This window comes from Flavobacterium aciduliphilum, from assembly GCF_003268855.1.
Classification (GTDB): domain Bacteria; phylum Bacteroidota; class Bacteroidia; order Flavobacteriales; family Flavobacteriaceae; genus Flavobacterium; species Flavobacterium aciduliphilum.
Genome location: NZ_QLSZ01000009.1, coordinates 1 through 57,671 on the forward strand (window position 1 = coordinate 1; position 57,671 = coordinate 57,671).

Annotated in this window: 57 protein-coding genes (1 of these 57 running past the window's edge); 34 read left to right on the forward strand and 23 right to left on the reverse strand. The window is 35.8% G+C overall.

From position 1 onward, the window contains the following. Nucleotides 1-610 precede the first annotated feature (610 nt). The 8 genes from CLV55_RS09695 to CLV55_RS09725 all read right to left on the reverse strand — a co-directional run bounded on the left by CLV55_RS09695 (nucleotide 611) and on the right by CLV55_RS09725 (nucleotide 8,952). Nucleotides 611-1,348 carry a transposase gene (locus tag CLV55_RS09695; RefSeq protein WP_245902706.1) on the reverse strand — a complete coding sequence of 246 codons (738 nt, stop codon included), beginning with the start codon at nucleotides 1,346-1,348 and terminating at the stop codon, nucleotides 611-613. Nucleotides 1,349-1,454: 106 nt separating this feature from the next. Continuing rightward, nucleotides 1,455-2,645, reverse strand: coding sequence for a M28 family peptidase (locus CLV55_RS09700; RefSeq protein WP_245902707.1), 1,191 nt, complete (start codon nucleotides 2,643-2,645; stop codon nucleotides 1,455-1,457). 111 nt (nucleotides 2,646-2,756) lie between these two features. Beyond that, the gene (locus tag CLV55_RS09705) at nucleotides 2,757-4,223 is read right to left on the reverse strand and encodes a lipopolysaccharide biosynthesis protein (protein WP_112113601.1); all 1,467 of its coding nucleotides are present in this window, start codon (nucleotides 4,221-4,223) and stop codon (nucleotides 2,757-2,759) included. A gap of 8 nt (nucleotides 4,224-4,231) precedes the next feature. Beyond that, entirely contained in the window at nucleotides 4,232-5,530 is a 1,299-nt protein-coding gene (locus CLV55_RS09710; protein ID WP_112113602.1) for a glycosyltransferase, read from the reverse strand. Nucleotide 5,531: 1 nt separating this feature from the next. Then, a complete protein-coding gene (locus CLV55_RS09715) occupies nucleotides 5,532-5,999 on the reverse strand; it encodes a hypothetical protein (RefSeq protein ID WP_112113603.1) in 468 nt (155 codons plus the stop codon). Nucleotides 6,000-6,003: 4 nt separating this feature from the next. Beyond that, nucleotides 6,004-6,162, reverse strand: a complete 159-nt coding sequence (locus tag CLV55_RS12850; protein WP_158527032.1) for a hypothetical protein — start codon at nucleotides 6,160-6,162, stop codon at nucleotides 6,004-6,006. Between the two features lie 47 nt (nucleotides 6,163-6,209). Continuing rightward, entirely contained in the window at nucleotides 6,210-8,645 is a 2,436-nt protein-coding gene (locus CLV55_RS09720; protein WP_112113604.1) for a YfhO family protein, read from the reverse strand. A gap of 79 nt (nucleotides 8,646-8,724) precedes the next feature. Next, nucleotides 8,725-8,952, reverse strand: a complete 228-nt coding sequence (locus CLV55_RS09725; RefSeq protein WP_112113605.1) for a DUF4834 domain-containing protein — start codon at nucleotides 8,950-8,952, stop codon at nucleotides 8,725-8,727. Nucleotides 8,953-9,060: 108 nt separating this feature from the next. Here CLV55_RS09725 and CLV55_RS09730 point away from each other — a divergent pair, with 108 nt between their 5' ends. Both CLV55_RS09730 and CLV55_RS09735 read left to right on the forward strand, forming a co-directional pair. Beyond that, nucleotides 9,061-10,050, forward strand: coding sequence for a transporter (locus CLV55_RS09730; RefSeq protein WP_245902708.1), 990 nt, complete (start codon nucleotides 9,061-9,063; stop codon nucleotides 10,048-10,050). A 6-nt stretch (nucleotides 10,051-10,056) separates the two neighbouring features. After that, the gene (locus CLV55_RS09735) at nucleotides 10,057-11,175 is read left to right on the forward strand and encodes a GTP cyclohydrolase (protein WP_112113607.1); all 1,119 of its coding nucleotides are present in this window, start codon (nucleotides 10,057-10,059) and stop codon (nucleotides 11,173-11,175) included. A 51-nt stretch (nucleotides 11,176-11,226) separates the two neighbouring features. On the opposite strand, the gene CLV55_RS09740 is transcribed toward CLV55_RS09735, so the two are convergent. Then, nucleotides 11,227-12,486 (reverse strand): aminotransferase class I/II-fold pyridoxal phosphate-dependent enzyme, encoded by a 1,260-nt coding sequence (locus CLV55_RS09740; RefSeq protein WP_112113608.1) that lies wholly within the window; start codon nucleotides 12,484-12,486, stop codon nucleotides 11,227-11,229. A 180-nt stretch (nucleotides 12,487-12,666) separates the two neighbouring features. Between CLV55_RS09740 and CLV55_RS09745 the strand changes: the two genes are divergently transcribed. The 4 genes from CLV55_RS09745 (at nucleotide 12,667) to CLV55_RS09760 (ending at nucleotide 17,541) form a co-directional block, all read left to right on the forward strand. Further along, nucleotides 12,667-13,923, forward strand: coding sequence for a T9SS type A sorting domain-containing protein (locus tag CLV55_RS09745; protein WP_112113609.1), 1,257 nt, complete (start codon nucleotides 12,667-12,669; stop codon nucleotides 13,921-13,923). A 27-nt stretch (nucleotides 13,924-13,950) separates the two neighbouring features. Then, entirely contained in the window at nucleotides 13,951-14,532 is a 582-nt protein-coding gene (locus tag CLV55_RS09750) for a non-canonical purine NTP diphosphatase (protein ID WP_112113610.1), read from the forward strand. A gap of 177 nt (nucleotides 14,533-14,709) precedes the next feature. Continuing rightward, nucleotides 14,710-16,599, forward strand: a complete 1,890-nt coding sequence (locus CLV55_RS09755; RefSeq protein ID WP_112113611.1) for a DEAD/DEAH box helicase — start codon at nucleotides 14,710-14,712, stop codon at nucleotides 16,597-16,599. Between the two features lie 177 nt (nucleotides 16,600-16,776). Continuing rightward, nucleotides 16,777-17,541, forward strand: coding sequence for a carboxypeptidase-like regulatory domain-containing protein (locus CLV55_RS09760; RefSeq protein WP_112113612.1), 765 nt, complete (start codon nucleotides 16,777-16,779; stop codon nucleotides 17,539-17,541). A gap of 231 nt (nucleotides 17,542-17,772) precedes the next feature. On the opposite strand, the gene CLV55_RS09765 is transcribed toward CLV55_RS09760, so the two are convergent. Then, complete coding sequence (locus CLV55_RS09765; RefSeq protein ID WP_112113613.1) at nucleotides 17,773-18,450, reverse strand: TrmH family RNA methyltransferase; 678 nt, start codon at nucleotides 18,448-18,450, stop codon at nucleotides 17,773-17,775. 729 nt (nucleotides 18,451-19,179) lie between these two features. On the opposite strand from CLV55_RS09765, the gene purB reads away from it, so the two are divergent. The 5 genes from purB to CLV55_RS09795 all read left to right on the forward strand — a co-directional run bounded on the left by purB (nucleotide 19,180) and on the right by CLV55_RS09795 (nucleotide 25,384). Next, nucleotides 19,180-20,529 carry an adenylosuccinate lyase gene (purB, locus tag CLV55_RS09775; protein WP_112113721.1) on the forward strand — a complete coding sequence of 450 codons (1,350 nt, stop codon included), beginning with the start codon at nucleotides 19,180-19,182 and terminating at the stop codon, nucleotides 20,527-20,529. A 214-nt stretch (nucleotides 20,530-20,743) separates the two neighbouring features. After that, nucleotides 20,744-21,127 carry an HU family DNA-binding protein gene (locus tag CLV55_RS09780; protein WP_112113614.1) on the forward strand — a complete coding sequence of 128 codons (384 nt, stop codon included), beginning with the start codon at nucleotides 20,744-20,746 and terminating at the stop codon, nucleotides 21,125-21,127. A 746-nt stretch (nucleotides 21,128-21,873) separates the two neighbouring features. Continuing rightward, nucleotides 21,874-22,212 (forward strand): nucleotide pyrophosphohydrolase, encoded by a 339-nt coding sequence (locus CLV55_RS09785; RefSeq protein WP_112113615.1) that lies wholly within the window; start codon nucleotides 21,874-21,876, stop codon nucleotides 22,210-22,212. After that, nucleotides 22,209-24,398: a DNA/RNA helicase domain-containing protein gene (locus CLV55_RS09790; protein WP_112113616.1), complete on the forward strand. Its 2,190-nt coding sequence runs from the start codon at nucleotides 22,209-22,211 to the stop codon at nucleotides 24,396-24,398. The genes CLV55_RS09785 and CLV55_RS09790 overlap by 4 nt, the downstream gene beginning before the upstream one ends. Nucleotides 24,399-24,772: 374 nt before the next feature. Then, nucleotides 24,773-25,384: a hypothetical protein gene (locus CLV55_RS09795; protein ID WP_112113617.1), complete on the forward strand. Its 612-nt coding sequence runs from the start codon at nucleotides 24,773-24,775 to the stop codon at nucleotides 25,382-25,384. A gap of 71 nt (nucleotides 25,385-25,455) precedes the next feature. Here the strand turns inward: CLV55_RS09795 and guaB are convergent, their stop codons facing one another. From guaB to CLV55_RS09810, 3 genes are all read right to left on the reverse strand, one after another. Beyond that, nucleotides 25,456-26,928, reverse strand: a complete 1,473-nt coding sequence (gene guaB, locus CLV55_RS09800; protein ID WP_112113618.1) for an IMP dehydrogenase — start codon at nucleotides 26,926-26,928, stop codon at nucleotides 25,456-25,458. Between the two features lie 69 nt (nucleotides 26,929-26,997). Continuing rightward, a complete protein-coding gene (locus CLV55_RS09805; protein ID WP_112113619.1) occupies nucleotides 26,998-27,861 on the reverse strand; it encodes a hydroxymethylglutaryl-CoA lyase in 864 nt (287 codons plus the stop codon). 44 nt (nucleotides 27,862-27,905) lie between these two features. Next, nucleotides 27,906-28,928 carry a quinone-dependent dihydroorotate dehydrogenase gene (locus CLV55_RS09810; RefSeq protein ID WP_112113620.1) on the reverse strand — a complete coding sequence of 341 codons (1,023 nt, stop codon included), beginning with the start codon at nucleotides 28,926-28,928 and terminating at the stop codon, nucleotides 27,906-27,908. A gap of 111 nt (nucleotides 28,929-29,039) precedes the next feature. Between CLV55_RS09810 and rlmH the strand changes: the two genes are divergently transcribed. Further along, the gene (gene rlmH / locus CLV55_RS09815; RefSeq protein WP_112113621.1) at nucleotides 29,040-29,513 is read left to right on the forward strand and encodes a 23S rRNA (pseudouridine(1915)-N(3))-methyltransferase RlmH; all 474 of its coding nucleotides are present in this window, start codon (nucleotides 29,040-29,042) and stop codon (nucleotides 29,511-29,513) included. A 28-nt stretch (nucleotides 29,514-29,541) separates the two neighbouring features. On the opposite strand, the gene CLV55_RS09820 is transcribed toward rlmH, so the two are convergent. Continuing rightward, nucleotides 29,542-30,174, reverse strand: coding sequence for a hypothetical protein (locus tag CLV55_RS09820; protein ID WP_112113622.1), 633 nt, complete (start codon nucleotides 30,172-30,174; stop codon nucleotides 29,542-29,544). A 1-nt stretch (nucleotide 30,175) separates the two neighbouring features. Next, nucleotides 30,176-31,000 carry a dihydropteroate synthase gene (folP, locus tag CLV55_RS09825; RefSeq protein ID WP_112113722.1) on the reverse strand — a complete coding sequence of 275 codons (825 nt, stop codon included), beginning with the start codon at nucleotides 30,998-31,000 and terminating at the stop codon, nucleotides 30,176-30,178. A 177-nt stretch (nucleotides 31,001-31,177) separates the two neighbouring features. Between folP and CLV55_RS09830 the strand changes: the two genes are divergently transcribed. From CLV55_RS09830 to CLV55_RS09860, 7 genes are all read left to right on the forward strand, one after another. Continuing rightward, a complete protein-coding gene (locus tag CLV55_RS09830) occupies nucleotides 31,178-31,717 on the forward strand; it encodes a DUF1599 domain-containing protein (RefSeq protein ID WP_112113623.1) in 540 nt (179 codons plus the stop codon). 65 nt (nucleotides 31,718-31,782) lie between these two features. Then, nucleotides 31,783-32,136 (forward strand): four helix bundle protein, encoded by a 354-nt coding sequence (locus CLV55_RS09835; protein ID WP_112113624.1) that lies wholly within the window; start codon nucleotides 31,783-31,785, stop codon nucleotides 32,134-32,136. A 127-nt stretch (nucleotides 32,137-32,263) separates the two neighbouring features. Next, nucleotides 32,264-33,367 (forward strand): MauE/DoxX family redox-associated membrane protein, encoded by a 1,104-nt coding sequence (locus CLV55_RS09840; protein ID WP_112113625.1) that lies wholly within the window; start codon nucleotides 32,264-32,266, stop codon nucleotides 33,365-33,367. A 238-nt stretch (nucleotides 33,368-33,605) separates the two neighbouring features. Continuing rightward, nucleotides 33,606-34,109, forward strand: coding sequence for a TlpA family protein disulfide reductase (locus tag CLV55_RS09845; RefSeq protein WP_112113626.1), 504 nt, complete (start codon nucleotides 33,606-33,608; stop codon nucleotides 34,107-34,109). Beyond that, on the forward strand, nucleotides 34,109-34,864 hold the full coding sequence (gene tpiA / locus CLV55_RS09850) for a triose-phosphate isomerase (RefSeq protein ID WP_112113627.1): 756 nt from the start codon (nucleotides 34,109-34,111) through the stop codon (nucleotides 34,862-34,864). Before CLV55_RS09845 ends, tpiA begins: the two co-directional genes overlap by 1 nt. Before the next feature lie 36 nt (nucleotides 34,865-34,900). Then, on the forward strand, nucleotides 34,901-36,154 hold the full coding sequence (pepT, locus tag CLV55_RS09855; protein ID WP_112113628.1) for a peptidase T: 1,254 nt from the start codon (nucleotides 34,901-34,903) through the stop codon (nucleotides 36,152-36,154). A 253-nt stretch (nucleotides 36,155-36,407) separates the two neighbouring features. Beyond that, complete coding sequence (locus tag CLV55_RS09860) at nucleotides 36,408-36,980, forward strand: YdeI/OmpD-associated family protein (RefSeq protein ID WP_112113629.1); 573 nt, start codon at nucleotides 36,408-36,410, stop codon at nucleotides 36,978-36,980. Nucleotides 36,981-37,023: 43 nt separating this feature from the next. On the opposite strand, the gene yajC is transcribed toward CLV55_RS09860, so the two are convergent. From yajC to CLV55_RS09880, 4 genes are all read right to left on the reverse strand, one after another. Continuing rightward, on the reverse strand, nucleotides 37,024-37,299 hold the full coding sequence (gene yajC, locus CLV55_RS09865) for a preprotein translocase subunit YajC (protein WP_112113630.1): 276 nt from the start codon (nucleotides 37,297-37,299) through the stop codon (nucleotides 37,024-37,026). 4 nt (nucleotides 37,300-37,303) lie between these two features. Then, nucleotides 37,304-37,708, reverse strand: coding sequence for a DUF1573 domain-containing protein (locus tag CLV55_RS09870; protein WP_245902709.1), 405 nt, complete (start codon nucleotides 37,706-37,708; stop codon nucleotides 37,304-37,306). A 9-nt stretch (nucleotides 37,709-37,717) separates the two neighbouring features. After that, nucleotides 37,718-38,626, reverse strand: coding sequence for a transcription antitermination factor NusB (nusB, locus tag CLV55_RS09875; RefSeq protein ID WP_112113631.1), 909 nt, complete (start codon nucleotides 38,624-38,626; stop codon nucleotides 37,718-37,720). 125 nt (nucleotides 38,627-38,751) lie between these two features. Further along, nucleotides 38,752-39,858: a Glu/Leu/Phe/Val family dehydrogenase gene (locus tag CLV55_RS09880; protein ID WP_112113632.1), complete on the reverse strand. Its 1,107-nt coding sequence runs from the start codon at nucleotides 39,856-39,858 to the stop codon at nucleotides 38,752-38,754. Nucleotides 39,859-40,052: 194 nt separating this feature from the next. Between CLV55_RS09880 and CLV55_RS09885 the strand changes: the two genes are divergently transcribed. Together CLV55_RS09885 and CLV55_RS09890 are read left to right on the forward strand one after the other, a co-directional pair. After that, nucleotides 40,053-41,807 carry an ABC transporter ATP-binding protein gene (locus CLV55_RS09885; RefSeq protein WP_112113633.1) on the forward strand — a complete coding sequence of 585 codons (1,755 nt, stop codon included), beginning with the start codon at nucleotides 40,053-40,055 and terminating at the stop codon, nucleotides 41,805-41,807. Between the two features lie 70 nt (nucleotides 41,808-41,877). Then, nucleotides 41,878-42,261, forward strand: coding sequence for a PUR family DNA/RNA-binding protein (locus CLV55_RS09890; protein WP_112113634.1), 384 nt, complete (start codon nucleotides 41,878-41,880; stop codon nucleotides 42,259-42,261). A 42-nt stretch (nucleotides 42,262-42,303) separates the two neighbouring features. Here the strand turns inward: CLV55_RS09890 and CLV55_RS09895 are convergent, their stop codons facing one another. The 3 genes from CLV55_RS09895 to CLV55_RS09905 all read right to left on the reverse strand — a co-directional run bounded on the left by CLV55_RS09895 (nucleotide 42,304) and on the right by CLV55_RS09905 (nucleotide 45,233). Continuing rightward, a complete protein-coding gene (locus CLV55_RS09895; protein WP_112113635.1) occupies nucleotides 42,304-43,587 on the reverse strand; it encodes an MFS transporter in 1,284 nt (427 codons plus the stop codon). Nucleotides 43,588-43,671: 84 nt separating this feature from the next. Continuing rightward, nucleotides 43,672-44,187 (reverse strand): NUDIX hydrolase, encoded by a 516-nt coding sequence (locus CLV55_RS09900; protein ID WP_112113636.1) that lies wholly within the window; start codon nucleotides 44,185-44,187, stop codon nucleotides 43,672-43,674. A 5-nt stretch (nucleotides 44,188-44,192) separates the two neighbouring features. Continuing rightward, nucleotides 44,193-45,233, reverse strand: a complete 1,041-nt coding sequence (locus tag CLV55_RS09905) for a GMP reductase (protein WP_112113637.1) — start codon at nucleotides 45,231-45,233, stop codon at nucleotides 44,193-44,195. Nucleotides 45,234-45,377: 144 nt separating this feature from the next. On the opposite strand from CLV55_RS09905, the gene CLV55_RS09910 reads away from it, so the two are divergent. The 9 genes from CLV55_RS09910 (at nucleotide 45,378) to CLV55_RS09950 (ending at nucleotide 53,264) form a co-directional block, all read left to right on the forward strand. Beyond that, entirely contained in the window at nucleotides 45,378-45,950 is a 573-nt protein-coding gene (locus tag CLV55_RS09910; RefSeq protein WP_112113638.1) for a pentapeptide repeat-containing protein, read from the forward strand. Between the two features lie 129 nt (nucleotides 45,951-46,079). Continuing rightward, nucleotides 46,080-46,535, forward strand: coding sequence for a MarR family winged helix-turn-helix transcriptional regulator (locus CLV55_RS09915; protein WP_112113639.1), 456 nt, complete (start codon nucleotides 46,080-46,082; stop codon nucleotides 46,533-46,535). A gap of 10 nt (nucleotides 46,536-46,545) precedes the next feature. After that, nucleotides 46,546-47,178 (forward strand): NAD(P)H-dependent oxidoreductase, encoded by a 633-nt coding sequence (locus CLV55_RS09920; RefSeq protein ID WP_112113640.1) that lies wholly within the window; start codon nucleotides 46,546-46,548, stop codon nucleotides 47,176-47,178. Nucleotides 47,179-47,210: 32 nt separating this feature from the next. Beyond that, complete coding sequence (locus CLV55_RS09925; protein ID WP_112113641.1) at nucleotides 47,211-47,777, forward strand: YceI family protein; 567 nt, start codon at nucleotides 47,211-47,213, stop codon at nucleotides 47,775-47,777. Between the two features lie 85 nt (nucleotides 47,778-47,862). Continuing rightward, the gene (locus tag CLV55_RS09930) at nucleotides 47,863-48,429 is read left to right on the forward strand and encodes an anthranilate synthase component II (RefSeq protein WP_112113642.1); all 567 of its coding nucleotides are present in this window, start codon (nucleotides 47,863-47,865) and stop codon (nucleotides 48,427-48,429) included. A gap of 224 nt (nucleotides 48,430-48,653) precedes the next feature. After that, a complete protein-coding gene (locus CLV55_RS09935) occupies nucleotides 48,654-49,277 on the forward strand; it encodes a TetR family transcriptional regulator (RefSeq protein ID WP_112113643.1) in 624 nt (207 codons plus the stop codon). Beyond that, complete coding sequence (locus tag CLV55_RS09940) at nucleotides 49,264-50,568, forward strand: TolC family protein (RefSeq protein WP_112113644.1); 1,305 nt, start codon at nucleotides 49,264-49,266, stop codon at nucleotides 50,566-50,568. Before CLV55_RS09935 ends, CLV55_RS09940 begins: the two co-directional genes overlap by 14 nt. A 7-nt stretch (nucleotides 50,569-50,575) precedes the next feature. Beyond that, nucleotides 50,576-51,655 carry an HlyD family secretion protein gene (locus tag CLV55_RS09945; RefSeq protein WP_112113645.1) on the forward strand — a complete coding sequence of 360 codons (1,080 nt, stop codon included), beginning with the start codon at nucleotides 50,576-50,578 and terminating at the stop codon, nucleotides 51,653-51,655. A 28-nt stretch (nucleotides 51,656-51,683) separates the two neighbouring features. Then, entirely contained in the window at nucleotides 51,684-53,264 is a 1,581-nt protein-coding gene (locus tag CLV55_RS09950; RefSeq protein ID WP_112113646.1) for a DHA2 family efflux MFS transporter permease subunit, read from the forward strand. 69 nt (nucleotides 53,265-53,333) lie between these two features. Here the strand turns inward: CLV55_RS09950 and yaaA are convergent, their stop codons facing one another. Then, a complete protein-coding gene (gene yaaA / locus CLV55_RS09955; protein ID WP_112113724.1) occupies nucleotides 53,334-54,095 on the reverse strand; it encodes a peroxide stress protein YaaA in 762 nt (253 codons plus the stop codon). A gap of 186 nt (nucleotides 54,096-54,281) precedes the next feature. Between yaaA and CLV55_RS09960 the strand changes: the two genes are divergently transcribed. The 4 genes from CLV55_RS09960 to CLV55_RS09975 all read left to right on the forward strand — a co-directional run. Then, nucleotides 54,282-54,821 (forward strand): IS1096 element passenger TnpR family protein, encoded by a 540-nt coding sequence (locus CLV55_RS09960; protein WP_112113647.1) that lies wholly within the window; start codon nucleotides 54,282-54,284, stop codon nucleotides 54,819-54,821. Nucleotides 54,822-54,900: 79 nt separating this feature from the next. After that, nucleotides 54,901-55,260 (forward strand): four helix bundle protein, encoded by a 360-nt coding sequence (locus CLV55_RS09965; protein WP_112113648.1) that lies wholly within the window; start codon nucleotides 54,901-54,903, stop codon nucleotides 55,258-55,260. A 43-nt stretch (nucleotides 55,261-55,303) separates the two neighbouring features. Further along, the gene (locus CLV55_RS09970; RefSeq protein ID WP_112113649.1) at nucleotides 55,304-56,362 is read left to right on the forward strand and encodes a nucleoid-associated protein; all 1,059 of its coding nucleotides are present in this window, start codon (nucleotides 55,304-55,306) and stop codon (nucleotides 56,360-56,362) included. A 174-nt stretch (nucleotides 56,363-56,536) separates the two neighbouring features. Beyond that, nucleotides 56,537-57,671 carry the 5' portion of a BamA/TamA family outer membrane protein gene (locus tag CLV55_RS09975; RefSeq protein WP_112113650.1) on the forward strand. The gene runs 656 nt beyond the window's last position, so only the first 1,135 of its 1,791 coding nucleotides appear in the window; its start codon is at nucleotides 56,537-56,539; its stop codon lies off the right edge, out of view.

The window sequence follows — 57,671 nt, forward strand, 5'->3', positions numbered from 1 at the left end:
ACCCTATGTTCTCAACAGATTACTGGTTCTCTGTAGACTACTCCGAAGCCAATGCTATTAAACAATTTAAAGCGCATTTCTCATTAAAAAGATAATTTTGTTTTCATTCACAAAACCCCTAACAAATTAGTTGGGGGTTTGTTTTTTTGGTACCAAACCATCTCTTATCCTTAAAGGTAATGTGGTCAAAAATAGTTGGTGATTTTTCATTTTAGATTAGTTAAATCACCTCATCAAATTGAAGAGGACATCGGCTCTGCTGAGGAGCAACCAACTAGCAATAGATTTGATGTGCATACAAAAAATGAGGGCAGTGTAAATCTGCCCTTTTTTATACATTTTTTGGTATATCAAATAGCTAAGAAAACCTACTTGTTCTTTTGATTTTTATAATACAAATATCATTTCAAAAAGTTTTTCCTATTGGCTAAACTCATCCCTCTATGAATATTTAAGTTTCCTTTTAAATGTCCGAAAAAAGATTCTAAAGAATTTGTTGAATTTGGTATTTTATCATCTTTCAAATACATAAACATATTGGGTAATGCTTTCTTTATTAGAGTAAATGATCTTCTCACCATTTTATAAGTGTACCAATATCTTCCAGTTTCTATGTTATATGATTTTTGATTGATAAAACCTCTATATTCTTCTTCCCATTTGAGGAGTTCCTTAAGCCATAATTGCCGTTTATATTCACAATTAATATATGAATTTTAAAAGCGATTTGCTTGAGTTCAAAGCCAGATTTATGCTTAGGATGTTGAGTGAGCCATATTCTACACATTCTTGATATATGTACTAAACATCGTTGAAAAGGTACTTTTGGACAAACTTTTTTGATAGCTTTTATTGAAGATTTATCTCCGTCGGATGTGATGCTTTTTATTTTGATTCCTAGATTCAATAAATTCTGTAAATCTTCTGCAATCTCTTCAAAATGCTCTCCATTTGTCATTCTGTAAAGCTGAGTTGACTTCAAATGAAAGTTTCTGTAAACCACCAAACAAATATCATTTGGGAAGTAAGTTCCATCTAAAACTAAATAAATTTCATCAGTTGAACTAAATTCTAAGATTGGTGCTTTACATAACATTTTAGAAAAATACCGTTGCAAAGTACTCTTACTATATCCAAACTCAACAGTTATTTTATCAAAAGTGTCTTTACCAATTATCCATTTTTTAAACCAAATTTCTTTGTTAGAATCTGAAACAGATTTATTGTTTGATGTAAATAATTGACCGCAATACTTACATTTAAAACACAGCTTGTTTCGTTGGATTCCCCATTTGATAGTTTGAAGACTTTTGCACGTTGGACAACGCTTTTTTTTTGAATTTACCATAAATAAAAAAGTTTATTGAAACGAATTTCAATAAACTTTCGAAAATACCATATTCCATAACGCTTGACAACGTTTTTACCAACTATTTTTGACTATTAAACCAAAATTATTCAACAACAATTTTTTTCGTAACCCTTTTGTTTTCAGTTTGGACAACTGCTAAATACATCCCTTTAGCAAGACCTTTAAGAGGAATTGATTCGATGAGCTTAGGATTCTCAAACAAAGTTTCTAAAACTATTTTTCCATTAGTATCTATCAGACTAAAAGTATAGGCCGTTGTCTCTAGAGTTCCTATACTTATTTGAATTGTATCCTTTGTTGGATTTGGAAAAAATTGTACTTGATTCCCATCAAATGTCTCCACTTTCATACTCGCTACATTAGCTTTTGCAAAATGAAGTGTGGCGCCAATTGTAGCTTTGGCAACATTAAATGTGTAAGCGGGATCCATGTAGATCAATAAATCGGTATTTGTATGTTTGTGTGTCGTCTCATTCGTTTCAAATAGACCTGTAATAATCTCATTATTACTTTGAAAAGGCATATAATCTGATGAATACGCATACGATAAATTAGTTTGTAAAGGAGAATATAAGCTCACGCAATTCATCAATTGAGTCGTCATGGTTGCTGATGTGGCATTGTTTGTTGAAGGGGAATTATTTTCATCTCGCTCACAAGTTATAGTATCATTGGTCATACCTGCTACCCCTCCTACTTCGTCTAAATTTAACACCAAACGAATTGACATTTTGGGCGTAGTACCATTAACTACTGAAGTCACATAATGTTGACTTCCATACAATCCGTCTTCTTCTCCACTAAAATTAATGAACTTAATCGAATAATCCGTTTGTACATTTTGAAGTAAACGTGCGGTTTCTAAAATACACGATATTCCACTCCCGTTATCATTTGTCCCTTTTCCTCCTATGGAATCATAATGTCCACATACAATAACATACGTATTAGGATACAAGGTTCCTACTTTGGTTACAATTAAATTTTTACAAGTAGCCGTTGACCCAGAATAGGTATATGAATCCTCCTGGATTTGTGCAGAGGAATACCCATAGCTTAAGTATTGATTTTTCAGCCAATCTAAGGTATTTTGTAACGCTATTGTTCCCCTACGTTTCATACCAAGAGACTCAAAGCTGGTCAGGCTATTGTTGATATTCGTTTGAGAGCATTGATTTACAACATCTGCATAGGCTTGAATAAATGTTTGTGAAAAACAACTACTCCCATAAAAAAAAGCACTAATTAGAAGGGATTTCTTCAGTATATTCATTTTTATTTTTTAGATTTTATCCACAACCAAAAATAGTAAATACACAAAAACTGAACGTTTTTGTATTCTTAAAAGTTTATTAATTTTTTGGAATAAAAAAAGACTAAATAATTACAGAAATCGCAGCTTTTTTAAAATAGTATCTACAACCGTATTGATTTCAGTGGATAGTTTTAATTTATAATTACAAATGACATAAAATACCGTAATTAAAATCGATTTTAGTACAATATTTAAAATGGTGTGAAAAGGAAAATCCCAATAATAGAACAACACAAAATTTAATGTTATAACAAGCAATGAATACATTGTTTTTTTTGTAAAGGGAAATAAATTCATCTTTCTAACCACATAAATAAATTTGATGGTATTATATACTGCAACCGTAAGTAATGTGGCAAAAGCCGACCCCTCTATGCCATACCACGGAATAAAAATCATATTCAGTACAATCATCAATACCACAGTAAAAACACCAAAAAACAAGACCGTTCTGTAATATTTAGTATTGACAATTATCGAATTATTATTCCCAAGGAGCACATCATAAAACTTAGATAACCCAATCATAAAAACCACCCAAATACCCCCGCTATAATCTTTTGGAATGAGATGGTACATTTCTTTGATGTTTAGAAAAATTAAAAGCATGATAAATCCACCTATTATTTGCAGATTTATCGCACTCTTTTTATATAAATCATTTAATTCTTCAAATTTTTCCTCGACCATTAATTTGGCCGTTATGGGAGCTACTATTTGTGTCATGGCTCTACTTGGAACAGCAATGACCGTTGAAATAAAAATCGCAACAGCATATAATGCATTCTGTCCAATATCTTTATAATGCGGAATCATTACCTTGTCAAAATCAACAAGCATCACAGCTACCCCACCTGAAATAATAATAAACAAAGAATATTGTACGATCTCTTTTAAATTATCTGGGATTACTAATCTAAAAACTGGTTTTCTAACGTTTACAGCATACAAAACCATTCCCAACAACTGCCCAAAATAGGCTAATGCAACACTATAAACAAAGGTATCTTTGGTAATACAATCGAAATGAACTGCAACCAAAAGAACCATGATAATAAGTCGAACAAATACTTCGCTTATAAAGTTACCAATAACCGATTGCATATGAACTTTAACCCAAGCATAGAATACTTCAAAATAGGCCATAAACAACCCTACCACAGGAATCAACCAAAAAAAGGGTTTCAATGAAGGGTTTTCTTTTACCCATCCACTAGAAATAGGGTCATAAAAAACAAAAAACAATGTCGCAAGTGGAATAATAAATGCGAATGGCATCAACAACATAAATGATAAAAAGCTTTCTTTTTCCTTTTCTGTCTTATAATGCGAAAAAAAACGAATCAATGTATTTTGAACCCCAAATGCCATCAAAGGCATCATGATATTAGCTCCGGATAAAATCGTAGCTACAATGCCATAGTGTAATTTTCCAAGAAAGTTCGTATACAAAAACAACGCATTGACAGCTCCTATTCCAAATCCGAAAAAGGTAATAATAGTGTTTTTAATGGATTGAGATTGAACAATTCCCATGTCTTGAATTATACGTTAGGAGTTATAAGTTTTGATAACCTTTCTGTTAAACTTTTTCTAGAAAATTGCTGCAAACCTACAGGAAACACTTGGAGTTTATTCTCTAAATACAACTCAAAATAAGAGAGAATAGTCTTTTTTAAACGCTCTTTTTCATTGTAGGTAAAGAAAGTTCCTGTATTGGTTGTGGTTATAATTTCTGCAAAATCAGAATCTTTAGGTCCGATAGCCAGTGTAGGTCGTTCTGAAACCATATATTCAAATAATTTGCCAGGAATTATGCTTTTCGTTTCTTCTGAATCAATTTCTATTAGCAACAAAACCTGAGAAGTTCTTTGGTGTTGAATTGCTTCTATGTGGGAAACATAGCCCAAATTAGCACAAAAAGAAGTTAATTTATGCTGTGCGATACTACTTAAGATTTCCTGACTCACTTTCCCAATTAATTTCAACTCAAAATGCATTGCAAATAATTCGTGTTCTACAACCAACTCTTGCAATACTTCCCATAAAATCTTTGGATTTCTATCGGACAAAAACGAACCTATATGCGCCATTGAAAATGTCTTATCCAAAGGTTGTTTGGCTACATTTTCTACATCATACCCATTTGTGATGACCTCGATCGGTTTGTGCGTCAGGGCTTGAAATTCCTTTTTTGTAGTCTTACTCGTTACAAGAATTTTATCTGCTGTTGTGAGTACTTGATGTTCTAACTGTTTATGCTTTTTAGCAGCATACGAAGACAATTTCAACGCTTTATGATAACCAATAGTAGTCCATGGATCACGAAAATCAGCCAACCAAGTTAGGTCCAACTCTTGTTTTAATTTCAAACCAATTAAATGGAGTGAATGGGGTGGTCCCGACGTTACAATCGTATCTATATCATGCACTTTAATGTATTCTTTGAGGTATTTTACAGAAGGATTTACCCAATATTTTCGTGCATCTGGAATAAACAAATTTCCTCTAATCCAAAGCATTATTTTTTCTAAAAAAGTCTGCTTTTTAGCCGCTGGAATAATACCCGAACTTATTTTTTTAGTTTCTTTTTTCGATAAAAAACCCGCCAATTGATAGGGTTCAAAAATTTTATTTCTAAGAAGTATTGCCTCTTTAGAAACCTCATGTTCCAAACCTTCATCAATAATAGGATAAGTAGGATTCTCGGGAATATAAACTATAGGTTGTATATCAAACTCAGGCAAGTATTTGACAAACTTCAACCACCGTTGCACACCAGGACCTCCCGCTGGAGGCCAGTAATACGTAATAATTAGAAGTTTTTTTGCTGAGGTTTTCAAATTAAGAATCAGATTTTTTATTATTTTTTTCTAACTCTTCAATATCTAATATATCCTTTGGACTATTGGTCGCTTTTTTTGCTTTAATTAGATTATCGTAATCTAAGAAATAGACAGGAATTCCACTTATTTCTGTAACATATGCTTTTGCAAGTAATTCTTGAAAATCATCATTTTCTAAACCTTTAACAGAAGTCATAATATCTAATCGCAGATTGAAATTTAAAGTTATATCTGTCTCACCCAGAATAAATTGCATTGTTTTTATATTTTCAAAATCTCCAATTCCTGATTGTTTCAAAGATACTCTCAAATTTTCTCGATTGTCAATTGAATCTTTAATAAATATATCAATATCACCTGTATTTCTTCCATAGCCATAAATATTTACAGCAAACCCTCCAATAGTCAAATATTTGACTATATTCAATGAGAAATACTTCCAAATTTCAATTATTTGATTATTCATTTAATTACTTAGATATTGGTTTTGCAATTTCTAAAAGATAAGAAATTTCAATGATAGCCATTAATTTTTCAAAGCGTTGTTGTGCTGTCATTTTTCTAATCTCTTCAATATGTCTTGCTTCCATTTTAGAAGGATGAGCATGGTATAATTTTGATGCTTCCATTTTTTATTGAAACTAATAATCAAATTTACAAAAATTTAGCTTTACAATTATGCTTTTTTCTTTCTCTCAAAATAAACTCCACCAATCAAAAGCAATAACATTCCAATAGAACTTACCAAAGTAATGCTACTTCCCGTTTTAACGACTTGAGGTTCAAACTTAAATTCAATTTTGTGAGATCCCGATGGAACCGTCATTCCTCGCAAGGCATAGTCAACTTTGACATAAGGACTTGACTTGCCATCGATGTAGGCGTTCCAACCATTTTTATAATACATTTCTGAAAACACTGCAAAAGCCTCGTTTTTAGTATTCGTTTGATATACCAAATGATTGGGTTTATAACTCATAAGTCGAATAGTAGCTGTTGAGTCTTTAACAAAGGACGTCGCTATTTTTTCTTGATTTGATGTATTGATGACGGCCGTATGTTTTGTATCTAAATGGTTCAGCGCTTTCATTTCGGCATCTGCATTAGTCACTTTTTGAATTGTCGAAACAAACCAAGCATTCCCATTGGCTCCGGGATTAACCACTGCTACAGGCTGACCTTTATCGTCAGTTTGAATCAAATATTTTACATTCAACATGTCTAAAACTTGCCTATTGTTGTTTGCTATTTGATAATCAAAAAGTTCCTGCATCGCACGTGGTTTTACCGCACTATATCCCCCAATTGACTTATGAAAATAAGACGCACGAGCACTAGACAAATTTCCATCTACTTCAAGCACTCTATAATTTGTGGTGTCTTGAAGAATTTGCTGATCGGAAACCGAAGGCTCAAAAGGCATATCCACTTCATGCGCACTAACAAAATCTTTACTGCTCACATAGTTTTTATCGACAAAAAATAAATCGGAAACCATTAATATCCCTACAAGAATAACCGCTGTGGTTGATTTAAGTTTATTGCGCACAAACATAAATAACGTTCCAAATGTGAGCGAAATAAAAATTCCCGAACGAAGTAAATCGGCGCTATACATGGTTTTTCGATCTTCTTTTAAGGCATCTATAAAGCCTATTCCAAAAGACTTATCCTGACTTTGACTGAACATTTGACGAATTTGTCCGTCTAAACTTCCTGCAAAATCAAACATATTTCTCGCAAAAAACAGTAGTACTAGAATGCCTAACGTAGTCGCAGCAGTTTTCCAAAGGCTGTCCCACTGTTTTTCTTGACGTGTTGTAAAAAACGACTGAAAACCGAGTACTGCAAGTACAGGAAAACAAAGTTCTAGTAATACCTGAATAGAAGAAACTGCCCTGAATTTATCATACAATGGAATGTAATCAATGAAAAAATCCGTCAATACTGGGAAGTTTTTACCCCATGACAAAACGAGAGAAAACAAAGCTCCCATCAGAAAAACATATTTAATCTTCCTTTTGTCATGATACAACGCCAAAACACTCAAAAAGAAGACTATTGCTCCAATATAGGCGGGAGCTGCCACAATAGGTTGGTCACCCCAATAGGTGGGCGCATAGGAGTCTGTAAATTGTCTTGCTTCATCCTCTGATGCACCATATTTTAACATATAATCATAGACCGCAGAATCGTTACTGAGTTTTTCTCCATTTCCACCACCAAAAAGTCTCGGGGCAATGAGATTAAAACTCTCTGCAATGCCATAGCTGTATTCTGTTATATAACTTCTGTCTAAAGTAGCATCCGACGTTTTCTTTTTACCATTGGCATCTAGCTTTAATTCACTCTTTCCTCGTGTACTATAATCAGTATATTCTTTTGTAGCAAGCAAACTTGTGGCATTAGCTCCGATTGCAAATAATAAAGCAACTCCAAAAGTGGTGGCAATTTTGAGTAAGGCTTGGGTTTCTTTCTTTTGTATTAGCTTAATGCTGTAATAAACTCCAATAATCAAAAGTAAAAACAACAAATAATAAGTCATTTGGAAATGGTTGGCATTAATTTCTAGTGCTACCGCAAACATAGTGAGCAAACCTCCAACAATATATCGTTTTCTAAAAACAAGCAAAACTCCTGCAATAAGTAAAGGCATGTAAGCAATTGCATGGGCTTTGGCGTTGTGCCCCACGCCTAAAATTACAATCAAATAAGTTGAGAATCCAAAAGCTAAGGCTCCAAAAAAGGCTTTCAAAACATCGACTCTTAAGACCAACAACAAACTATAAAACCCTAAAAAATAAAGGAATAAATAATCTGCAGGACGGGGAAGAAAGCGCAAAATATCATCTATTTTTCCAATAAAATCATTCGGATATTGGGCTCCAAGTTGGTATGTAGGCATTCCGCCAAAAGCCGAATTAGTCCAATAAGGCTCGCTATGATTGGCCGCTCTAAAATCGTTTTGTTCTTTAGCCATTGCGGTATATTGCACAATATCGGACTGGAATATTTTTTTCCCTTGAAGTACTGGATAGAAATACAGTAATGCAATTAAAATAAAACCAGCAAGGGCTACAATATGGGGATAGAGTTTCTTTATTTGATTCATTAGAATGGTTATGTTTTTAGTTTAGACTTTATATTAGAAAAGTCATTACACCTTTTTACTATTATTTAAAATTCAACAATTACTCGACTTCCTCAAAGTCAATATAATCTCCAACTTTTTTAGTTTCGCGAGGTTTTTCACTGGTATTCTGTTGTTGGGGTTGAGATTGCTGGTATTGTTGTTGAAACTGTTCACTCGCTTTTTCAACTACTTTTCGCGCTAATAATGGTAAAAATAGTCGAACTACAAATTTAATGATGTAAATAATAACCAATACGGTTACTATTTCTTCTATTATTTTAAACATGATTTGAAAATTTTGTCAAAAATACTAAATTACAGCATGCAATTTTACGCTAAGTTCTTAAATAAATAATAAATTATAGTACTTTTGGATTTCAAAATTACAAATACCATGATGACACTACAAAACAGATTCCTTTCATTTCTTTTATTGTGCTTTACAGGCGCTACTGCACAATATACGGATGAAATTAACTCTAACAGACCGGGTAATTCTATGTCGGCTTTTTCAGTTGGAAAATCAGTCATTCAAACAGAAGACGGGCTCAATTATATCAATGAAAAGCACAATCTGATGGATTATACGGTCAACGGATACAGTGCAGACATGAGTTTTCGATATGGTTTTTACAGAGACGAATTGGAGGCTATTTTAAGTTTGAACTATCAAAACGACCATTATGTTACCGATTGGGATAACATCCATCGAAAATCCATAAAAACAACTACTTTGGGTGCTAAATATCTTTTTTATGATCCTCAAAAAAATTATAAAAAACCTGTTAATCTTTACAGTTGGAAAAACAATCACAAATACAATTGGCATCAATTAATTCCAGCATTAGCAGGATATGCCGGATTTAACATTAATACAAGCAACAGTCTTTTTTTTAGAGGAGATGAACCCGTCAAAAAACTTACACCAAAAATAATGCTCATCAGCCAGAATCAATTTCCAGGAAATTGGGTGTTTGTTACAAATATTTTTGCCGATCAAATTACCTCTCCCTATCATTCGTATGGGTATGTTGTAACGCTTACTAAAGGATTTAACGATTCTTGGTCTGGCTTTTTTGAGAACCGAGGGATAGTAGGAAATTATTATTCCGACGGAATTTTTACCGCTGGAGCAGCATACTTACTGGCAAGCAATATGCAAGTCGACGCCTCAATCAGCAGAAATTATAAAGATACTCCAAAAATCACCTATTTCGGCATTGGATTCTCGTGCAGATTTGATGATGATTACAGCGATTTATTATTACGCATCCCAAAAAAGAAAGACAAAGGCAAAAAAGATAAATCCAAACAAGGAAAAGCTAAAGAAAAGGAAAAAGAAAAAGTGAAGAAAAGACTTGACGAAGTACCATTAAAACCCTAAAGAAACATGATTTCAATACTCGAAGCCAATACTCCAAAATTGTTAAAAGAATTTGTAAAATTCCCTTTTTCACTATACAAAAATCATCCTTATTGGGTACCGCCATTGATTCAAGATGAACTCGACTCGTTTGACAAGTCAAAAAATCCTGCTTTTGAAAGTGCAGAAGCCTACTTCTATTTAGCTTTTAAAGACCAAAAGATTGTGGGACGCATCGCAGCGATTATCAATTGGGACGAAGTGCGCCACCAAAACAAACCTAAAGTACGTTTCGGATGGTGGGATGTCATTGATGATCTTGAAGTCACCAAGGCTTTATTGCATAAAGTATACGATTTAGGACGTCAAAACAATTTGGAGTATGTGGAAGGTCCAATGGGCTTTTCTAATTTAGATAAAGTAGGCGTGGTTACCGAAGGTTATGACGAAATTGGTTCTATGATTACTTGGTATAATTTTCCATACTACAAAGAACACTTAGAATCTTTGGGCTATGTCAAAGAGAAAGAATATCTTGAAAGTAAATTTAGTTTTGACAACGTTCATATTGATAGCTTTTTTAAAGCACAAGAATTAATTAAAAAGCGGTATCATTTAACACCTATCAATTTCAAAAATAATAAAGCCATTATGCCTTATGTAGATGAAATGTTTGATTTGTTCAATCTTAGCTATGCCAATCTTTCCTCTTTTGTAGCTATAACCGATATACAAAAAGAATATTTCAAGAAAAAATACATCAGTTTTATCAATCCAGAATACATTAAATTCATTGTCGATCAAAACAATAAAATGATTGCTTTTAGTATCGTAATGCCAAGTTTTTCTGAAGCATTACAAAAAGCGAAAGGAAAATTATTCCCATTTGGTTTTTACCACATGTTGCAAGCGAAGAAAAACAGTAAAGAAGTCTTATTTTATCTAATTGGGATTCTACCTGAATATCAAAACAAAGGCGTAACAGCTATTGTCTTCAATGAGTACTACAATACATTTAAAGAAAAAGGGATTCATACCTGCATAAGAACCCCCGAATTGGAAGACAACCATGCGATTCAAAATATTTGGAAACATTTTGATTCGGTAATCTACCGAAGAAGACGAACCTATCGAAAAAATTTATAAAAAAACGCCATCACTTTTTAGGAAGGCGTTTTTGTTATCTATTTGTAATTCTTAAGAAACATCAACCGTTGTCTCAGCCGCGATTTTAGCATACGTTCCATTTACAAGTTTCTCACGAATGGCTTCAAAAGCTGTTAAGGTTTCATCAATATCTTCTATGGTATGGGAAGCTGTAGGAATCATACGCAATAAAATAATCCCTTTTGGAATTACTGGATACACTACAATCGACAAGAAAATACCATAATTTTCTCTTAAATCATTAACCATAACCATAGCTTCTGGAATGGAACCTTCAAGATACACTGGTGTAATACACGTATTGGTATCACCAATATTGAATCCTCTGTCTTTCAATCCGTTTTGAAGCGCATTAACGTTTTCCCAGAGTTTATCTTTGATGGCTGATGATTGACGCAACAACTCCAATCGTTTCAAAGAACCAATGGTTTGAATCATCGGCAAGGCTTTGGCAAACATTTGTGAACGTAAGTTATATTTTAAATAATCAATAACATCTTTATCCGCAGCAACAAAAGCTCCAATATTAGCCATAGATTTAGCGAACGTTGAGAAATACACATCTATTCCATCTTGACACCCTTGCTCCTCACCTGCTCCTGCACCTGTTTTACCTAAAGTTCCAAATCCATGGGCATCGTCTACCAATAAACGGAAATTGTATCGTTCTTTCATAGCCACAATCTCTTTCAATTTTCCTTGTTGACCACGCATTCCAAAAACACCTTCTGTAATAAAAAGAATCCCGCCACCAGTTTCTTCAGCCAATTTTGTGGCACGTTGCAGGTTTTTTTCCATACTCTCGATGTCGTTGTGTTTGTAGGTAAAACGTTTACCCATGTGTAAGCGTACCCCATCAATAATGCATGCGTGCGCATCTACATCATACACAATAACATCATTTTTTGAAACCAAAGCGTCTATGATAGAAACCATACCTTGATATCCAAAATTCAATAAATAGGCTGCTTCTTTCATGACAAATGCAGCCAATTCATTCTCTAATTGTTCGTGGTATTTAGTATGTCCACTCATCATTCGTGCGCCCATAGGATAGGCCGCTCCATAAGTCATCGCGGCTTCTGTATCGGCTTGGCGTACTTCAGGATGGTTGGCCAATCCCAAATAATCATTCAAACTCCAATTTAATATATCTTTTCCTTGAAATTTCATTCTAGGACCAAGTTCCCCTTCTAATTTTGGAAAAACATAATAGCCTTCTGCTTGTGATGCCCATTTTCCTAATGGTCCTTTATTGTTTTGTATTCTTTCAAATAAATCTTTAACCATGACGTATAATTGTTTTTTAAAACGTGGCAAAAGTAACAATAAAAAAAATATTACTCAATTATTTTACTGACAAACAGATGAAATTCAAAAAAAAAATTAAACAAATTTTAAGATTTAATAACACAAATTTAATAGTACATTTGCGAGTCGCCTCAAATTAATAATAACAACAATGTAATCATGAATACTAAATTTTGTCTCATACTCGTATTGTTTTCCTTCATTTCATCTTTTGGACAGACGGGTAATAAAATCCTTTTTGATGCCACCAAAGCTGAAATGGCTGGAAATGCTGATTGGGTTATCGATGCCGATGCGCACAACATCTATTTTAACAGTACAACCCATTTGCCTTATGCAAGTAGTGGATCTAGTGGTGCTTCCAATCCGCAAAAAACACCTACTCCTGCACAATCTGGTATTACATCTACAACCACTGAAGACTATTGGCAAGGAGCTATTTCCTATTGGGGTGTTGATTGTGCTAAAAAAGGGTATGTTGTAGAATCGCTTCCTTTCAATGGTGCTATTACTTTTGGAAACACATCTAATCCTCAAGATTTAAGTAATTATAAAGCTTTTGTTGTGGCTGAACCCAATATGCTTTTTTCAAGCGCTGAAAAAACAGCACTATTAAATTTTGTTGCCGCAGGTGGTGGTTTGTTTATGATAGCCGATCATGATGTTTCCGATAGAAACTATGACGGATATGATGCTCCTCACATTTGGAACGACTTAATGACGACCAATTCGGTAGCACAAAATCCATTTGGAATTACCTTTGATTATGTTGATATTTCAGGAACCTATTCTAATGTTGCTAATCTTCCCACCGACCCTATCCTTCATGGAACGGCAGGAAATGTAACCAAAGTACAATGGGCTAATGGTACAACAATGACTCTTAACACAACCAATAATTCTAGTGTTAAAGGAGTTGTTTTTAAAACAGGAACCTCTGGCACTACTAATGTATTGTGTGCCTATGCAACTTATGGTTTAGGAAAAGTAGTTGCGGTTGGAGACAGTTCGATAATAGATGATGGAACTGGAGACACTAATGACACTTTATATGATGGGTATATTTCAGATGCGGCTGGCAATCACCAAAAGATTATTATGAATATGACGATTTGGTTGATGACTGCTACACTTGCAAATCCAACTTTTCAAGCGGATGAAACTTTCTTTGCCATTTACCCAAATCCAACTGAGGCTAAACAAATAGAGGTTTCTTTTTCTTTATTAGAACAAGAAAACACCTCCATTAAAATATATGACAGTCTGGGACGCCTTGTGAAAGAGGAACTATTTTCTGATTTGAACTCAGGAATTAATCATCAAACAATAGATGCTAGCACTTTAGAAAGCGGTGTATATTTCTGTAAATTAGTCACACCTAGTCAAACAAAAACCCTACGAGTAGTTCTAAAATAATTATTTTTATTCTAATCCTTTCCGTTCATGATCTTAGTATTTGCCTCTAATAACCAAAATAAAATCAAAGAAATTCAAAAATTAGTTCCTTCGTCAATACAAATTTTGAGCTTGGATGCCATAGGTTGTACCGTAGAAATTCCAGAAACAGCAGCAACTATTGAAGGAAATGCACAATTGAAAGCCAATTATGTGACCGAAAAATATGGCTATGCTTGTTTTGCTGACGATTCAGGTTTGGAAGTAGATGCACTTCAAGGCGCTCCAGGAGTATTTTCGGCGCGCTATGCAGGAGAACCCAAAAATGATGACAATAACATGTCTAAATTGTTACATGATTTGAATGGAAATCCTCATAGAAAAGCCAACTTCAAAACGGTAATTTGCTTGAATTACAAAGGCAAACAACATCTATTTACGGGTATTGTTGACGGAACTCTTATTGAAGAAAAAAGAGGTACAAACGGATTTGGATACGACCCTATTTTTATACCCAATGGCTATAGCAAGACCTTTGCAGAAATGACCATAGAAGAAAAATCAAGTATCAGCCACAGAGGACAAGCAGTGAAACAATTGATAGCCTTTTGCGAAACATTACAAGACTAGACCTTCTTAAAGGTTTTGATTCTATCTTTGTATCATCAACTTCTATTCTCTGGCTTATCTTCATTTAATTCTGACTTTAAAATTGAAGCAAGACACAACTACATGAAAACCAAACACTAACAAATTAGTATATCTGGTTTTTAAAAGCTACCTTTGCACCCAATTTTAAAATACAATATGAATACATTTGAACAATTAGGTCTGAATGAGTCGTTACTGCTGGCGATCAAGGATCTAGGATTTGAGAATCCGTCAGAAGTGCAAGAAAAAGCCATTCCAGTCTTATTGGAACAAGAAACAGACTTAGTCGCTTTAGCACAAACAGGTACAGGAAAAACTGCAGCATTTGGTTTTCCTTTGATCCAAAAAATTGATGCTGAGGACAAAAGTACCCAGGCGTTAATTTTATCGCCAACACGTGAACTTTGCTTACAAATCACTAACGAAATTAAACAATACGCAAAATATGTAAAGGGTTTACATACCGTGGCAGTTTATGGTGGGGCAAGCATTACAGAACAAGCCCGTGAGGTAAAACGTGGTGCACAAATTATTGTGGCTACTCCCGGTAGAATGCAAGACATGATTAATCGTGGGCTTGTAAACATTAAAAATATCAATTATTGTATCCTTGATGAAGCTGATGAAATGCTGAATATGGGATTTTATGAAGATATTGTTTCTATCTTATCTGATACTCCAGACGAGAAGAGAACTTGGCTTTTTTCAGCGACCATGCCTACAGAAGTGGCGCGAATTGCTAAAAAATTCATGCATGACCCTGCTGAAATTACTGTAGGACACAAAAACTCTGGTTCTGCAACGGTTTCTCATGAGTTTTATGTAGTAAATGCTCGTGACCGTTACGAAGCGTTAAAACGCCTTGCTGATGCAAATCCAGACATCTTCTCGGTGGTTTTTTGTAGAACTAAAAGAGATACACAATCCATAGCTGAAAAATTAATTGAAGATGGATATAATGCCGCAGCGCTGCATGGCGATTTATCGCAAGCGCAACGTGATAGTGTGATGAAATCTTTTAGAGGACGTCAAATTCAAATGTTGGTAGCAACCGATGTGGCTGCTCGTGGTATTGATGTAGACAACGTAACACACGTAGTTAACTATCAATTGCCTGATGAAATCGAAACCTATAACCACCGTTCGGGAAGAACAGGACGTGCTGGAAAATTGGGAACTTCAATTGTAATTACAACTAAAAGTGAGATTCGTAAAATTCATTCGATAGAGAAAATCATCAAACAAAAGTTTGAAGAAAAAACCATTCCTTCAGGTATTGAAATCTGCGAAATTCAATTGTTGCATTTAGCGAATAAAATTAAGGACACAGAAGTAGATCACGAGATTGACAACTATCTTCCTGCTATCAATGAGGTGCTTGATGGGTTATCAAAAGAAGAACTCATCAAAAAAATGGTTTCCGTGGAGTTTAACCGATTCATCACTTACTATAAAAAGAAACGTGATTTATCTGGTGGAGATCGCTCTGAAAGAAGCTCTTCTGAACCAAGAGAAATTAGAGCGGGCGACCCCGTTCGTTATTTCATCAACATTGGAGCACGTGATGATTTTGATTGGATGCAATTGAAAGATTTCTTGAAAGAAACGTTAGATTTAGGTCGAGATGACGTGTTTAAAGTAGATGTAAAAGAAGGATTCTCGTTCTTTAATACCGATGGCGAACATGCTGAAAAAGTGATGGAAATCCTTAATGGGTATGACCTTAATGGAAGAAGAATCAACGTGGAAATTTCTAAAAATGAGGGAGGGGGTAGTAGAGACCGCCGCGATCATAATGGAAGAAATGACAGAAGAAGCTCGGGTGGTTTTAGAGGTGACAGAAACTTTAAAGACGATAAAAAAGGATTTCGAAGCGACCGTAATTCGCGTTCGGAAGGCTCTAGTAAAGGAGATCGTTTTGAATCGAGACGCGAAAGTTCTGGAGCTCCAAGAAGTGACAGAGCCCCTAGACGTGCTGCAACATCGGGTGACAAACCCGCCAATCGTTCGTTTGAAGCTGCAAAATCTAGAAGAACAAGAGGGTAAATTGCTTTTTAAAGTACTCTAATACAATATTTTCCATCCCCATTTGTTGCAAAACATTTGGGGATTTTTTTGTTTAAACCCTATTCCATGGGCTATTTGTTAATTTTCTGATAATAATTTCTCAAAAAAGGCAAAATTATAGTAGAGTTTTATACTTTTAAACTTTCAAATCAGCACATGAAATATCTAGTAGCCATTCTATTGTTTTTCCTATCGTTTCAAGGATTTTCTCAAGAGAATTCAACTTTAAAAAAAGTGTATGGTACCATCGTTAACAGTGCTACTAACTTCCCGTTGGCCAACGTAAACATCATTAATATTAACCGAGTAAAAGGGTCAATATCCAATACTAGAGGGATGTTTGAAATTGATGCCGAGGTTAATGATACCTTACACATCACCATGATTGGCTTTCAATCTTTACGAGTGCGGGTTACCAACGACTGGATTAAAAACGGTAATGCGAAGATACAACTGACAGAAAAAGCTATTGCATTGGAAGAAGTCGTGGTTCGAAAATACCAGTTAACTGGCTATTTGGAAGTGGATAGTAAATTAATCCCTGAAAAGGAAAATTACCGCTACAGTATTTCTGGATTGCCTAGTGGGTATGAAGCGGGACAGTACTCCCCCAATGCGTTTTCACGTGTGATGAATTCTATTTTTAATCCTGCGGATGCGTTGTATAATTTCTTTGGAAAACGACCGAAAGAATTGCGGAAGTTGAAGGAAATGAAAAAAGACAATACGGTAAAGGCGCTCCTTGAAACTAAATTTGATCGCGAAACGATTGCTGTGTTATTGGGCATTGATAAAAAAGACATTGCCGAAATCTTACAACATTGTAACTATTCTGAAGCGTTTATTGAAACGGCAAACGACCTCCAAATCTTAGACGCGATTAGTCAGTGCTATGAGCAATATAAAGTTTTGAAGAAGTAGGGGAATGAGGTTGTAGTTAGTAGGTTGTAGGTTTAAGGGTTTAAAAGTTTATGAGGTTTATACTGAGGTTCTAAGATACTAAGGTTCTGAGGTACTAAGATACTGAGGTACTAAGATACTGAGGTTCTGAGATACTGAGGTACTAAGGTACTCATTTTGACATTGAAAAGAATCCAAGAATCTACCTTCTAATAATGCAATAGTCTAAAAATCTAAAAGTCTAAGAATCTATCAATCTTGTTCTTTATTCTTGTTTTGTTCTTCGAAGTAGCGGGCTTCTATACGTTGGATGTCTTTGATGGAGTTTCGGGTCCAATCCAATCGTTTTTGAAGGATTTCTTCGTCGGTGAGTTGCCACGGGAGGTCGGACAAACGGAGTCTGTTGGTTAGGTCTTGAATGATAATGGCTGCCGATACGGAGATGTTCAAACTCTCGGTGAACCCTACCATAGGGATTTTTAAGTTCCTATCAGCTTGTGCCAATACTTCGGGGGAAAGCCCTTCTTTTTCGGTTCCAAAGAATATTGCACTGGGTTTGGTGATGTCAAATTCATGCAAGAGGCACGAATCGTCGTGAGGTGTGGTGGCTATAATTTGGTAACCTTTGGCTCTCAAATGGTCTATGCAACTTTGATGGTTTGAAAATCGGTTGATGTCGACCCACTTCTGGGCTCCCATCGCAATTTCGGTATCGATGCGTTTGCCAAACTTTTTCTCTACTACATGGAGTTGCTGAATTCCAAAGACTTCACAACTGCGCATCACAGCACTGGTGTTGTGCAATTGGTATACGTCTTCCATCGCAATCGTAAAATGATTGGTGCGGTTTTTTAAAATCTCTATAAATCGTTCTTTTCTACTCTCGGTTAGAAATCCTTCTAAGTATTGTAACAACTCTAAATCGACCATTGGTTCCTTTTTTGGCAAAAATAAGAATTTTGATTGGGATTTATTTGGAGGGGGGGGTTGAGGGTTTAAGAGTTTAAGGGTTTAAAAGGGTTATAAGGTTTATAAGGTTATGAGGTTATAAGATACTGAGATACTAAGGTTCTGAGGTTCTGAGGTTGGAGTGAGCAGTTCGTCAAGTAGAAAGCACTATGTAGTCTATCTAAAGTGTAATGCCTTAAAATAAAAACTATTAAAACTATGATTCTATGTGGTTTTTTAAAGGTTTAAGGGGTTAAAGAGTTTAAGGGTTTAAAAGGGTTATAAGGTTATAAGATACTGAGATACTAAGGCTCTGAGGTTCTGAGGTTCTGAGGTTCTGGGGTTCTGAGATACTAAGGCTCTAAGGCTCTAAGGTTCTGAGGTTCTGGGGTTCTGAGATACTAAGGTTCTAAGGTTCTAAGATTGAAAAGAATCCAATTATCTAACTATCCAACAATCTAACCATCGATTCCTAATTCCCTATTCACTATTCACTATTCACTATTCACTACTCCCTATTCCCTATTCCCTATTCCCTATTCCCTATTCCCTATTCCCTATTCCCTATTCCCTATTCACTATCCCCTATTCACTATTCCCTAATTCCCTATTTTCTATTCCCTATTTTCTATTTTCTAAAAAGGTTTGTTTAAATTTGCGTTTTTAAAACAACAACGCTCTGAATGTATTCAGATTAAACAACACAACAGCATGTCTCTAACTGAATTAAATGCCATTTCTCCTATTGATGGGAGGTATCGTAACAAAACTGTTTCTTTATCAAAGTTCTTTTCTGAGGAAGCGCTCATAAAATACCGTGTTCTGGTGGAGGTGGAATATTTTATTGCGCTTTGTGAACTTCCATTGCCGCAACTCTCGGGGGTGAATCCCTTGGTGTTTGGGGATTTGCGAAAGCTCTATTTGGAGTTTAGTACCGCAGATGCGTTGTGGATTAAGGAAACGGAACGGACGACGAACCACGATGTAAAGGCGGTGGAGTATTTTATTAAAAGTAAGTTTGATGCCTTGGGGTTAAATGCCTATAAAGAGTTTATCCACTTTGGATTGACCTCTCAAGATATTAACAATACTGCGATTCCGTTGGCCACAAAGGAGGCTTTTGAAACGGTGTATGTTCCTCGTTTGATTGCAGTAATTGCGGCTTTAAAGGAACTGGCTGTGGCTTGGGCTAATGTGCCTATGTTGGCACGCACGCATGGACAACCGGCCTCTCCTACCCGCTTGGGGAAAGAGTTTTTGGTGTTTGTAGAACGTTTGGAAGCGCAATTGCGTTTGTTGTTTCAGGTGCCGTTTGCGGCTAAATTTGGCGGGGCAACGGGCAATTATAATGCGCACCATGTGGCCTACCCTACTGTAGCTTGGAAACAATTTGGTACTGACTTTGTGGAAGGTGTTTTGGGGTTGCACCATTCGTTTCCTACCACGCAAATTGAGCATTATGACCATTTTGCTGCTTTTTTTGATGCCTTAAAGCGCATTAATACCATTCTAATTGATTTGGATCGTGATGTGTGGACGTATGTTTCTCTGGATTATTTTAAACAAAAGATTAAACCTGGAGAGGTTGGTTCCTCGGCGATGCCGCATAAAGTAAACCCGATTGACTTTGAGAACTCGGAGGGGAATTTGGGTATTGCAAATGCTCTTTTTGAACATTTGGCTGCCAAATTGCCGATTTCGAGATTGCAACGGGATTTGACCGATAGTACAGTTTTGCGCAATATTGGGGTTCCTTTGGGACATACGCTCATTGGGTTTGACGCCACGCTGAAAGGGTTGCAGAAATTGGTATTGAACGAAGCGCAATTGGCTGCCGATTTGGAACAGAACTGGGCTGTGGTGGCCGAAGCGATACAAACTATTTTACGTCGAGAAGGGTATCCGAATCCTTATGAGGCGTTGAAAGATTTAACTCGTACTCATACTTCGATTACTAAAGCTTCGATACATGCGTTTGTTGAGACCCTTGCGGTTTCTGAAACGGTGAAAGCGGAGTTGTTGCAGTTGACGCCGCAAAACTATTTGGGAGTCAATTTTTAGTGGTTTATAAAACCATAAAAACCTGTATATCTGTGTTTTAAAAACAAAATTAGAGCGTTTTTAGCCTTTTTAAAATGTTAAAAACTCGGCCGTTTTGTGAATAAAATACCCTTTTAATTTTACAAAACCTGTTTTATATTTGTAAAAGCAGTAAGGCACTCATTGGCAGTGTACTTAGCTAAAATTTATTTTATTCATTTAGTACCATAACATCATGGCCATTAAATTTAAGACGCAACCGAGAAAAAACCCTCAGGACATGGTTGCCCCTGAAAAATTTTATGCCGCTGCAATAGGCAACGGTGAAACCGATATGGAAGCACTCGCGGAGATGATTTCCTATCAAAGTACGTTAACAGACACCGACTGTTATGCGGTATTGAGATCGTTGGAACACAACATCATCAGTGAGCTTAACCAAGGGAGAATTGTTAAGTTGGGTAGCTTGGGTAATTTCCAAGTAAGTATTAGTTCTGAAGGCAAAGTAACTCCAGAGGAGGTTACGGCAACCGACATTACTAAAAGCAGAATTATTTTCCGTCCTGGAAAAAAACTACGCAAATTACTTAGTAATTTATCGTACCACAAAGCGAGCTAGTAACCCGCACCATGTAGAGCATTTTTACATGTCCGAAAGCCTCGAATGTTCCCGCATTCGGGGCTTTTTTTATCTATTTTTCACGAAAATTTTCGTCAATTCGTCCTGATGAAACTTTTGGTTCGTCCTGACGAACTGAAAAACTCGTCCTGATGGGTTGAAAAACTCGTCGGGAAAAATTTTAAAACCCCTCCTGAAGCAAAAAAGAACCTTTAAAACCGTTTTTTAGTACACAATATGAACAAAAAAGAGCTGTTTTAGCTCCTATTTTGAATCCAAAAAGAGTTAATATCTAGCATTTTATTCACAAAAAAACATAAAAAAGCTCAAAAAAAGCAGCTAGTAACCCGTCTTTTTGAGCAAATTTAGATGTTCGAAAGCCTCGAATAGTTCCCGCTATTCGTATCGAATTGTGGTGTAAATATAGAACTTATTTTTATATCTGTCAATAATTTATTGATGAATCATTAAAATTTTTACACTCCTAGATTTTAAACCCTATGCTTTATGGAATTTCCTGATTTCCAACATAACACAAACCAAATCACTCTTTAAAAAAAAAAATATAAACTCCAAAAGCGTCTTTCTACTTTTCTAAAAAAATACCTATTACTAGGGATTTTTTTGTCAAAAATAAAGGGTTGCTTTGTGAGAGTAAAAATTTTAATCTATTGATAGGTTTTCATATAGAAAATATTTTTTTGTGTGGGGATTTATTGGTAAGTTTGGGAATAAAATAAATTCCAATGGAAAAATATAAAGAGGTTATTAAAGAACTTATAAAATTCAGAGATGAAAGAGATTGGCAACAATTTCACGACTCAAAGAATTTAGCACTAGCAATATCTATTGAATCAGCTGAACTCAATGAAATTTTTTTATGGAAAAAAGACAATGAAGTTGAAAATGTTAATCCTGATAAAATAAAAGAAGAATTAGCTGATATTTTTGCGTATTCATTTTTATTAGCTGAAAAACACAACCTTGATATTTTTCAAATAGTTTTAGATAAAGTAAAAAGAAATGGTGAAAAATATCCCATAGACAAATCTAAAGGAACTGCAAAAAAATATAATGAATTATGAAATTAAATCCTTTATTTTCAATTGAAAGATTTGATTTCGATTATAATTTGTTCAATGAATTTCATAATATTCATTATGCAAAAGATTTTTGGCCTATAGTTTATATAATAAGTGATGATGTTAATAAAGAAGCTTATGTCGGAGAAACAACGGATGCCTATGCAAGGATGACAAGCCATTTGAAAAACAATAAAAAAAATAAACTTACTGCACTACATTTAATTATGAGTGAAAAGTTTAACAAATCTGCTACACTTGATATTGAATCTAATTTAATAAAATATATTTCAGGTGATGGACAATTTAAATTAATCAATGGTAATGTAGGATTAGCCAATCACAATTATTATCAAAAAAAAGAGCTTTATTGGGATATTTTCAAATCGATTTGGGATAATTTGAGAGCTGAGGGTATTGCAAAACATCCCATTGATTTTATCGATAATTCCGATTTATTTAAATATTCGCCTTATAAAACTTTAACTTCAGAGCAAAAAAATGGGCTATTGGTTATTATGAAAAACCTTTTAGACAATACATTTAAAAACATTATTGTAGAAGGTGGTGCGGGAACTGGTAAAACTATTTTAGCAATATTTTTATTCAAATTATTAAACACGAATAATGAGGATTTTAATTTTGAAGAGTTTGGAAATGATGAATTAGAATTTATGCAAATTGTTTATGAATTAAAAGAAAAATATCCAAACCCAAAAATGGCATTAGTAGTTCCAATGTCATCATTTAGAAATACCTTAAAAAAAGTATTCAAAAATATTAAAGGATTAAATGCCAATATGGTTATTGGACCTGCAGAAGTTTCTAATTCTACTTTTGATATTCTTGTAGTTGATGAGTCTCACAGATTGAGACGTCGAGTTAATTTGGGAGCATATTATGGTGCTTTTGATACTGCATGTAATAAATTGGGATTAGACAAAATGAATTGTAGTGAGTTAGATTGGATTGTTAAACAATCAGAATCTTCTATTTTGTTTTATGACGAAAATCAATCAATAAAACCCTCCGATACTAAAAAAGAGGATTTTGATAAATTGAAGACTAATCCATTAACTAAAATTGAATATTTAAAATCCCAATTTAGAGTTCGAGGTGGAAATGATTATGTCCAATACATAAATAATCTTTTAAATTGTAATTTAGATGCTAACTCAAAAATCTTTAATTCCAAAGAATACGAGTTTTTACTCTTCGATTCAATTGAAGAATTAGTAAGCGAAATTAAATTAAGAGATAAAGAAAATGGACTTTCACGATTAGTAGCAGGTTATTCTTGGCCATGGATTTCTAACAAAAACAAAGAGCTTTATGATATAGTAATTGATGATGTTGAATTGAAATGGAACAGCGTTGCAAATGATTGGGTAAACTCTCCAAACTCAGTTAATGAAGTCGGATGCATACATACTACTCAGGGTTATGATTTGAATTATACAGGAATTATTTTTGGGAATGAAATTACTTATGACAAAACAAAAAATGAAATAGTTATCATCAAAGAAAACTATTTTGATAAAAATGGAAAGCAATCCATTAATGATCCTGAAGAATTAAAAGATTTCATCATAAACATATATAAAACCATTATGCTTAGAGGTATCAAAGGAACCTATGTTTATGCTTGTGATAAAAATTTAAGAGAATACCTTTCTCAATTTATACAAAAAAACAAAGAAGAAAAAACAATAACCATTTTGCCTCAAAACGAAGTCATACCTTATGTTAATAGTATTCCTTTGTTTGATATAAAAGTGGCTGCAGGTGAATTCAGTGAATTACAAACGGCTCAAGATTGTGATTGGATTGCATTACCAAAAAGATACAAACCGTCAACCGATTTGTTCGCTTGTAAAGTAGTTGGTGAATCAATGAATAAAATTATACCGAATGGTTCAATCTGTTTATTTAGAAAATATTCAGGAGGATCTAGAGATGGTAAAATTGTATTAGTTGAACATAGTAATATACAGGATGCTGATTTTGGTTCTGGTTACACTATAAAAGAATACAGAAGCAAGAAGAATATAGAAAATGAATCATGGAGTCATTCATCAATTGTGCTAAAACCATTATCTCATAATATAGAATTTTCTGATATTGAATTAAGTAAAGATGAATTGGTTGATTTAAAAGTTATTGGATTGTTTGAGTGTGTTTTAGTCTAAAAAAAATTAGCACATTAGAGTAAAAACTACATAATAGGAAATATAATAAAATCAACTAAATGATATTAAACGAATTTATAAAAGCCATAACTACCGCTATTGTGCGAATCATTTCTCGTTGATTTAGTTCGTAAGGAAATACTGAAAGGAGATTGCGAAACGAGGGTTGGAAAAAATAATTATTAACCCTTAACCCCTAACCCTCGAAGGGTTTTTAACCCTTCGAGGGTTAGGGGTTAAGGTGGGGATAAATAAAAAATAGTAAGCCAAAGTTGGCTGCTATTGTAATTTTATTAAATTTGTACTCTTTAAAGCCTATTTAACTATTAACCCGAAAGGGTTGTACTATTAATTTTTTTATACGCCTATAGCTCATGGAACAAAAAGTTGCTCTTCTACATGGTAATTATTACCATATCTACAACAGAGGTACTAATGGTACTGACATTTTTTTAGAACCTGAAAATTACTATCACTTTCTTCGTTTGTATGCTAAATATATTGAGCCTATTGCGGATACGTATGCTTGGTGCTTGATGAAAAATCATTTTCATGTTTTGGTTAGAATTAAAGATAAAACTGAAATTAATGAAAATGAACTCTCCTACTCCACCATTGAAAAGCCAAAAGTTATTGAGCCTTACCGTCAGTTTTCGCATTTATTTAATGCCTACACTCAGGCCATCAACAAAAGATATAAGCGAACTGGGTGTTTGTTTGGACGAAACTTTCAACGAAAGCTTGTTACAACTGAGGATTATTTCCGAAAACTTATTTATTATATTCATAATAATCCGGTGCATCATGGATTTGTAAAACAAATGGGGTGCTATCCTTGGTCTTCCTATGAATCGATGGTAACAGAAAAACCAACGCTACTGAAAAGACATGATGTATTGGGTTTTTATGGTAGTAAAGAGGATTTTATATCTTATCATGGTCAAGAACACCATGTAAATGAAATTTTAAATTTGATAATAGAATGATTTTAACCCTTAACCCTCGAAGGGTATGAAACCCTCGAAGGGGGAAAAACCTTCGAGGGAGGGGGGGGAAATTATCTTGAATAATTAGGTGCTTCTTTAGTAATGGTCACGTTGTGGGGGTGGCTCTCGCCAATGCCACTGGTGGTGATGCGTACAAAGCGTCCTGTGTCTTGCAAGGTAGGGATGTCTTTGGCTCCGCAATAGCCCATTCCTGCTCGGAGTCCGCCGATGAATTGTTGCATACTCTCGTTGAGTTCGCCTTTATAGGGTACACGTCCTACAATACCTTCTGGGACTAATTTTTTGATATCGTCTTCAACATCTTGGAAATAACGGTCTTTTGAACCTTCTTGCATGGCTTCTACTGACCCCATTCCGCGATAGGATTTAAATTTTCGTCCTTCAAAGATGATGGTTTCTCCAGGTGATTCTTTGGTTCCAGCTAATAATGACCCTAGCATGACACAATCGGCGCCTGCGGCAATAGCTTTAGGAATATCGCCTGTATACCGAATGCCACCATCGGCAATAACAGGAATGCCTGTGCCTTTTAATGCTGTGGCTACTTCGAGTACCGCTGAAAATTGTGGGAAGCCCACGCCTGCTACTACACGTGTGGTGCATATAGACCCAGGTCCGATCCCTACTTTGACGCCATCGGCCCCTTGAGCGGCTAAAAATAAAGCCGCATCAGCAGTAGCGATATTCCCAACGATGACATCGAGGGTTGGGAAGTTGGCTTTGATTTGCTGTAACACGGCTACCACTCCTTTGGAATGTCCGTGTGCGGTATCTATCACTACCGCATCGACTCCGGCATGAACTAGTGCTGTGGCGCGTTGGAGAGCATCGGCAGTAACTCCAAGTGCAGCTGCCACACGCAACCGCCCGAATTGGTCTTTGTTGGCCATCGGTTTTTGTGCTAATTTTGTGATGTCTCTGAACGTGATTAATCCCACCAGCTTATTGTTGTGTTCCACAACGGGGAGTTTTTCTATTTTGTTTTGTTGTAAGATTCCTTCCGCTTCTTGCAAGGTGGTTCCCACGGCAGCAGTAATGAGATTTTCGGAAGTCATGACCTCTGTAATCGCACGAGTATTCCGTTTTTCAAAACGTAAATCTCGATTGGTGACAATGCCTTTTAATATACCTTCTACATCGACTACTGGAATTCCGCCTATTCCAAATTCTTTCATGACTTGCTTGGCGTCGCCCACAGTGGCTGAAAGGGGAAGTGTCACGGGGTCTAAAATCATGCCTGCTTCGGCACGTTTTACTTTACGTACTTTGGCTGCTTGTTGTTCGATAGTCATGTTTTTGTGCAATACTCCTATTCCGCCTTCTTGTGCCATTGCGATTGCCATAGCGCTTTCGGTAACCGTGTCCATTGCTGCTGATACGATGGGGGCATTCAGGGTGATGTTTCGAGAGAGCTTCGATTGAATGCTGACTTCTCGTGGTAAAACTTCTGAATAATTTGGAATGAGTAAAACGTCGTCGTAGGTGAGTCCTTCCCCTACGATCTTAGTAGTGTGTGGTTTCATGATGCAATTTAGTTGTTGTAGTTAAATTGCAAGCAAATGTAGTGAAAATATTTGAAGTTTGTTTATAGACTAGTGAAACTCTCCAAACAGTCTAGAAGCTACGTTATAGGCGCTTTCAAAACTCATGGGACTTGTGCCTGTGTTGGCTTTTTGTTGTGTAAAGTAGGAAAGCATTTTTTCTGTAGGCATGTTTCCTGTGAGGTCGTCTTTTGCCATGGGGCATCCGCCAAATCCTTGAATGGCGCCATCAAAACGACGACAACCCGCCTGATAGGCTGCGGCTACTTTTTCAAACCATTTGTCGGGAGTGGTGTGCAAATGCGCTCCAAACTCTACCTTGGGGTATTTTGGAATCAAATGGGAAAATAAATAGTCAATTACTTCTGGTGTTGAGCTTCCTATGGTATCAGAAAGGGATAGGATTTTTACGCCCATAGCTGTTAATTTTTCGGTCCACTCTCCTACAATCGCTACATCCCAAGGATCTCCATACGGATTTCCAAATCCCATAGAAATGTAAGTGACCACTTCTTTGTTGGATTTATCGGCAATTTCTAAAATTTCTTGCAGCGTGACCAAACTTTCGGCTATGGTTTTATGGGTGTTGCGCATTTGAAAATTTTCAGAAATAGAAAAAGGGAATCCAAGGTATTGTATTTCTTGATGGACAGACGCCAAATGAGCTCCTTGTGTATTGGCAATGATGGCGAGTAATTTGCTATTGGTTTGCGACAAATCGAGTTGTGCCAAGACCTCAGCCGTATCGGCCATTTGCGGAATGGCTTTGGGGGATACAAAACTACCAAAATCAATAGTGTCAAAGCCCACACGTAGCAAGGCTTGAATGTAGCTTACTTTACGCTCGGTGGGGATAAACGTCTTGATGCCTTGCATGGCATCGCGGGGACATTCTATGATTTTGACTTCTTCCATTTGACGCCAAAGATAAAAAAGAAAACGATTTCGTAACGAAATTTTTACGACCGTTTTTTTAAAATGGCTTGGTTGATGGCTTTTACCAGTTTGGGGCCTTCATAAATAAACCCTGTGTAGAGTTGCACAACACTGGCTCCAGCATCTAATTTATCAAGGGCGTCTTGTACCGAATGGATGCCTCCTACTCCAATAATTGGAAAGGCTTTGTTGCTTTTTTCAGACAAGAAGCGAATGACTTCAGTACTCCTATTGGTTAGCGGTTTACCTGATAATCCGCCAGCCTCTACTTTATTTTCCGATTGTAAGCCTTCTCGGGATAGTGTCGTATTGGTGGCGATGACTCCTGCGATTTGTGTTTCTTTTACAATATCTATAATATCCAACAGTTGCGAATCTGTCAAATCGGGGGCAATTTTCAAAAGAATAGGCTTAGGCGATTTGTGCTGACCATTCTTTTGTTGCAGTCTGGATAAAAGTGCGGTCAACGGCTTTTTGTCTTGCAATTCGCGTAAATTGGGTGTGTTGGGCGAACTGACATTCACTACAAAATAATCGACATCATCGAAAAGGGCTTCAAAACATGTTTCATAATCGTGTTTGGCCTCTTCGTTTGGCGTGTTTTTATTTTTTCCGATATTTCCACCAATAATGACGCCTTTATTTTTCTTTAAACGGGAAACTGCTTCGGCTACCCCACCATTATTAAACCCCATTCGATTGATGATTGCGGCATCCTTGGGCAAGCGGAATAGTCTTTTTTTGGGATTTCCGTCCTGTCCGATGGGCGTTAGGGTTCCGATTTCAATAAATCCGAAACCAAAAGATGACAGTTCTTGAAACAACTTGGCGTCTTTATCAAATCCTGCTGCCAACCCTACGGGATTGGGAAATGTGATTCCGAATACGTTGGTTTCTAACTTTGGGTCTCGCACAACGTAATTCGCTTTAACGAGTGAGGAAATTCCTGGAATTTTAAAGAACCACCGAATGGCTTTAAACGTAAAATGATGCACTTTTTCAGGGTCAAACCTAAAAAGAAGGGGACGTAGTAGTTGTGTGTACATGATGGTGTAGTTGTGTGTGACAAAAATAGAAAATACTTTGGAGTTGCCAGTAGATGATGAGAAAAAATAAAAATCAATTTGTAGTTTTGCACGGCTATACTTTTCGAAATTATGAATATTAGACTGCTTGCCATTGGCAAAACCGACGATAAAGCCTTACAAACGCTGATTGACGACTATACTAAACGGTTGTCTTTTTACATCAAATTTGATTTGGAACTTATTCCTGATATCAAAAATGTAAAAAACTTATCGGAAGTACAGCAAAAAGAAAAGGAGGGCGAATTGATTCTTTCAAAGCTTTCTGCCACAGATCAGATGATTTTGTTGGACGAAAATGGAGCCACGTATTCTAGTATCGGGTTTGCTGATTACCTACAAAAGAAAATGAATGCTGGTATTAAAACCTTGGTATTTGTTATTGGTGGGCCATACGGTTTTAGTGAAGCGGTCTATAAAAAGGCTCAAGGCAAAGTATCGCTTTCGTCAATGACGTTTTCTCACCAAATGGTGCGTCTTTTTGTGATTGAACAACTGTATCGTGGGTTTACCATTTTACGAAATGAACCCTATCATCATCAGTAACGCTTTTGTTTTAGAGTTTTGAAATGTCCTAATACACAAACTCGTTTTTATTGAAATGTGTTGTTGGGAATTTCTTTTTTAAAGAATTTATAAAAAGCTCGTCGTTAAAATACTGGTTGAAATTCATTTCTTTTTCAAAACAAAATACATATTCGTATTGTTTTTCTTTTGGCATTTTAGTAAGGTATTCCATGAGTTGGTCTTGCGATACAGACGCATCATTAATCCAAAGGGTGTTGTCTTTGGCAAAGCTTATAGCAATGCCTTGTTTAGGCTTTGATTGAATGTAGTTCACCTTCGTAAAGGGTAAAAATGCCATGGTTTTCTTAACCGTGTTGGCATAGGCGAAATAGTTTTCGGTTTCTTCACTTTTGTGAATGCTGGTTTCTTTTTTGGTTTGGAGTTTGACAATCTCGGGAATCACCAATCGAAGAGGAAGGCGTTTGTCTATATTAAAAATCCAATTGGTATTGCTTATGGTGTTGTTTCTGTTGACTTCTGCCAGGGTGTCTTTTTCTTGTTTTGCAAAAAAGATGTACACTGGCGAATGATTTTGCACATCGGCCACAACCGTTAGGGTTGCATCGGGTAATTTAACTTCTTTGTTTCCTTGGCAAGCACTTAGTGTGATGAGTAGCATCACGGCAATCCTTTTTTTCATGTTAGGGTTGTACGTTTTGGAATAATGTTATACATTCTATAGCTTCTTTTACATCGTGAACTCTCAAGATGTTGGCGCCTTTTTGTAAGGCAAACGCGTGAAGAAACGTGGTTCCGTTGAGAGCCTCGGCGGGAGTCGTTTCTAAGGTTTTATATATCATTGATTTTCGGGACAGTCCTACTAATATAGGTAATTCGATATTTTTCAGAAGTTCCATTTTTTCAAGGAGTTCAAAATTTTGAGCCGTGGTTTTGGCAAAACCAAATCCGGGGTCAATGACGATATCGTTGATGCCAAAACTTTTGGCAAGAGCAATTCGTTGAGAAAAGTAGAACAAAATATCTTTTACCAAATTGTCATAATCAACATTTTGCTGCATGGTATTGGGTGTTCCTCGCATGTGCATCATGATGTAGGGCACTTGCCATTTTGCCACAGTGGGCAGCATTTGTTCATCTAACATCCCTGCGGCTATGTCGTTAATCAGAGCCGCTCCGAGTTCCAAACAACGTTCGGCTACTTGGCTTCTAAACGTATCAATGGAGAGTAAGGCCTCTGGAAAGTGCTTTACGATGGCTTTTACTATAGGGACTATTCTATGAAGTTCTTCCTCTTCAGAGACAAATTCTGCATTGGGTTTGCTAGAATAGGCCCCCAAATCGATAAACGTAGCGCCTTCTAGTAGCAGCTCCTCTGCGCGATTGAGAATCGCAAGTTCATTGGCATATACCCCGCCATCATAGAAAGAATTGGGTGTGATGTTGAGAATCCCCATCACTTTTGGAGTAGTGATATCGATGAGCGTACCACGGCAATTGAGTGTCATGTTGAACCTGCTTTTTGTTATAGAATTACGGCTATTCTTAGCGCGTTTTTTCTTTAGCAAATGTATCATTTAATCACAAAAAACAAAAAAAATCGTAGCGCTTCCTTCGGCTTTCCGATAAATATTTTTTACTTTTGAAAATTATTAGTCCAAAACCAGTATACAAAGGAAGCAGTCATGAAAAACACGTCTCAAGAATATGATAAAGTAATTGCCTATTGCCGCGATTTATTTCAAAAAAAAATGACCGATTATGGGAGTGCCTGGCGCATTTTAAGACTTCCTTCTTTGACCGACCAAATCTTTATTAAAGCACAACGCATTAGAAGTTTACAAGAAAATGAGGTTCGTAAAATTGACGAAGATGAAACGGGTGAATTTATTGGCATTATTAATTATTGCATTATGGCGTTGATTCAATTGGAATTGGGTGTGGTAGACCAACCCGATTTGAATACGGAAACTGCTATCAAACAGTATGACGAAAAAATTGCATTAACCAAACAGTTGATGGAAGCTAAAAATCATGATTATGGAGAAGCATGGCGCGAAATGCGTGTCAGTTCTTTGACCGATTTGATTCTTCAAAAATTGCTTCGTGTAAAACAAATCGAAGACAATAAAGGAAAGACTCTCGTTTCTGAGGGGATTGATGCGAATTATCAAGACATGATTAATTATTCGGTTTTTGCGTTGATATTGATGAAGAAATTTTAAATACTAAATTTTAAAAGACAAATAATAAATAAATTCCAAATTTTTAAAATTTAAAATTCTAAACTATGGAATCGAAGAAATATGATTTAGAAGAAAGAACACTGCAATTTGCAATTGACTGCAGATTGTTCTTAAAAAAACTTCCTAAAACTATTTCTAATTCTGAAGATGGAAAACAATTAGTAAGATCTTCGGGTTCAGTAGGATCAAATTATATAGAAGCGAATGAAGCTTTGAGTAAAAAAGATTTTAATTACAGAATAAAAATAAGCAGAAAAGAATCAAAAGAAAGTGCCTTTTGGCTCAAAATAATAAAAGCAACAAACTCAACTGAATTTGAAAAATTAAACGCAGTTTTGATACAAGAAGCGGATGAATTAAAAAAAATATTTTCTGCAATATTAGAAAAATCAAAATAGAACTCTTAGGTTTGACTTTTAGAATTTAAAAATTGAAAATTATTTATTTTTTGCTCTTTCAATACAATAACAATTCATTAACACCTCAAAATAAAAAGCCTTTTTATATTTGTAAAAAAACAACATTATGGATGCAAAAAAATCAGCAACTGCTTGGAGTTTACGCCTTATTGTGTCGGCCTTATTTATAGTTTCTGCGCTGGCTAAACTCTCTAAGGGACATTTATTAGATTCTCCTTACTTTGCGATTTCTACTTTTGAAGTAAAACAATTGTACCCGATGGGGTTTTCGGAAACCTTTGCCCCTTTTTTTTCAAGGACGTTAATCGGTATTGAATTGGCCTTGGGCTTGTTGTTACTCCAAAAAAATTGGTTGAAAAAATTTATTATTCCTGTTACGACATTAATGTTACTGGTTTTTATTGGTCATTTGACGTATGTTACTTTTTTGAATGGCGGTTCTACAGGAAACTGCGGGTGCTTTGGGGAATTGTTGCCCATGACTCCTATTCAAGCTATTATTAAAAATGTGGTGGCTGTGGGACTTTTGGTGTATTTGTACAAATTATTGCCACAACACAAACCACAGGGAAATTTTTGGGTGTTGACTACCGTTTTATTCGCCAGTATCTTATGGATATTTATGTTGGCCCCTATCCAACCGCCCGCGTCTAATTTTACGGTTTCGCCTATGATAGAATCTACTCCATCGGATGCAACTCCAACAATTGATTCGACACAAACGGCTCCTCCAACTGCTGAAACCACAACCTCGGTTAAAGATACGCTTAAAAGCAAAACTACAACAGTGGTTGCTGAACCTAAAAAAATAGCTTCTGGGAATGCACAATATTTTCCAAACATTGATAGTGGCAAAAAAATCTTATGTTACTTTGTTCCTGGGTGTGAGCATTGTCGCGCTACTGCAAAAGAGCTTACGGAAATGCGAAAAAAAGATCCTTCTTTTCCGCCGCTTTACGTTATTTTTATGAATGAAGAAGCTTTTTTAATTCCGGAGTTTTTTAAAGAAGCAGGGGCAACTTACCCTTATAAAATTATTGAAATCATTCCTTTTTGGAATACCTTAGGTAAAAATAGAGATACGCCTGGTGTAAAATATTTTTGGAATGGTAACGAAATTAAATACTATGACGGCATTAAGGATAATAAATTTAATGGCGCCGAATTGGAAAAATATATTAAGAAACCGTATTCAGAATTAAAAAAATAATTTGTTTAACAGAATTAAAATAGTACTCAAGGAGAAAGCTAATGCGTTGTATTACATTTTTATATACCTCATGATTAGCAAAATTGGTTTCTTTTGTCTTACTGTGAAAAGTAATGTCACTGTATTTCAATTTCCGTTGTATAAAATAGTAGGAGCACTCATCCTTTTTGTTTGCTTAGTTTCTATCATCAAATGGATTAACCGATTTCATACTCCTGTAAAATAACCTCAATACATTTTGAAAAAAGCAGCCCTTTTCCTTATTCTATCTGTATGTACCATTTCGTGTACTGATGCACAGACTAAAGCCTTTTCGAAAAAAACCAATGCCGAAAAATTGGTCGACCTCAATGGAACTGAAATTCCATTTAAAACTATTTTAGAAAAATACAAAGGAAAAACCATTCTTATGGAAGTTTGGGCCTCTTGGTGTGGGGATTGTGTGGGCGCTATGCCAAAAATAAAAGAATTGCAAGCCACCCATCCTGAGGTTGTGTATGTGTTTGTTTCTATGGACAAATCGTTTGATAAATGGAAAGCTGGGATTGAAAAACACCAACTGAAAGGCGAACATTATTGGGTTCAAGATGAAAAAGGCATGAAAGGCTCCTTTGGGAAATCTATAGATTTGGATTGGATTCCACGATATATCATCATCAATGCAAAAGGCGAAATTGAATTGTATCGTGCCATTGAAACTGAATTTGATAAAATTAATGCTACTCTAAACACTTTGAAATAATGAGAACAAAAATCGTTGCTGGGAATTGGAAAATGAATAAAAATGCCCAAGAAACTAGACTTCTACTAAACGACTTAATAGAAACCTTACCGCACACTGTAGAGGCACAAATTATCGTAGCGCCTACTTTTGTTAATTTGGCAGCTGCTACACAATTTGTAGAACATACAAATATTGTTGTTGCCGCACAAAATATGCATCATGCCGAACATGGGGCCTACACGGGTGAAATCTCCGCAGATATGTTGCAGAGTATTGGGGTGAATACCGTGATTCTTGGTCACTCCGAACGTCGTGCATACTTTGGCGAAACTGATGCACAGTTGGCGTTGAAAGTAACAACAGCTTTAGCTCATCACATGCAGGTTATTTTCTGTTTTGGAGAAGAATTGAAAGACCGTCAAAACAATCAACATTTTGAAGTTGTGTCTCATCAATTGCATAAAGGGTTGTTTCATATTCCTGCTGACGCATGGGAAAACATCATCTTGGCTTACGAACCCGTATGGGCTATAGGCACTGGGGAAACAGCCTCTCCAGAGCAAGCGCAAGAAATGCACGAATTCATTAGAGCTACTATTCGTAAACACTATGGTGATGCTGTTGCCGAATCGGTATCCATTTTGTATGGAGGCAGTGTAAAACCCGACAATGCTCTAGAGATTTTTAGCAAACCTGATGTAGACGGAGGGTTAATTGGAGGTGCCGCACTCAAAGCTAGCGACTTTGTAGCTATTGTAAATGGAATGAATTAACCCTTACTTATTTTCTTATTACTATACTTTAATTACATGCAACATATTATTGACCGCTTTATAAGCTATGCCGTGATTGATACGGAATCGGATGCCAACTCCCCTACTACACCTAGTACTGAAAAACAATGGGTATTAGCGAACTTGTTGGTGCAAGAATTAAAAAATATTGGATTAACGGAAGTGACCCTCGACGAAAATGGATACGTAATGGGTACGCTTCCTAGTAACGTAGCCCACGAGGTACCGACAATTGGTTTTGTCTCGCATTACGATACTTCACCCGATTTTACTGGAAAAGATGTAAAACCACAAATCGTACACAACTATGATGGTGGTGATATTATGTTGAACGCCGAACATAATATTGTGTTATCACCAAGTTATTTTCAAGACTTGTTGTTGTATAAAGGGCAAACGCTTATTACGACAAACGGTTTAACCCTTTTGGGTGCCGATGATAAAGCGGGATTGACTGAAATCGTTACTGCCATGGAATATTTGGTACAACATCCTGAAATCAAACACGGGAAAATTCGCGTAGGCTTTACGCCAGACGAAGAAATTGGACGTGGGGCTGATATTTTCGATGTGGAAAAATTTGGCGCTCAATGGGCTTATACTATGGACGGCAGTCAGATTGGGGAATTGGAATACGAAAACTTCAATGCGGCCGGTGCCAAAATCATTTTCAAAGGGAAAAGCGTGCATCCAGGATATGCGAAAGGAAAAATGATCAATTCGATGTTGATTGCAAACGAATTTATTAACGAATTACCTAAAAACGAGATTCCTCAAGAAACAATTGATTATGAAGGCTTTTTCCACGTTACAGGTTTGACCGGAAGCATCGAAGAGACAAAATTAGAGTTGATTATTCGCGATCATGATGCCAATTTGTTCCAAAAACGCAAAGAAAAAGTATTGGATATTGTAGCTAAAATCAATGCAAAATTTGCGGCACAATTTGGAGAAGACATTTGCATTGCCGAGGTAAAAGACCAATACTACAACATGCGTGAAAAAGTAGAACCTATGATGTTTATTGTGGATGTAGCGGAGCAAGCGATGCGTGATTTGGGTATCGAACCGATTATTAAACCGATTCGTGGGGGTACTGATGGTTCGAGATTATCGTATATGGGATTACCGTGTCCGAACATCTTTGCTGGGGGACATAATTTCCATGGAAAATATGAATATGTACCCGTAGAGAGTATGCAAAAAGCCGTCGATGTGATTGTTCGCATTGCGGAACTCACTGCTACCACCGATTTTTCTAAAAAATAAACCTCTTTGGACTTTAATACGTTTAGTTGACAGACTTAAAGACTGCACTATTTATTTGCCAAAAATTACATAAATTAGCACCAATTAATTTGTGTAATTTTTGGCATTTTTTTTAGAACCAGAAAGATAAATGTGCTTAAAGTAATCGTTTTAAACTAAAACAACCCCCTAAAAACAACTTTTTTCACGATCTGCAAGTTTCCTTGTATGAGGTTTGTGGATTTTTTTTATCTTTAACTCTCAATTGACGTTTATGGAAGAAAAACATACTTGGGATAAAATAAACCAATGGGCTGATGAACTGGACGTTCTTAAAGCCATCATAGCAAAAACAGAATTGGTAGAAACGAACAAATGGGGCGGTTTAATCTATACCTATCACAACAAAAACATTTTGGGAATAGGTGGGTTTAAATCTTATTTTGGGATTTGGTTTATGAATGGCGTTTTTTTAAAAGATCCTGCACGTGTCTTGATTGCGGCAACAGATGAGACCAAAGCCCTGAGACAATGGCGCTTTCAATCGAAGGAAGCCCTCAATGAATCGTTAATTCTACAGTATATACAAGAAGCCATTGACAATGAGGTAAAAGGAATAAGTCATAAACCTCAAAAAAAAGAAGCTGTGGTATGTGCCTTTTTTGCACACGAATTGCAAAAGGATGTCGCTTTTGCAGCAGCATTTGAAAAATTTTCGCTCACTAAAAAGAAAGAATTTTTAGAATATATTGCTTCGGCTAAACAAGAAAAAACGAAAGTTTCCCGGATGGAAAAAATAAAACCAATGGTCTTACAGAACATTGGTTTACATGATCAATACCGATAACTCATTATGAATTACGAATTCGAAATATGAATTTATAATTAAATTACGCTTTCTTATTCAAAGCTGCACTCATTTCCAAGGAAATAGCAGAGCGTTCCATTTTTAGCTTGCCCGACATAGTTTCGATAACTACTGTGGTTTCGGCTAATTCAGAAACTTTTCCATATAGGCCGCTTTTTGTCACAATTTTATCGCCTACTTTTAAATTTGATTCAAATTCTTTTTCTTTTTTTGCTTTTTTCTGCTGTGGCATAATCATAAAGAAATACATCACGGCAAACATTAAGAGGATATACCCCATGGAACCTAATTGACCCATAATTTTACTTATTTTTTTGGTTAGTTGCTGGAATTACATCAGCATGAATTTTAAGTAATTCTACTCTGTTTTTAGTATTCGTATATAACGAAACTGATTTTTCTTGCAATCCGTGTTTTCCTGTTGAGTTGAAAGACACTTTTATCACGCCTTTTTCTTTAGGTTTGATAGGCTCCTTTGGAAATTCTCCAATCGTGCACCCGCATGAGCCTTGTGCATTACTGATAATCAAATCGCTTTTACCCGAATTTGTGAATGTAAACTCTTTTAATACTTTCTGACCTTCTGTAAGAGTACCGAAGTCATATTCGGTTTCGTCAAAATCCATCACTGGGAACGTACTGTCTCCTTTACAAGAGTAAAGTGCCGTTGCTACAAAGAGTGCTAATACATTTTTTTTTATGTTCATTTTTTTTTTTTACATTAAACCTCTTCCAACTTTTTTTATTCGATTTGTGTTTTGAAATTCTTTTACTAAATTGTCTAATATTCCGTTTATAAAAATACTACTTTTTGGGGTAGAATATTCTTTTGCGAGTTCAAGATACTCATTAATGGTTACTTTTAATGGAATCGATGGAAATTTTAAAAATTCACATATCGCCATTTTTAATATAATAACATCCAATTCGGCGATACGCTCGAAATCCCAATTGGGCGTCTTATCCATAAATTCCTTTGTAAGCTCTTTGTCGTTCAATACCGTTTTTCGGTACAAAGCGACAGCAAAATCCCTATCTTCTTCATCTTTAAAAAGGGCTGGCACAGCAAGTGATTCAGGTGCCGCAGTCATTTTTTTTAACTGTTTTACGATATGCGTGTTCACAACTGGAATGTCGTCTACCCATGTTAATTTATAATCTTCCAAATAACTGTATAATTTTACATTGGGAGCAATCAATTCAGAAAACATATCCACTACAAAAAAACGCTCTTCCTGAAAAGTTACACTAGGCTTACTCATGTATTTTTGATACAATTCGCTTTGTTTGATGTCTTGTAAGATAAACAAAATGGTGTCATCATTGGCTTGCCAATTCGTTATCTTTCTCTTTTCGAGAGCTATACTCAAAGCATTACTCTCGTCTAAAGCCACCAGTATAGGATTATCAATAAAACGTCTATTCGGATTGAGTTCTTCGGGAGTGGCTAGGTGTTTTTTTCGAGCAATCTCAAGGTATTCTATTTCTTTTTTACGAATTTCAACCAAGGAAGACAACATTAAAAGATATAAATCGAGACTATTTTCGATACTAGCTTGTAAAAACTTTTCTTGTTTTTCGAGTTGGTCATTCCCACTTTGATACATGGCATAGATGGTTTGCATGACTTTTACTCTGATGTGTCTTCTATTTAGCACGGATAAGAACTTTAAATTTAAACCAAAACAAAGCGAAAGAGGGTTTCTTTCGCTTTGCAAAAATACTATATTAATTTTAATAAAACACTACCTTATTTTGTAGCATTTTCTTTTTTTCTTTGCTCTATTCTTTGTTCGGCAACTGCCATAGCTGCTTTTTGAGGTGTCAAATTGTTGGCATTGGCATAGCCTAAAATTTCTAATGTAGTATTGTAAATATTTTCCGTTCTACGCATTGCTTCCGCTTTGTCATAGTGAGCAATTTCTCCGTATACATTGATAATTCCCCCTGCATTGATCAAGAAATCAGGCGCATAAACGATGCCTCGTTCTTGTAAAATGGGTCCGTGAACATTCTCATTAGCCAATTGGTTGTTGGCTGCTCCAGCAATAACTTTAGCTTGAATTTTGTAGGCAGTTTCATCATTAATTGTTGCTCCTAAGGCACAAGGAGCGTAAATATCAACTGGCGCTGCATATAAATCGTCTCCTCTAAAAATTGTAGCTCCATATTTTTGGCTTACTTCTTCTAAGCGGGTTTCGCTAATGTCAGTAATTTGAACCAAAGCACCTTCTTTCACAAGATAATCTACTAAAGTTTCCCCTACATGCCCAATCCCCTGCACTAATACTTTTTTTCCTTCCAAGTTATCAGAACCAAATTGGAATTTTGTCGCAGCTTTCATTCCCATATATACTCCAAAAGCGGTAACAGGAGAAGGATTACCTGACCCCCCACGAGATTCTGAAATCCCAGTTACATAAGGGGTTACATCTCTCACAGTGTCCATATCGGCGGTGACCATTCCTACATCTTCAGCCGTAATATATCTTCCAGATAATGAATGAACAAATTCTCCGAATTTTCTCATCAACTCCGGTGTTTTTTGAGTTTTAGCATCGCCAATAATCACTGCTTTACCTCCGCCTAAATTCAAACCAGCCACAGCAGATTTGTAGGTCATTCCACGCGATAAACGCAACACATCGTTAAGCGCTTCCCATTCGTTAGCGTAATTCCACATTCTTGTGCCCCCCAATGCTGGACCTAAAACCGAATTGTGAATACCAATAATTGCTCTTAATCCTGTATCTTTGTCGTTGCAAAATACAATTTGTTCATGATTGTCAAATGAAAGCTGTCCAAATACAGGATCCATTTTTTGAAGTTCCTTAACGGTAGTAATTTCTGAAGTCATAAATTAAATTTTGTGTTGCGACTTTATCAGTAAGTCCGAGCAAAATTAAGGTATTATTCAAAATAATTCATGTATTTTAAAAATAATTATCATTTTGATACTAAAATTTAACTTTCACTAGGATTATTTAAATTACTTTATTTTATGTTTTTTAACATTTTTAAATCGTATTTCGTTATAATTTTATTTCTAAAATGAAAGAATTACACTATTTAAACAAATATTTTATCAAATATAAATATCGTTTTTTACTAGGTATTTTTATTACAATTGTGGCACAAATCTTTGCCCTATTCACTCCAAAACTTATTAGCAGTTCCCTCAATGGCATTGAACGGGCGTCTCGAAATAACTCCGCTTTGGATTCCGTAAAAAACGAACTCATTACCAATATTTTACTCGTTATTGGAGCGACTATTCTGGCAGGTTTTTTCACATTTTTGATGCGTCAAACCTTAATTGTGATGTCTCGCCTCGTTGAATTTGATTTAAAAAATGAAATCTTTAGGCATTATGAGGTATTGGATCAACATTTTTACAAGCAAAACAGAACCGGAGACTTGATGAATCGAATTAGTGAAGATGTCGCTAAAGTGCGAATGTATGTTGGACCCGCCGTGATGTATACCATCAATACAATTATTCGTTTTCTCATTGTACTCATTTATATGTATAATGTGTCGCCCAAACTGACGTTGTACACCGTGCTCCCCTTGCCTTTTTTGTCGTTTTTAATTTTTAAATTGAGCGTCGAAATCAATAAAAAAAGTACTCTTTTTCAACAATTCCTTTCTAAAGTTTCCAGCTTTAATCAGGAGGTTTTTTCTGGGATTCGGGTCATTAAAGCCTATGCTTTAGAAAAACAAAACGAGGCAACCCTCCAAACATTGGCAGAGGAAAGCAAAACCAAAAGCATTGCATTGGCTCAAGTGCAATCTTTATTCGGTCCGTTGATGGCTACATTAATCGGAATTAGTAATTTGATCGTAATTTACATGGGCGGGATAATGTATATAGAAGGCAGCATCCAAAATATTGGAACCATTGCAGAATTTATTTTGTATGTGAACATGCTCACGTGGCCTGTGGCTTCTATTGGATGGGTTTCGTCTTTGGTACAAGAAGCCGAGGCGTCTCAAAAAAGAATAAACGAATTTTTAAAAACCGAACCACTTGTAAAAAATCTCAGTGAAGACCAACCTAAATTGGAGGGAACGATTTCGTTTCAAAAGGTTTCGTTTCGCTACAAAGACACAAATATTTTAGCACTCGACGAAGTATCTTTTGAGTTAGAAAAAGGAAAAACACTCGCAATAGTAGGAAAAACAGGGTCAGGAAAAACCACACTACTGTCCTTGCTCACCCGAATGTATGATGTTGACAAAGGAACCATTACAATAGACGGAATTCCTATTCAAGAAATCAATCTTTACCATTTGAGAAATAGCATGGGCATCGTGCCGCAAGACACTTTTTTATTTTCTGATACGATTGAAAACAACATTAGGTTTGGCAACGAGACTGCAACCCGAGAAGCCATCGAACAATCGGCTAAAGATGCAGAAATACATGATGCTATTGTCTCGTTTACCAATCAATACCAAACGCTTTTGGGAGAACGTGGGATTACCCTTTCAGGGGGACAAAAACAGCGTGTTTCGATGGCACGAGCTTTATTAAAAAATCCAACTATCCTTCTATTGGATGACTGTCTTTCGGCTGTTGATACTGAAACTGAAGACAAAATATTGCACCGTTTGCAGCCTATTTCTCAAAACAAAACGACACTAATTGTGAGTCATAGGGTCTCTTCGGTAAAAAATGCCGATCTAATTATCGTGTTAGAAAACGGAAAAATCACACAGCAAGGAACTCATAATCAACTCATAATTAAGGAAGGATATTATAAAAATCTTTATTTAAAACAACTTTCTGAAAAAGAACTTTAAAAAATTTGTTTTGTATTGAATTTTTTTTCATTTTCGTAAAAGAAAAAAATACTAATTGATTAGGAAGAATATGAGAGAACATGACATGTTAGAAAAAGACGAAATTTTTTCTAAAGTACTACGAGCTGGAAGAAGAACGTATTTCTTTGATGTAAGAGCAACCAAGGCTGATGATTATTACATTACCATCACCGAAAGTAAGAAGTTTACTGAAGAAGATGGTTCTTTCCATTTTAAAAAGCATAAAATTTATCTTTACAAAGAAGATTTTACAGCTTTTAGTGAGATTTTAAATGAAATGACTTCCTTTGTTTTGAATAATAAGGGAGAAGAAGTAATTTCAGAAAGACACCAAAAAGATTTTAAAAGAGAGTATTTCTCTGATAGAACTGAAGAAAATCAAGATTCGTCAAAACCTTCTAGTTATACCGATGTTGATTTTGATGATATTTAATCGTTAGAAAAGCTTAAAGCCGTCTTCACTAAGGCGGCTTTTTTATTCTTCCGATTTTGTTTCAAAGGAGAAATTTCTAAGTTTGGGCACTTTTGCATAAGTAAAAGCGATTACTCCAAGTGTCAAAACACCTCCTGTAACTACAGCACGAACTGTACCTAACCAATTGGCCATTACACCACTTTCAAAATCGCCAAATTCGTTGGAAGAACTCACAAATATTGTATTCACCGCCGATACTCTTCCTCGCATCGCATCGGGCGTAACCAATTGTAAGATGGTACTTCGAATAACGACACTCACTGCATCAAACATACCAGAGCAAAGAAGCATTAAAAAAGACAGTATGAAGTTGGTAGAGATGCCAAAAATGATGATTGAAACAGCAAAACCTGTCACACAAAGAAACAACTTTTTTCCAGGTTGTCGTTGCAAAGGAAGGAATGCTAGGATTGCAAAAGTAAAAATTGCTCCTATTCCAGGGGCCGCTCTTAATATTCCAAAACCCATCTCATCTACATGTAAAATTTCTTTTTGATAAACAGGCAACAAAGCCACAGCACCTCCAAAAAGAACAGAAAACATATCCAGCAATTGAGCTCCAAGAAGTGTAGGGGTTTTAAAAACAAATTTGATTCCTTCTCGAATACTTTCCAACATTGGTTCTTTCTCTTTCTTTACTATAGGTTTTTTAGAAATTCCCATCAAAGGAATAAACATGAGTAAAAGAAAAATCCCTACCCACAACAAACCCGTTTCGATACCAAAACATCCTATAAAAATTCCCGCCACTAAAGGACCGAGAACGGCACCAATTTGCCATGCCATACTACTCCAACTTGTTCCGTTAGGGTAATGTGCTCTGGGAACAATAAGTCCGAATAAAGAAAACATTGCAGGAACAAAAAATGTGCGCAATACCCCTCCTACAAAAACTAATCCGTATACCATCCAGACCTTTAGGGTTACAGACACTATTATTGGAAAATAAGATGATGACAATAAAAAAAGACCTACTGCTGTTATAATATAGCCTATGAGAGCATAACTCACCATTTTTTTCTTTTCATTTAAGTCGACAAAATGACCCGCAAATAAGGAACACCCTATGGCAGGAATTACCTCAGCAAGTCCAACAAATCCGAGAGAAAGTTTGTTGTTGGTTAACTGATACACCCAATAATACAAAATGGTAGCCTGCATATTTAAGGCAAAAATAACCCCAATACGCAACAACAATAACCTGCGAAACTCAATGCTTTGAAGTGAAGGATTTTTGGAAAAAAAAGATTTTTTGGCCGATTGAAAAGTCTGTACTACATTCATTACAATTAACTATGCATTAAAAACAGGTGTAAAAGTATTCTATTCTTCTTTTTCAAGAGGCGTCAAACCTATATTTATTCTTTTTTAACACCATTGATACAGCTCTTGAATGACTTTTTTTACAGAATCAAAAGCTATTTTTTCAGGATTTATGTCAGATTTTTCCAACCAAACCAGCGCTTTGATTTCGTCTTGAGCGGCCACCTGCACCCCATCGAAATTTAATTCACATTCGTAAAAAATATCTAAGGTTTTATAGGGTACCTCACGATAAAAATAGGTATTAGGAGCCGTTGTTCGATAACGCAATTGGTTTTCAGAAATTTCGATTCCTAGCTCCTCTCTAATTTCTCGGCAGGCCGCTTCGGTTGCATTTTCGTTAGGATCAATAAATCCTCCTGGTAAATCGAGCTTTCCTTTATCGGGATTTACATTACGCACCGTAAATAAAATCTTGTTTTTATATGTAAAAATAACAGCCACTGCCGCTGCTACATTGTGATACAATACAAAGCAACAATGATCACATTCCAGCTTAACATCTGCAATAAAGGACACTCCTTGCACACCGCATTTTGGACAAAATTCAGAAAAAGACATGGTGCTTATTTTGAATAAATACGGTTTTCTTGTTCTAAAACCCTTATGAAAGTAGTACGTTTGGTGAGTTCTTTTATTTTTGAAGCCCCCACATATGTACACGTGCTTCGAATGCCTCCCAAAATATCATGTAAAGTTTCGATGACATCCCCTTTAAAAGGAACTTGAACCGTCTTACCCTCACTGGCTCTGTAATCGGCTACTCCCCCAACATGCTTGTTCATGGCTGTATCTGAACTCATTCCGTAAAACATTTTATATTTTTCTCCTTTTATTTCAAGTAATTCGCCTCCACTTTCTGTATGCCCAGCCAACATACCGCCCAGCATAACAAAATCAGCTCCAGCACCAAATGCCTTGGCTACATCACCAGGAATGGTACACCCACCGTCACTTATTATATGTCCTCCCAAACCATGAGCGGCATCGGCACACTCAATAATGGCAGAAAGTTGTGGATACCCTACTCCCGTTTTAACTCGTGTAGTACAAACAGAACCTGGACCAATGCCTACTTTTACAATATCGGCACCTTCTAGCAGTAACTCTTCTACCATTTCGCCTGTAACCACGTTTCCTGCAATAATCACTTTATCTGGGAATTGTTTTCTCATTTGCTTGACAAAATTTACAAAATGCTCAGAGTACCCATTGGCAACATCGATACACAAAAATTTTAATTGCGGATTTTGTTCAAATATTTCAGCTACTTTTTTGGCATCCGATGTTCCTGTGCCAGTGCTTACCGCTATATAATTTGTTATAGATTCAGGAGCATTTTTAATAAATTCATGCCATTGATGTACCGTATAATGTTTGTGGATGCAGGAAAATAATTTTTCTTTTGCCAGCGCTAGCGCCATTTCAAAGGTTCCAACAGTGTCCATATTAGCAGCCATAATAGGCACTCCCGTCCAAGTGGCCGTACTGTGTTTGAATTTAAATTCTCGCTCTAAAGAAACTTGTGCTCTACTGTTTAATGTAGATCGTTTAGGTCTAATCATGACGTCTTTAAATCCTAATTTCAATTCAGTTTCTATTCTCATTCTCTTGTTTTTTTTCAAAAATATTACAAATCATAAATATTCTATCTTTTTGAAACACAAAATAATTAAAAATTATTAACAGTCTCAAACTTTCCAAGAATCATCGCTATTTTTGTCCAATAGCTAAATCTTAAAAAATAATTTATGCCAGTAGACTATATCCTTGATCAAGAATTTGAAAATCAATCGTTCGATGATGCGACAACCAAATTCAAGGATTTTGAAAATTGTACATTTACGTCTTGCGATTTTACGAGATGTACTTTTCAAACCGTAACTTTTATTGATTGTAATTTTTTTTCTTGTACTTTTCAAGAAGCTAAAATTAATTACGTAGCCCTTCGAGGCGTGTTTTTTAATGCTTGTAATTTTACCAATGTGAATTTTGCCATGACCGAACAAACTCTTTTCGAGTTTCATTTTAATGATTGTTTGCTTGATTATGCCAAATTTTATGCTTTAAAGCTACGAAAAATGCAATTCATCAATTGCAGTATGGTTGCGATTGATTTTATGGACTGTGATTTATCTGAAGCATTATTTGATAATTGTAATTTAAGACGTGCCGTGTTTAGCAACACCACTCTTACCAAAGCTGATTTTTCAACAAGCTTCCATTATACTATTGACCCAGAGAAGAATAAAATTAAAAAAGCGGTATTTGCTACAGAAGGTTTGAGCGGATTGTTAGAAAAATATGATATTGTTATTAAATAACTCAAAAACATTTATTTAAAACCAATTCAACTTTGTTTTTTATAGAATTAACAAAAAAATAACAATACATTTGTATATACAAATAAAAAATATCATACACTTGTACCTACAAATTTTGTTACAACAATAATGAAGATAGAAGAAATCATAAAGTCGACTGTATCGTTGGATGATGCGAAGAAAGTTATCCTAAACATTGTATACACACAGAATGTCATTTCGGATAGGTTTAATGAATTGTTAAAACCCTACGATCTTTCTAGTGAGCAGTTTAATGTATTGCGAATCTTGAGAGGGCAAAAGGGAAATCCGGCCAACATGTGTGTAATACAAGAACGGATGGTTACTAAAAACAGTAATACTACAAGACTTATCGATAAACTTTTATTAAAAGGGCTTGTCACAAGAGAAGTTTGTCCCGAAAACAGAAGAAAAATTGAAGTGTTAATTACAGAAAAAGGATTAAATCTCCTCACCGAATTGGATCCTAAAGTATTAGAACATGAAAAGTCATTAGCATCCAATTTAAATCAAGAAGAAATTATCCTATTAAATACGTTATTAGAGAAATACAGAACCCTTTAAATATAAAATTATGAGTCAATTTAACGAAAATGCAAAATGGCGTTATGCAACAAAAAAATATGATGCTACTAAAAAAGTATCAGAAGCTGATTTAGCAACCTTGAAAGAAGCCATCCGTTTTTCTGCTTCCTCTTTTGGATTACAATTGTATAAAGTATTGATTGTAGAAAATCCAGAAGTAAGAGCACAATTACAACCTGCTTCTTGGGGACAAACTCAAATTGTTGATGCGTCGCACTTATTAGTTTTTGCAAATCAAACTACAGTTACAGAAGCTGATGTAGATGCGTACATCAACAATGTGGCAGCTACAAGAAACATGCCTTTAGAATCTTTAACAGGATATGGAGATTACATGAAGGGAGCTATTGCAAACATGCCAGAAGAGGTAAAACCAATTTGGACTGCAAAACAAACCTACATTGCATTGAGCAATTTAATGAATGCAGCCGCAGAATTAAAAATTGATGTAACTCCTATGGAAGGTTTTGTTCCAGCGCAATACAATGAAATTTTAGGTTTAGACATACTTAATCTTAATGCAGCATTAGTAGCTGCTGTTGGGTATCGTCACGAAGAAGATGCCACACAACATTATGCAAAAGTTAGAAAATCGAATGACGATTTGTTCATTACACTATAATTATTAAACATTAAACATTAAAAATTTAAATCATGAAAAATTTAAAAACAATTGCCCTTGCCCTATTCGTAGCCGTATCTGCTTTAGCTACAGCTCAATCTAAAAAAATAGATGTTAAAAAAAGTACCATTCATTGGGTTGGTAAAAAAGTAACAGGACAACACGAAGGAACGGTAGCCTTTAAAGAAGGAAATCTTATCTTTAAAGGAAAAAAACTTACTGGTGGAAGTTTTGTAGTAGACATGACATCGCTTACCTCTACAGATATAACAGGAGAATATTTAGGAAAATTAAACGGTCACTTAAAATCGGAAGATTTCTTTGGAACTGAAAAATTCCCAACGTCAAAATTAGTTTTCAAATCAATTGGAGACAAAGGAAATGGCGTGTATAGTGTTACTGCCGATCTAACTATTAAAGATGTTACTGCTCCAGTAAAATTTGAAATTACTGTTACAGGATCTACTGCAAAAGCAAACGTATCTATTGACAGAACGAAATACGGAATCAAATATGGTTCTGGAAGTTTCTTCGATAATTTAGGTGATAAAACAATCAACGATCAATTTGATTTAGCAGTTACTTTAGAATTCCAATAACAGAATATTTGCTAGAAAAGAAGGCTTCAAAGGACATCCTTTGAAGCCTTCACATATTTAAATTTCATTGTAGTATATTTGCCCCATGGAACAAATTGTTTTAATTGACAACTACGATAGTTTTACATTTAATCTAGTACACTATCTAGAAGCATTGAATTGCTCTGTAACCGTGTTTCGTAACGACCGTTTTGATCTAGATGTTATCGATTCTTTTGATAAAATCATTTTGTCTCCTGGTCCAGGAATTCCCTCAGACGCTGGACTTTTAAAAGACGTTATAACAAAGTATGCCCCAACCAAAAAAATTTTAGGGATTTGCTTAGGTCACCAAGCTATTGGAGAAGTATTTGGCGCACAATTAGAAAATCTTGATACCGTTTACCATGGCGTGAGTTCCGGAATCACCCTAACAACCGACGATGTTCTATTTAAAAATTTGCCTAAAAATATCACTGTTGGACGCTATCATTCTTGGGTTATAAGTTCGGTAAATTTTCCAAAACATCTTGAAATTACATCCGTGAGTGAGGAGGGTTTCATCATGTCTATACGCCATAAATACTATCCTGTTTTTGGGGTTCAATTTCATCCTGAAAGTATTTTGACTCCTTTAGGAAAAGAAATAATAGCCAATTGGATGCGTCTTTAAAATCTAAAACATCCTTTTTTTATACCAAAAACCAGTTTTTATTATGAATAAAACTTTTACTTCATATAAAAGTCAATATATAACTGGATAATAATAAATTAAACAAATAATATAGAATTTATCTATTATTCATTTTTCATTAATTTTTTATTAAATAATAATTAAACAAACGTTTAATTTAAACAATTGTTTAATTTTGTATCGAGTTTTAAAAACTGTTGCTTATGGAATTCAATGAAAAACAAATTGAGATATTAACGGTCGCTGAAAAGCTCTTTGCAGATGAAGGGTTTGACGGCACCTCTGTTCGAGAAATTGCACAATTGGCACAAGTCAATGTAGCCATGATTTCGTATTACTTTGGTTCGAAAGAAAAACTCCTAGAAGCTTTAGTGCTCTTCCGAATTAAAAGTATGAAACTACAACTGGAGAACCTCCTTCAAGAGAACAGCTCCCCTATTGAAAAAATTGAAAAGCTCGTCGCTTTATACATCAAACGGGTATATTCTAATCGGTGCATCTATCAAATTCTCCATTTTGAACTCTCCAATAAAAAGAGAGAACTAAATCTTGAGGTTTTTACACAGGTAAAAAATGATAATTTAGAGCTGCTTCGAAACATCATTCGCGAAGGTCAGTTACAAGGGGTTTTCCAACAAGAAGTCAACATAGAGCTTTTATCCTCCACTATTATCGGTTCGCTAACGCATTTTCACATGAACAAACCTTATTTCAAGGAATTGTTGCATCTACCTACTGAAGCTTCTTATGAACATTATGTACTCACAACATTCACAACCCATATACAAAAAACCATCAAAGCTTTACTCACACATGAAGACAACTAAAATATTTCTCTTAGCCTTAATGGCTTTATCGTCTCAAGTCGTCTTAAGTCAGACAAAAAAAGTACTATCGCTCAAAGAAGCTATTGCTCTTGTACTTACCAACAGTCATGAAGCGCTTTTAGCGAATACTAAAATCAAAACAGCTGCCTTAGAACTAGAGACCTTAAAAAACAACCAATATCCAAATTTGAAGGCTTCTGGTCAATATTTGCGTCTATCAAATGCGAATGTTAAATCAAATTTTGGAGGTGGCAATGGCATGGATGTAAGCCAACTTATGTTAGGTCAAATAAACGCTTCAATGCCTGTTTTTAGCGGTTTTAAACTCAAAAACAGCATTCAGGCCTCTGAAAATATGGTCAAATCACAAACTGCTTCAAGTGCACACACCAAAGAACAGTTAGCTCTCGATGTCGTAGAACTATTTGCCACTCTTTACAAGTCCCAAGAAATGATTGAGCTTTTTACTGAGAATTTGAAAAGCGCACAACAACGCACAAAAGATTTCTCAGCCATGGTTGACAATGGGTTGATGGCTCGAAATGACTTACTCAAAGCGCAATTGCAAGAATCAAACGTACAGTTGTCATTAGATAATGCTCTTAAAAATACTTCTATTATCAATTACCAATTAGTTACCTTATTACAACTCCCAGAAAATACGACTATTGAAATCGACATCAATGCTGTAAAAAAAGATATGGCGGCCAATCAACTCCAAAAAAATGAGGGAACACGCCAAGATGTTGAAGCCTTACAGTATCAAAAACAAGCCTCTGATATCGGGATTAAAATTGCACGTGCTGGGTATTTCCCTTCATTTGCTCTTACAGGAGGATATATCGCACTTGATTTGAAAAATACCTTAACTGTTACGAATGCTATGAATTTTGGTGTCGGACTGAATTATGACTTTACCTCGCTCTTAAAAAACAAAAAAGAAGTTGCTCTTGCAAAGAGTAAAGCCGAGCAAACCACACAAGCCTTAGCTATTTTATCCGATAAAATCAAAGAGGAAAGCCAACAAGCCGAAGAGGATTATGCGTTTTCTTTAAAACAAAACAAAGTCTATGCCTTAGCTGCCACTCAAGCAGAGGAAAATTACCGAATTGTAAAAGACAAATATGATAACAATCTGGCCACTACAAACGATCTACTCGAAGCGGATGTGCAACAATTACAATCTAAAATTAACCTAGCGCTTTCGCAAGCTGATATCGCATTAAAATATTATAATTTACAATTTGCATCTGGAAAATTAATCAACTCATTCAATCTATCAACTAAATAATTGCATCATGGAAAAGACTCAAACAAACAAAAAATTCATATTCATTTTTGCTACGTTAATTCTTGTAGGAGGTTCGTATGGCTTGTACAAGTACTGGCATGCTCAAGCGCACGAAACTACTGATGACGCGCAAATAGAAAAAAACATGACGCCTATCATTCCTAGAGTTTCTGGGTATGTCACTAAAGTATATGTTAAAGACAATGATTTTGTAAAAAAAGGGGATACTCTTTTTGTCATTGACAATAAAGATTATTTAGTGAAAGTGGAAGAAGCAAAAGCGGCCTTATCTTCTGCTGAAGAAAGTTACGAAGCTTCCAAAGCGGATATAGGAACAGCACAAGCTTCTATTTCGGTTTCTGATGCCAACGTACATTCGGCTACTGGAACTATTGAAACAGCTCGAATCCGATTAACTCGAGCCTCAAACGATTTTGTTCGTTATGCCAATCTCTATAAAAATCATTCGATTACAAAACAACAATACGAACAAGCGGAAGCTGCCAAACTAGAAGCGCAAACACAGTTAAACGTGTTACAAGACCAACAAAAAGCAAGTGCTTATCAAAAAAGTGTCGCAGCAGCTCGAAGTACGGTTTCCAACAAACAAGCACAAGTCGCTTTAGCCAATATCAAAAGAGCACAAGCCCAATTGGCCGCGGCTACCTTAAACCTAAACTATACAGTCGTTCAAGCTACCGTTGATGGTCAAGTTTCCAAAATAGGAATCCAGCCGGGTCAATTTTTACAACCAGGTCAATCTTTATTTTACATCATCAATAATGCTGAAACATGGGTAGTTGCCAATTTTAAAGAAACACAATTAAACAAAATGGTGGTGGGACAAAAAGTAACATTGAAAGTAGATGCGTTTCCCGATACGGAATTTCAAGGAACTGTAGCCAGCTTCTCCCCTGCTACTGGTGCACGATTCTCTATTTTACCTCCCGACAATGCAACAGGAAATTTTGTTAAAACGATACAAAGACTTCCTGTTAAAATTTCGCTTGATGCTACCAATGACAAAAATAAACTAAGCGCATTACGTCCTGGAATGAATGTTGATGTCGATGTACACTTAAAATAAGCGAAGTTCTAATTTATAACATTCGAAAATGTCAGTACACGCAGACGATTTAGTAGAATATGGTTTTAGAAGGGTTATTATTACAATAACTGCGGTGATGTGTGCCTTGTTGGAAATTGTCGATACCACGATCGTGAATGTGGCATTGACCAACATGAGAGGGAGTCTTGGAGCCACACTTACCGATGTAGCGTGGGTCATAACTGCCTATGCTATTGCTAATGTTATTGTGATTCCCATGACGAGTTGGTTGTCACAGCAATTTGGTAGAAGGAATTATTTTGCAGTATCCATCATACTCTTTACGACCGCTTCCTTTTTGTGTGGAAATGCCACCAATATATGGGAATTAGTTGCGTTCCGATTCATTCAAGGACTGGGCGGTGGAGCATTGCTTGTAACTGCTCAAACCATCATTACAGAAAGTTATCCTGCCGAAAAAAGAGGTATGGCACAAGCGATATATGGAATGGGGGTTATTGTGGGGCCAACATTAGGACCACCACTAGGAGGCTATATCATTGACCATGCCTCTTGGCCTTTCATCTTTTACATCAATATCCCTATTGGAATTATTGCGGCCATATTAACGTTAACTTTTGTAAAAAGTCCAAAATATGGAGAAAAACTGCGTTCCAATCAAGTCGATTGGTGGGGTATTTTATTCTTGATTGCGTTTATTGGTTCGCTTCAATTTGTTCTAGAACATGGGCAGCAAGACGATTGGTTTAACGACAATTTTATCATCTTTTTGAGTATTGTTTCTTTTGTGGGTCTGCTCGCATTTATTTGGCGTGAACTCACCTATGCTCATCCCATTGTGAATTTGAATGTCCTCAAAGATGGAAATTTGCGAATTGGAATCCTGATGTCGTTCATTATGGGATTCGGACTCTACGGCTCTACGCTAATTATTCCAATTTACACGCAATCTATTTTGGGTTGGACTGCAACCGATGCGGGTTTATTACTTATTCCGGGGTCAATCACCACGGCAATTATGATGCCTTTCATTGGGAAGATGATTCAGAAAGGCGTTCCTCAAGGCTATATGGTGGCTTGTGGTTTTTTCGTCTTCTTTCTGTTTACATTTTGGATGAATCAAGTGATGACACCCGATACAGGCGTAGAACATTTTTACTGGGCGTTGATATTGAGAGGGATTGGACTCGGGCTGCTGTTTGTTCCAGTAACGACGCTTTCACTGTCTACCTTAAAAGGAAAAAGTATTGGTGAAGGAGCTGCTTTTACAGGAATGATGCGACAGTTGGGAGGATCTTTTGGTATTGCTATTATCACGACCTACATTACGCGTCTCGCACAGAAACATCGTGTGGATTTACTTCCGCATTTAGACGGCACACGACTAGAAGTACAACAACGAATTATTGGACTTCAAAAAAGTTTTATGGCTAAAGGGTACAGCAGCAATGAAGCCTTGAATAAAGCACACCAAATTTTAGAATACTCGGTAATGAAGCAAAGTACGGTCTTGTCATACATGGACATTTTCTTGTACCTAGGTCTTCTCTTTCTCTTTTGCATTCCTATCATTCTTCTGATCAAAAAAGGAAAAAGCAAAATCGACCCAGCCGAAGCAATTCATTAGAATAGTTAAAAATTGGTTATATATTGTTTTTCACTAAAACTCTAGGAACACGCGTCTTAGAGTTTTTTTTTATCGGGTAAAGACTAAGGTGTTTCCTTTGCTTAATGCAGCATCAAAAGCATAGCCTTCATAATTAAACCCTTTCAAATCATCAATCGTTTCCGCATTCGTATCAATAATGTAACGCACCATCATGCCGCGGGCTTTCTTCGCAAAAAAGCTAATCATTTTTAATTTGCCGTCTTTATAGTCTTTGAATTCTGGTGTTATAACAGGCACTTTCAATTTCTTTTCATCCACAGCATCAAAATATTCGTTGCTCGCAAGATTAACAAACAATTCGTCTTTACTGAGTTGCGCATTCAATTCTTTTGTAAGGGTTGATTTCCAAAATTCGTAAAGGTTTTTCTTAGTTCCTACAGGCAATTTAGTTCCCATTTCCAAGCGGTAGGGTTGGATTAAATCGAGCGGCTTCAAGAGTCCGTACAATCCAGACAAGATTCGGAGTTTGTCTTGCAAGACATTGATTTTATCTTCAGAAAGTGAATACGCGTCCAATCCAACATAAACATCGCCACTAAAAGCAAAAACCGCCGGACGTGCATTAGATATTGACATTTCAGCTACATTTCGTTCTTGATTGCGTTGCCAATTCAAATCGGCAAGCTTGTCGGAAATAGCCATCAACTCCATTAACTGTTTAGGTTTCTTTTTTTTCAAAACCTTGTCAATAGTTACCGATTGTTTCACAAAACCATATTCTGAATACACTTGTGTTGGAACAGGACTTTCAAAATCTAATGATTTGGCAGGGGATATAACGATTTTCATAGTTTTGGGTTTCAATAATGTATGTTTATTGTTCACCATCCGCATGGCTAGGGTCAAAAATAGTAATTCCTTCATCAGTAAACAAATCTGCTATTCCACCTACAAAATCTTATCAACAATTCGCATTTCGCAATTCGTTTTTCTAATTTAAATTTTACCTTTGACCTTTCTTAAAAAAATACAATCATGGTTTATAAATTTAGAGTCATTCTCGATGCTGAAGAAGATGTTTTTAGAGACATCGCCATTTTGGAAGATGACACTTTAGAAGACTTACACAATGCCATTGTAAATGCTTTTGGCTTTGATGGAATGGAAGTGGCTTCCTTTTACACTTGTGACGACACATGGAATCAGGAAGATGAAATTCCGATGTTTGACACAGGAGATGTTCCAGGCGAAAACAAAACAATGAGCGATTACCCTTTGTCGGATATTCTCCACGAAGACAACACCAAAATTATTTATGTTTATGATTTCATCAACATGTGGACATTCTTGGTAGAGTTGGCTGCTATTGAAGAAACCGAAGCTGGTGCCACTTATCCAGAAACGATTTTCTCACATGGTGAAATGCCTGCTGAAGCTATGGAAAAAAAGTTTGAAGCCGAAGAAGATGAAAATCATTTCGATGATTTTGATGATGATTTTGACGAAGATGATTTCGACTCTTTTCACGGCGATGACCATTTTGAAGATTACGGATTTGAGGAGAATTGGAATTAATTTTTAGAGCTTTGAGGTTCTAAGAATTAAGGTTCTAAGGTTTTTTTTATATATTTGATAAATTTTAAATATATAAGCCATGAGTACCTATAGAAAACTTATCATTTGGCAAAAAGCCATGGACTTAGTAACAAAAACCTACAATTCCACAAAAAATTTTCCAAAAGAAGAAATCTTTGGATTGACTTCACAAATTAGAAGGTGTTCTATTTCTGTTCCTAGCAATATTGCTGAAGGACATGGAAGAGAAAGCAACAAAGAATACTTAAGATTTCTGAACATTTCAATTGGTTCATTGTTTGAACTACAAACCCAATTAGAAATCGCAAAAAATATAGAATATTTAACGGATAAGGATTTTAATAATCTTTACGAAGACAGTAGAGAACTAGAAAGAATGTTAGTTTCCTTCATAAACAAAATTAAAGAACGAAAGTAAAAACCTCAGTAACTAAAAACTTAGCTCCTTAGAGCCTAAAAATATGATCAACCTATTCAACACCCATATAGAATCATTATCCATCCACAGAGTTGGAAATAAAAGCCGTAATGAAGCTCTTTTCTTATCTGAGAATCCCTATGCTTTGAACGACGAAATTGTACCGTTGTTAAAGGAATATTTTTTTAAACCGTTTCGTGAAAAAGAAGAAAACTACTTTCAGTTTGCACACGATGTCGATTTGGAATACAACGAGATGTTCAACTTCGCTACGGAGATATTTACCAATCCAAGTAGTGTACACGACGTTTCTAAAAAGATTACCAAACATCTTTTTGAACAATCCAATCACCCACACATCAAGAATGGTGAAGTGTATGTAACCTATTTAACACATGTTTCTATAGACAATACTGTAGTTGATGCTATTGGGGTTTTTAAAAGCGAATTGCGCACCGATTTTCTTCAATTTGAAGAGAAAGACAGCAATCTTGAAATGATTTTGCAAGAGGGTGTTAATCTAAACAAACTGGACAAAGGTTGTTTGATTTTCAACCACAAAAAAGAAGAAGGCTACAAAATCTTAACTGTAGACAGCAACCGCTATGATGCACGCTATTGGTTAGAGCATTTCTTGTCGGTCGATGCGTTTCAAGACGAGAACTTCATGACGAAAAAGTATTTAAAATTCTGTCAGGAGTTTGCCAAAGAAGTCGTGTTTCCTGCGGAAGACAAAAAGCAAGAAGTCCTCTTTATGAATCGTGCGGTGAACCATTTTGCGAAAAACGACACCTTTGAAGAAACCTCGTTTTTGAATGAGGTGATGGACAATCCCGATTTGATTCCAGAATTTAAAAACTATAAAGCAGACAGAGGCGAAAAATATAGTATTGAAGATGTAACCTCCTTCCCTATTGCCAATGCGGCAGTAACTGATGCGCGTAAGTCTATCAAAAACGTCATCAACCTCGATACCAACATCCAAATCAAATTGGATTTTATCAATCCAGAAAGTGCCGAAAAATTTGTAGAAAAAGGATGGGATGAGGAAAAACAGATGTATTACTACCTAGTCTATTTCAATAAAGAACAAAAAGGATAATTCCTCCTTTATAAACAATCAAAATCCTCAGCAGTCCTTGTTGAGGATTTTTTGTTTTGTTAAAAAGTTTCAGTTTTAATTTTGGAACATGTATATTTATCCTGTTTTGAAAAAAGAACGGTATTGAAAACGATTGTTTGTGTTTTATTTATTCTCTTTTGCTATCACCCACTGATGGCACAGACAAACCCGTCTTCAAAATCGGATAGTCTTTACAAAAAAATTGAAACCTACGCCGATAACCGTCCTCTATTTCGATTGGTACATAAGCTCCTTTTTAAACCCGATGTTTCTGAAGAAAAAAACATTCAGAAAAAGCAAAAACACTCGATCCTTGTGGCCCATGACTATTCCAAATATTCTGGTAAAATCATTAGAAACATCCAGATTGAAACCTTCGACCCCTTCGGATTTTCTGTAACAGACCCCACACTAAAGCCTAGCCTTGCAATAGAACGACTGGGAAATGACCTGCATATAAAAACCAAAAAATGGACAATTCGAAATTTATTGCTCTTCAAAAAACATGAAGTTTTAGACTCTGTCTTGATAAAAGAATCGGAACGTCTCATTCGAAGTCAACGCTATGTGCGCAGCGTGGTGATTGTACCCATACCGCTAAAAAACAACAAAGATACCATAGATGTTTCTGTGCGGGTTCTTGACACTTGGAGTGGCATTGTCACTGGCGCCACGTCTAGTAGTAAAGCTAATTTGGACTTTACAGAACGAAATATTTTTGGTTTGGGACATGAATTGGACTTTAATTATCTTAAAAGTTTTACCAACAATACCGCCAAACCGTTGGGCTATGACACCAAATACACAGTACCTAATTTTAAAAACACCTACATAAGAACCACATTGGCAGCCAAAAACGATTTGAACGACAACACCTACCGAAGCGTTCGAATTGATCGCCCTTTTTATTCCACCTTAACGCATTGGGCTGGAGGATTTTATTATAATTATAATGCTTATTCGCAAAATGTAATAGCTGTTGATGAAACTGCTGTATTGCAAAATTTCAAAACCAAAACCTACGAGGGTTGGGGCGCACATGCCTTTAACATCTTCGGAACGCGTTCTGAGTTTGCTATAGGGTCGCATCTCATTTTTGCTATGGGGTATAGTAACACGTCCTATTTAAACAGACCCGATGTGACCCTAGACCCTATAAGCTATTTTGCCAGTTCCAAGACGGCCTTGGCTACTCTGGGAATTTCGAGTCAGCGGTATTATCAAGACACCTATCTGTTTCGTTTTGGCACCGTAGAAGACATTCCCTATGGAAAAGTACTCTCCATTA

Bases quoted from the DNA above. Each gene is read 5' to 3' on its own strand.
- CLV55_RS09805 (WP_112113619.1), bottom strand. From the start codon at position 27,861: ATGGAAGAAGTCAAAATCATAGAATGTCCCCGCGATGCCATGCAAGGC.
- CLV55_RS09750 (WP_112113610.1), top strand. From the start codon at position 13,951: ATGATCTTAGTATTTGCCTCTAATAACCAAAATAAAATCAAAGAAATT.
- folP (WP_112113722.1), bottom strand. From the start codon at position 31,000: ATGACACTCAATTGCCGTGGTACGCTCATCGATATCACTACTCCAAAA.
- CLV55_RS09885 (WP_112113633.1), top strand. From the start codon at position 40,053: ATGAAAGAATTACACTATTTAAACAAATATTTTATCAAATATAAATAT.
- CLV55_RS09835 (WP_112113624.1), top strand. From the start codon at position 31,783: ATGGAATCGAAGAAATATGATTTAGAAGAAAGAACACTGCAATTTGCA.
- CLV55_RS09930 (WP_112113642.1), top strand. From the start codon at position 47,863: ATGGAACAAATTGTTTTAATTGACAACTACGATAGTTTTACATTTAAT.
- CLV55_RS09960 (WP_112113647.1), top strand. From the start codon at position 54,282: ATGGTTTATAAATTTAGAGTCATTCTCGATGCTGAAGAAGATGTTTTT.
- CLV55_RS09705 (WP_112113601.1), bottom strand. From the start codon at position 4,223: ATGGGAATTGTTCAATCTCAATCCATTAAAAACACTATTATTACCTTT.
- rlmH (WP_112113621.1), top strand. From the start codon at position 29,040: ATGAATATTAGACTGCTTGCCATTGGCAAAACCGACGATAAAGCCTTA.
- CLV55_RS09785 (WP_112113615.1), top strand. From the start codon at position 21,874: ATGGAAAAATATAAAGAGGTTATTAAAGAACTTATAAAATTCAGAGAT.
- CLV55_RS09970 (WP_112113649.1), top strand. From the start codon at position 55,304: ATGATCAACCTATTCAACACCCATATAGAATCATTATCCATCCACAGA.
- CLV55_RS09715 (WP_112113603.1), bottom strand. From the start codon at position 5,999: ATGAATAATCAAATAATTGAAATTTGGAAGTATTTCTCATTGAATATA.
- CLV55_RS09745 (WP_112113609.1), top strand. From the start codon at position 12,667: ATGAATACTAAATTTTGTCTCATACTCGTATTGTTTTCCTTCATTTCA.
- CLV55_RS09935 (WP_112113643.1), top strand. From the start codon at position 48,654: ATGGAATTCAATGAAAAACAAATTGAGATATTAACGGTCGCTGAAAAG.
- CLV55_RS09910 (WP_112113638.1), top strand. From the start codon at position 45,378: ATGCCAGTAGACTATATCCTTGATCAAGAATTTGAAAATCAATCGTTC.
- CLV55_RS09940 (WP_112113644.1), top strand. From the start codon at position 49,264: ATGAAGACAACTAAAATATTTCTCTTAGCCTTAATGGCTTTATCGTCT.
- yaaA (WP_112113724.1), bottom strand. From the start codon at position 54,095: ATGAAAATCGTTATATCCCCTGCCAAATCATTAGATTTTGAAAGTCCT.
- CLV55_RS09695 (WP_245902706.1), bottom strand. From the start codon at position 1,348: ATGGTAAATTCAAAAAAAAAGCGTTGTCCAACGTGCAAAAGTCTTCAA.
- CLV55_RS09730 (WP_245902708.1), top strand. From the start codon at position 9,061: ATGATGACACTACAAAACAGATTCCTTTCATTTCTTTTATTGTGCTTT.
- CLV55_RS09790 (WP_112113616.1), top strand. From the start codon at position 22,209: ATGAAATTAAATCCTTTATTTTCAATTGAAAGATTTGATTTCGATTAT.
- CLV55_RS09840 (WP_112113625.1), top strand. From the start codon at position 32,264: ATGGATGCAAAAAAATCAGCAACTGCTTGGAGTTTACGCCTTATTGTG.
- nusB (WP_112113631.1), bottom strand. From the start codon at position 38,626: ATGCAAACCATCTATGCCATGTATCAAAGTGGGAATGACCAACTCGAA.
- CLV55_RS09915 (WP_112113639.1), top strand. From the start codon at position 46,080: ATGAAGATAGAAGAAATCATAAAGTCGACTGTATCGTTGGATGATGCG.
- CLV55_RS09890 (WP_112113634.1), top strand. From the start codon at position 41,878: ATGAGAGAACATGACATGTTAGAAAAAGACGAAATTTTTTCTAAAGTA.
- CLV55_RS09880 (WP_112113632.1), bottom strand. From the start codon at position 39,858: ATGACTTCAGAAATTACTACCGTTAAGGAACTTCAAAAAATGGATCCT.
- pepT (WP_112113628.1), top strand. From the start codon at position 34,901: ATGCAACATATTATTGACCGCTTTATAAGCTATGCCGTGATTGATACG.
- CLV55_RS09760 (WP_112113612.1), top strand. From the start codon at position 16,777: ATGAAATATCTAGTAGCCATTCTATTGTTTTTCCTATCGTTTCAAGGA.
- purB (WP_112113721.1), top strand. From the start codon at position 19,180: ATGTCTCTAACTGAATTAAATGCCATTTCTCCTATTGATGGGAGGTAT.
- CLV55_RS09950 (WP_112113646.1), top strand. From the start codon at position 51,684: ATGTCAGTACACGCAGACGATTTAGTAGAATATGGTTTTAGAAGGGTT.
- yajC (WP_112113630.1), bottom strand. From the start codon at position 37,299: ATGGGTCAATTAGGTTCCATGGGGTATATCCTCTTAATGTTTGCCGTG.
- guaB (WP_112113618.1), bottom strand. From the start codon at position 26,928: ATGAAACCACACACTACTAAGATCGTAGGGGAAGGACTCACCTACGAC.
- CLV55_RS09755 (WP_112113611.1), top strand. From the start codon at position 14,710: ATGAATACATTTGAACAATTAGGTCTGAATGAGTCGTTACTGCTGGCG.
- CLV55_RS09925 (WP_112113641.1), top strand. From the start codon at position 47,211: ATGAAAAATTTAAAAACAATTGCCCTTGCCCTATTCGTAGCCGTATCT.
- CLV55_RS09900 (WP_112113636.1), bottom strand. From the start codon at position 44,187: ATGTCTTTTTCTGAATTTTGTCCAAAATGCGGTGTGCAAGGAGTGTCC.
- CLV55_RS09965 (WP_112113648.1), top strand. From the start codon at position 54,901: ATGAGTACCTATAGAAAACTTATCATTTGGCAAAAAGCCATGGACTTA.
- CLV55_RS09905 (WP_112113637.1), bottom strand. From the start codon at position 45,233: ATGAGAATAGAAACTGAATTGAAATTAGGATTTAAAGACGTCATGATT.
- CLV55_RS09725 (WP_112113605.1), bottom strand. From the start codon at position 8,952: ATGTTTAAAATAATAGAAGAAATAGTAACCGTATTGGTTATTATTTAC.
- CLV55_RS12850 (WP_158527032.1), bottom strand. From the start codon at position 6,162: ATGGAAGCATCAAAATTATACCATGCTCATCCTTCTAAAATGGAAGCA.
- CLV55_RS09700 (WP_245902707.1), bottom strand. From the start codon at position 2,645: ATGAATATACTGAAGAAATCCCTTCTAATTAGTGCTTTTTTTTATGGG.
- CLV55_RS09870 (WP_245902709.1), bottom strand. From the start codon at position 37,708: ATGAACATAAAAAAAAATGTATTAGCACTCTTTGTAGCAACGGCACTT.
- CLV55_RS09920 (WP_112113640.1), top strand. From the start codon at position 46,546: ATGAGTCAATTTAACGAAAATGCAAAATGGCGTTATGCAACAAAAAAA.
- CLV55_RS09945 (WP_112113645.1), top strand. From the start codon at position 50,576: ATGGAAAAGACTCAAACAAACAAAAAATTCATATTCATTTTTGCTACG.
- CLV55_RS09720 (WP_112113604.1), bottom strand. From the start codon at position 8,645: ATGAATCAAATAAAGAAACTCTATCCCCATATTGTAGCCCTTGCTGGT.
- CLV55_RS09765 (WP_112113613.1), bottom strand. From the start codon at position 18,450: ATGGTCGATTTAGAGTTGTTACAATACTTAGAAGGATTTCTAACCGAG.
- CLV55_RS09780 (WP_112113614.1), top strand. From the start codon at position 20,744: ATGGCCATTAAATTTAAGACGCAACCGAGAAAAAACCCTCAGGACATG.
- CLV55_RS09860 (WP_112113629.1), top strand. From the start codon at position 36,408: ATGGAAGAAAAACATACTTGGGATAAAATAAACCAATGGGCTGATGAA.
- CLV55_RS09735 (WP_112113607.1), top strand. From the start codon at position 10,057: ATGATTTCAATACTCGAAGCCAATACTCCAAAATTGTTAAAAGAATTT.
- CLV55_RS09820 (WP_112113622.1), bottom strand. From the start codon at position 30,174: ATGAAAAAAAGGATTGCCGTGATGCTACTCATCACACTAAGTGCTTGC.
- CLV55_RS09795 (WP_112113617.1), top strand. From the start codon at position 24,773: ATGGAACAAAAAGTTGCTCTTCTACATGGTAATTATTACCATATCTAC.
- tpiA (WP_112113627.1), top strand. From the start codon at position 34,109: ATGAGAACAAAAATCGTTGCTGGGAATTGGAAAATGAATAAAAATGCC.
- CLV55_RS09895 (WP_112113635.1), bottom strand. From the start codon at position 43,587: ATGAATGTAGTACAGACTTTTCAATCGGCCAAAAAATCTTTTTTTTCC.
- CLV55_RS09810 (WP_112113620.1), bottom strand. From the start codon at position 28,928: ATGTACACACAACTACTACGTCCCCTTCTTTTTAGGTTTGACCCTGAA.
- CLV55_RS09830 (WP_112113623.1), top strand. From the start codon at position 31,178: ATGAAAAACACGTCTCAAGAATATGATAAAGTAATTGCCTATTGCCGC.
- CLV55_RS09740 (WP_112113608.1), bottom strand. From the start codon at position 12,486: ATGGTTAAAGATTTATTTGAAAGAATACAAAACAATAAAGGACCATTA.